We start from the raw sequence: 57,671 nt of genomic DNA, 5'->3' as shown, positions 1-57,671 counted from the left end.
AATTGAAGCACTTAATAGCCACCAGTGGTACGTTCAGAAGTATCCGGTCGATGTCCCGGATGTTTTTTCCGAGCTTGGCGCCCATGTGGCCGCTTTGCACGGGATGATTGAACATGGCAATGGAGTGACTGATGAACAGTTGCGCATTGCTGACAAAGGTGTCAGTACATGGGTCTACACCGCTGAGAAGAATCTTGTTCCTTTCTCGGACATCTCACTGTACGACAAGTCTTCTCCCCGTTTCGTCAAGGTTCCTAACGGGTTGCAGCCGCCGGAAATCGTTCCAATCTCGCGCGTGCAGATGGGTATACCGGAAGATGCTTTTGTATTGTGTTGTGTCAGTCGGGCAATTCCCGATAAAGGCTGGGGCGAAGCGATCCAGGCGGTAGAACTTGCGCGATCACTTACCGGTCGGGACATCCGTATTATATTGGTCGGTAATGGCCTGGTGTACGATGAGTATTGTCAAGCAGGTGCGCCGGACTTCGTTTACCTGGCTGGCTTTAGTGATAACTCCGTAGGCCATTATGCTGCCGCGGACATGGGCATCATGTTATCGACCTTCAGGTCCGAGAGTTTCCCTCTGACCATTGTCGATTGCCTGTTTGCCGGCAAGCCATACATTGCCACAGACGTAGGCGACATCAAAAACATGTTGACGATAGAGAGCGGCGTTGCCGGGGAGATTATCGGGTTGGAAGATTGGGTAGTCCCAATCGACAGCACGGCCCGCGTGATTGCAGCGTTCGCGACAGATGAACGGAAATACCAGGAAGCCGTCGGCTTGGTGAAAGACGTTTCCAGTCGATATCGAATTGACGCCGTTGCCTCTCAATATCTTCGTTTGTTCGAGCGTGACATTCAGCAGCGCAGGGCGGAGTCGGCGAAGGCTGAAGGCTCTGGCATGACTGTTCAGGACCTGTAGCCGGACTTGCTGTAAGCAGGGCAGCTAGCGTTAAGGGGAGGGCTCGCAGGGCAGGTCCGGCTGATTGCCAGGCCTGCACTGAGAGCGAGACGGGCGTCTCCTGCAATTTGGTAAGCCGCCTCACTTGACGTATCATTAGCCGTCACAGTGTGTTCCGTTAAATAATAAAGTGTAGGTCGTTGCAATGGTTGCCAAGGATGGGGCAGGTCAAGCCCGCCTTGTCTGCTGCTGCACAAGGCGGCAGTTTCAACCATATCAAGCGCTGGAGGGCAACGTTGAATAATTCCGAGAACACTTCCCCTAATCCCGTTAAGCGGTCCCTGGTTCTGGGGGGGCGCGGTTTCATAGGCACCCACTTGATAGACGCATTGCTCGATCAGGGGCATTTTGTGCGCTGTTTCGATCGTCCTAACGTGGTGCCGCTGGGTGAATCCCACTTCAATCATCCTAATTTCGAGCTTTGCGAAGGCGACTTCACCAGTGAGGCCGAAGTTGCTCGGGCATTGGAAGGTTGCGATGTTTGCTATCACCTTGTGTCTACTACGCTCCCCAAGTCTTCAAATGCTGATCCCATTTTCGATGTGGAAAGTAATGTCGTTGCGACCATCCGCTTGCTAAACCTTGCGGTAAAGTCCGGTCTGAGGAAGATTATTTTTATCTCCTCCGGTGGCACGGTGTATGGCGACCCTACGCAAGTACCTATTCCAGAAACCCATGCGACTGACCCGGCCTGTTCCTATGGAATTGCCAAGTTGGCGATCGAGAAGTACCTGGCGCTTTTTCATCGCTTATACGGCCTTGACTATACTGTTTTACGTCTTGCAAACCCGTTTGGTGAAGGGCAGCGCACATATGCTAGCCAAGGCGCGGTTGCCGTATTTCTTGGTAAAGCCCTGCGTGGCGAGACGGTTGAGATTTGGGGTGATGGCACGGTAGTGCGTGACTACATACACGTCTCTGATGTGGTGCAAGCGCTGTTGGCATCGTTGGCGCGATCCGGTGAAGAACATGTGTTCAACATCGGTTCAGGGCGCGGACATAGTCTCAATGAAGTACTTGATGCGATCGAGAGAGTCACGGGGCGAGATGTAAGTCGTCATTACGTGTCGGGTCGTGGGTTTGACGTGCCTGTCAGTATCCTGGATATAGAGCGTGCCAAACAGTCTTTAGGGTGGGGTCCTGCCGTGAGTTTCGATCATGGATTGGAGCGCTTTACCGCTTGGTTATTGGAAAATCCAGAATAAGCGCATTGATTTAACGATGTAAACACTCCATAAGCCCACTTCTTGGAAGGTGAGCTTATGGGGCGGTTACAAAAAATCGGGAGCACAGGAACAGCATCCGGTATCAAGTTGCAGCTTTGATTGTGGGGTTCATGGCGTGGTTACTATCTTTGGACAGGCTTCAAAGGCAGGGGGCATGAGGCGTTAAATCGATCTGTAGAGCGTCACCATCCGGCTGGGTTGTAACGAAAGAAAAGCCCTTCCAGAAGATTACGTATAAGAGCGCCGATTTGTTAGGGAAACTCTGAAAAAGACATCCAGATTTGGTGAAATACGCACCTCGCACAAACTGAGCGGTTGAACCCCGATGAAACAGATGTCCTTCGCCGATGCCGAATATGCCGGAAAACGTAAGCAGACCCGCCGCGAGCGCTTCCTGATCGAGATGGATCAGGTGGTGCCTTGGAAGGGCCTGATTGGCTTGATCGAGCCACACTATCCGAAGGGCGAAGGTGGCCGTCCGGCGTATCCGTTGATGGCTATGTTGCGGGTTCATCTAATGCAGAATTGGTTCGGCTACAGCGATCCGGCGATGGAAGAATCACTGTATGAAACGACCATTCTGCGTCAGTTCGCGGGGTTGAGTCTGGATCGGATTCCCGATGAAACCACGATCCTCAACTTCCGGCGCCTGCTGGAGAAACATGAGTTGGCGGGCGGAATCTTGCAGGTCATCAACGGCTATCTGGGTGACCGTGGCTTGATGCTGCGCCAAGGCACGGTGGTCGATGCGACGATCATTCATGCGCCGAGTTCGACCAAGAACAAGGACGGTAAACGCGACCCGGAAATGCATCAGACGAAGAAAGGAAACCAATATTTCTTCGGGATGAAAGCGCACATCGGCGTCGACGCCGAATCCGGCTTGGTGCATAGCCTGGTGGGCACCGCGGCCAATGTAGCGGACGTGACACAGGTCGATCAGTTACTGCACGGCGAGGAAACTTATGTGTGCGGGGATGCGGGTTACACCGGAGTGGACAAACGCCCAGAGCATCAGGACCGCAAGATGATCTGGTCGATTGCGGCACGCCCGAGCAGCTATAAAAAGCACGCCAAAAAGAGTTTGATCGGGCGTATGCGACGCAAGATCGAACACGCGAAAGCGCAGGTCCGGGCCAAGGTTGAACATCCATTTCGCGTGATCAAGCGCCAGTTTGGCTATACGAAAGTGCGCTTTCGTGGCTTGTCGAAAAACATCGCTCAACAGACAACCTTGTTCGCTTTGTCGAATCTGTGGATGGTGCGAAAACGGTTGATGGGTATGGGCGAGGTGCGTCTGTAATGCAGGCTGATCGCCCTGAAGCAGCGCGACTAGAGGAAAGAACCATGAATTAAGGACAGGAAAGGCCTGTTTTTCGACCGACTCATGATTTTTTGAACCTCAAGCAGAGAGGGCATGAAAAATCGGTGGGTACTTCAGACCTTCCTTAGATATGTTTGCACATGCGAACATTATCAATCAAATCGGCGTTCTTGTTTCTGCATGTCCTCTCATCCGTGAAAGACCTTTTACGCTCCGGCACCTGATTTATCGGTGATATTGGCAGGTGCGTCTTATAGGTAGGGCTCAATAGACTAATTGTTTTTCTTTCAAGAGTTTTCGTGTGATTGAATTAACCTGCTTAACCCACCAGTCATCAAAACGAGAGAGTGGTACTGCTAGTGCAATTGAAGTGGTGGCGGTTACAACAAATACGATAATTAAACTTGATGTATTGCTGACTCCGTGATTTGCAAGTTTGAGATATACGTAGCTTGATAGCGAGCAGATCACAAGAGTATGGACAAGATACAGTGGGAAACTAATTTTTCCGATGCCTCTTAAAAGTTTTCCATTCAGGTTTTTAAACACCTTTTGATTGGTCATGGTTGCGAATATTATGCAGGCGGAGCCAAGTGTGTGGAGTAGGGATTGGGTGTGTACTTTCATAATGATTGGGATGGCTGAAGCCCATGCGTATGATTTTTCCGGGATTATATAGCCGAGCATATATAGCCCAAAAATAATTAGCGCAATGGAGACATGGAAAGAGATTTCTTTTTTGTTTTTGGCTAGATAGGCAGAAAGAAATGTACCGGCAACAAAGGGGAATATGAAGTCGTTATAGAACAGTGCTGATATTGAAATAATTATAAAGGCGTAAATTAGGTGGCGATATCCGAGTATTACGGAAATAAAGCATGCAAGCATAAAGACAATCATGCTGCCGAAAAACTCGGCTTTCATAGTCCAAAGGTTTGTATTGTAAAAGGCTTCGCCTGTGAAAAAAGTTGTCATCCCCTGCGTTAGAGCTTCCCAAAAGCTCGGCTCAAACCCTGGCGTCCATCCGTGAGCAAATGTTGCAAGCCATGGGCTCAAGCTAAGTTTCGAGGCGTCATGGAAGTAATAGAAATCAAGCTTGAATAAGCAGTAACTTGCGACAGTGGTAATCGTTACGATGGCGGCCAGTCTCGGAAATCTTTTAAGAAATGCCAGAAGAAGTTTTTGTGGGTTTTCATGATTAAAATAGGACCAGCACAAAACAAACCCGGAAAGTGTGAAGAAAAAACCGACAGCCGCTGTGCCGTTTAAAAGAGCAAAAAATGGCTGCCCTACTAAACTGTCTTTATCTCGTGTTTGCTCTGCTATTCCTGTTGTGTATGGGGAAAACGCTAAAAAAAAATGGTGAACAAGCACAATAAACGCAGCTATTCCCCTATAGGCTTCAAGAGGGAATAGTCTATTGCTTCCGGTTTCCAATTTTGCTGACATGTCAGGCCTTGAATATTTATCGTTTGATCTATAAGTGCGGGATGATAGGCATATTTATTTGTTTTGGCTAGCTTTGGCCCATAGTTTTGGGGGTACCTTGCTGTCGGAGTCGTCTCTCTATCCGCGCTGCGAAAATTTTTACACGGTTACCGGATTTATTGAGGGCGCGTAAAGCGTAGGTGGGTGAATACCGTCACCATGATGACCAGTTCAACCGGGGGGTGCGAGGCCATCGATAGATTTTGGGAGTTGACTGGTTTTGGATACAGATAGACCTTTTCGACATTTGCGTCGGGTCGCATCATAGGATGCCGGCTCTGGAAGAAAATCAGGAGCGCAGCATTCGAGCTCAGATGGTGGGATTGTGTTTGGGGAGCATGAAGTGATTGGGTCTGGGCTGCAATGTCTACGCGGCTACTTTCACAAAGAACCTACGTTTATCTTGATTTGATAAAGTGGATTCTTTATGAGTTCACCGCTTTATTAACTTAATGAGGGTTACAGGCGCGGAGGAAAATATTAGTGTCCAAAATAAGCTCGGGTAACTGTTTCGGGATCCGAGTCCATTTTTATTTTGCCGTGCTCCAGCCAAATAACCCGATTGCATGTGTGCAGCACCAGGTCACGGGAGTGGCTGGCGATCACCAAAATATTGGTGGATTCGACCAGTTCGTTCATTCGAGCTTCTGCTTTGTGCTTGAAGCCTTCGTCCCCTACCGACAGCCATTCGTCCATGATCAATATTTCAGGTCTGATGGTTGTCGATACCGCAAAGGCCAAGCGCAAGTGCATGCCGGAAGAGTACGTACGTACCGGCATGTCAATGAAGTCACCCAATTCTGAGAACTCAATAATTTCGTCGAGTTTTTCTGCAATATCACTTTTTGTCATCCCAAGCAGGATGCCGCGCATGAAGATGTTTTCCCTGCCGGATGCCTCCGGGTCTATCCCTAATGAAATATCAATGAGGGAAGCGACTTCGCCGCTGATACTGGCAGTGCCAGCGGAGGGGGCGTATACACCGCTCAGCAGTCTGAGTAATGTGCTTTTGCCAGCGCCGTTATGACCGAGCAATCCAACCCGGTCTCCGTCATTGAGGGAAAAAGTAAGGTCTTCCAGTGCTCTGACGATCACTCGGCCTTGGTCGTTGGCACTGAGTTTTCCGCCTGTAGCGACTTGAATCAGTCGCTTTTTCAGAGAGCGAGCACTTGCGTTATAGATAGGGAAATCAACGCACGCGTTATGAAATTCAATAGAAGCCATAATAGTTTTCTTCTTAGAGCCAATAAGCAATGCGACGTTTATAGAGGCCATAGATGATGATCGCTACGCACCAGCCAAACAGAGCCATGCCCCCGGCCACGCACCAGCTAACAGTGCTCGCATCCTGTCCGAGCAAGGGGGCCCTGACTATTTGTATGAGGTGATAGATGGGGTTCAAATCCAGTAAATAGGTGCCGGCTCGTCCTGGTAGCAGGCTTGGAAGCCACATGATTGGCGTCACATAAAAGGCAATTTGCAAGACGCTCGCAATGATCTGCGGGAGGTCGCGATATCGAGCGCATAAAAGGCTCAATATCAAGCTGATCCATGCCAGATTGAGAGCAAGCAGCATAAAACCCGGGATACTCAATAGTGCTCCAAGCCCCAATGGTTTCTGAACAGCCAGCAGCACAAGCGGGAAAATGACGATGTTGTGCGCGAGGATCAAAGTATTGCGCCATATCGTGCGTAAAATATGCACGAATAATGGGATGGGGAGTTGTTTGATAATGCTTTCTGCGGCGATGAGGCTGGTGCAGCCCTCCAACACGCAGGTAGAAATAAAACTCCAGAAAATCATACCTGCTGCAAGAAATGGCAGAAATTCTTTCATGGGGGAGTTAAATATTTGGCCGAATACGAGGCCAATAGTACCAATCATAACGCCCATGCTGATGGTTAGCCAAAACGGTCCGACAGCAGAGCGCCTATACCGTTGACGTACATCCTGCCATCCGAGCATGCCTACCAGAGAATAGCGCTTTACAGCCGTCGCTATGTCTGCCACGGCAGCGGTAATTGAGTTGTTTAGCATTCGAAATACCGGGTTGTCAAAACAGTCGATGATTGTAATCTTGTAGGAGGGTGTATTGTCACTTTTTCCATCCCGTCTAGTTTCCAGTTTTTTACGGTCGCGGGATCTACTCCACATAGAATGCCCCCGCTGCAAGTAGGGCGCGTAAAGTCTGAAGCGATTTCGTATGGCGTGCGCGCACTCGGTGCGCTCGCTACCATGACAAATTTGAGCTATTCGTTCAGAAAACAGTGCTTGTGTCGAGCGATTCAGGTGTGCGAATGCTCAGAAATAAAGTTCCTGCCGGATGATTTGCGCTTCTTCTATCATCCCACGGTCAGAGGTTAACTCCCAAGAAAATTTCCTACATTCCAGAAACGCATATTGAGCTAGGTCGCAGCGTCTGGTCGTAAGTGCCCCACGTAAATCACCTGCTCGAAAGGGGTCAGAGAGATTGGCTGATGGTTGCCGACGAGCAGCTTCACAGCAGCAACGTGTCCTGGTTTTCGACCGGGTTTCGCATCCTCGCATTCCCTGTCCGGCAGACCCGTCAGAGGGGCAAATTATAGCGGCGCTTTGAGTAAAATGCTCCTTCCTGGGGCCTGCCCTGTGCAAGTATTGGGCGATCTCGTCTTCATTGAGGTTACAATGCCGACCGACGACCGCGTAAAAGGAGGGGGCTACGGGCTCGAAAGCTTGAATGGATAAAATACGCAGAGTGTTGCTTGGTTTGCCTCGCAGGCAAAAAAGACTGATACAGGTCGCCACCGATGTGGTTTTGGTGTGGGTCGCCTTGTGGCTGGCCTTTATCGTCCGCCTCGGCATCGACGACATGTACAATCCGCTAAAGTCGCATTTCTGGCTGTTCGTCAGTGCCTCTATTATTGCCATTCCCCTTTTCGTACGCTTTGGCATGTACCGCGCCGTCATGCGCTACTTCGGCAATGATGCGCTGATTGCCATCGTCAAGGCGGTCAGTCTGTCCTCGCTGATCCTCGCCGTGGTGGTGTACTGGTACAGCAATCACCAGGCCGTGGTGCCGCGCTCCATCATCTTCAACTACTGGTGGCTAAGCCTGGTAATCATTGGCGGCCTGCGTTTGTGCATGCGTCAATACTTCATGGGTGATTGGTTCACCGCTGCGCAGCATGTACCGTTTGTTAATCGAGACGATGGTTTGACCAAGGTCGCCATTTACGGCGCAGGCGTGGCGGGCAACCAGTTGGTTGCAGCGTTGCGCATGGGCCGCGTGATGCGCCCTGTGGCGTTCATCGATGACGATTCCTCTATCGCGGATCGTTCGATTGCCGGGCTGCGGGTCTATAAGCCCAAGCATATTCAGCAGATGATCGACATGACCGGGGCTCAGGAAATTCTTCTGGCGTTGCCGTCTTCAACCCGTGCGCGGCGCAGGGAGATTCTCAATTTTCTGGAGGGTTTCCCGCTCCATGTGCGCAGTGTTCCGAATTTCACTGATCTGGCCAGTGGTCGGGTCAAGGTGGACAACATTCAGGAAGTCGACATTGCTGACCTGTTGGGGCGGGATTCGGTGCCGGCTCAGCCTGATTTGTTGGCTCGATGTGTGACGGGCAAGACGGTTTTGGTAACGGGGGCGGGCGGCTCGATCGGTTCCGAGCTTTGTCGGCAGATTTTCTCCCTGGGACCGACCACGCTATTGTTGTTCGATCATAGCGAATTCAATCTTTACAGCATTTTGTCTGAGCTCGAGCATCGTATTGCTCGTGAATCGTTGCCTGTCCGGTTGTTACCGATACTGGGGTCGATTCGCCATCCCCATAAACTTCTGGATGTAATGAAAACCTGGAGCGTGGACACGGTTTATCATGCGGCGGCCTATAAGCACGTGCCGATGGTTGAGCACAATATTGCCGAAGGTGTGCTCAACAATGTGATCGGGACGCTCAATACCGCTCAGGCTGCTTTGGAGGCTGGTGTTGCAAACTTTGTGCTGATCTCGACCGATAAGGCCGTACGCCCGACCAATGTCATGGGTAGCACCAAACGGCTGGCCGAGTTGACCTTGCAGGCCCTCAGTCGTGAGTTGGCGCCGGTGTTGTTCGGGGACAAGTCCAATGTGTCCCGGGTCAACAAGACCCGTTTCACCATGGTGCGGTTCGGTAATGTGTTGGGCTCGTCTGGCTCGGTTATTCCGCGCTTTCACAGCCAAATCAAATCGGGCGGGCCCTTGACGGTTACCCATCCGAAGATTACCCGTTACTTCATGACCATTCCCGAGGCGGCACAACTGGTAATACAGGCCGGCTCAATGGGGCAGGGTGGTGATGTGTTTGTGCTGGACATGGGCGAGCCGGTCAAGATCATTGAGCTGGCGGAGAAGATGATTCACCTGTCTGGCTTGAGCATTCGCACGGAGAAAAATCCGCAAGGCGATATTGCCATCGAGTTCACTGGACTGCGTCCCGGGGAAAAGCTTTACGAAGAGTTGCTGATCGGCGACAACGTGTCCGCTACCCAGCACCCGATGATCATGAGCGCCAAAGAGGATCATTTGCCTTGGGAAGTGCTCAAGCGCAACTTGATAGAGTTGCTGTCTGCCGTTGAGCGGGATGACTATTCGCGGGTTCGCCAACTTCTGCGTGACACTGTCAGTGGTTACGCCCCGGATGGTGAAATCGTCGACTTGATTTACCAGCAGCGTCGCCTCGAACCCTGACTGTTACACACGCTGTAACGGACACATTTTTGGCAGAGTTGTCCTATGACCCAGGTTTGGGAGGCAGCTTCGGAAAAGCTGTTCTTCCGGCGTTTGAGTGCGCAGCCACATGGGCAATGGATGGCATGGTCGAGAGCAAGTGGCAGATGGCGTTTCTGCTCGCTTCGGTGATACTTGGTCAGCCGTATGGGGGGCTACATGTGCGTAAGCTTGGGTAATCAATAAGATTTTTACGTCTCGAGCGGTAACATATACACTGCTTGCCGTTGAGGGCGGTGGCTTCATCTGCGCCGCCGTTGCCGACGCATCGCGAAACTAGACTGCAGTCGAACGAATGTAGGGCAGTTTTTAACCCTGCTGATATCGCGCACCGTCACCGGAAGGATGTTGAGTCAGGCCACTCAGCGATGAGTAAAGTTCGTTGGCGGCGATCCTCATCTACCACGCATGGGCGACGGGTGAGAAATACTAGGCGCGCCCTTTCCACTCGGACATCGCAAGCGCGACGGCGTCCGGAACATATATGGCATCGCTCATTCCGACCTTGTAAAGCGTCGCATGCGCGGGCCATGCAAGTAGAGGTTGCAGGCGTCGTTTGCGGCCCTCGCGAAGAGAGGACGGCAAGCCGGCTGCTCAACAACAATGCGCGTCAACAGGAACTGCGATATGATTTTATCGAGAATCAAGATGTTGGTGGGGCCGTTTTTGCCGGGTGTGGCCAGCAGCCAGAGAACGGTCGATTACACATTGTTGGATCTGTCCGGTTTATTTGACCGGGAGTGGTATCTAGCAACGAACACTGACATCGCCGCGAGCGGAACTGATCCGCTTGCGCATTATCTCGAACACGGATGGAAGGAAGGGCGTAACCCGAGCGCGTTCTTTGACGGGGCCTGGTATCTCGTTCACAACCCCGATGTTGCACAGGCGGACATCAATCCATTGCTGCATTACGTCCGTTCTGGGCAGAGTGAAGGGCGCGCACCGAATGCCTTCTTTGACTCTGACTGGTATGAGCGATTCATCGTCCGGACGGAAGAGGACGCGGGATGCACGGCATTCGTGTTCTTCTGGTCGCGTGACGCGGCCATGCATCCGCCATTGCCTGAACTCCAGCCGCTTTATGCGTGTCGGACCAACGTGCTGAAGGACGCCCGTGACCAGTACATGCGACTTGTTGCAGCGGCCCAGCCATGGTGGGCGCGATTCGGTCGCGACAAATTCGCGATTATAGTGGCGCTGTTCTCGCCTTACGAAGACCATCCGGGAATCGGTACGGAAAGCGCTGACACCATCGAGCGTCTGATCGCCTTTCTGACGGCCGCGTGGGAAATGGAAATCGCCCCGGGGCCCCTATTCGGCGTGGAGCATTACCGACGTATCATCCAGAACCGTGGTCTTGTGCTGCAGGACGGGGAGACCCTCCTGCAGCATTTCCTTCGCGAGGGCATTGACAAGCGGATCGTTCCCACACGCTATTTCGACGAGAATTACTATTACGCACAATATCCGTCTGTTGTGGCGGCATACACGTGGGCGTTCGAGCATTTCATCAGCCGGGGTGTATTTGAAGGGGGGCGTGCGTCAAGTCTGCCGCAGCTGATTGTCGCTCAACCACCCTCATCCATGCGGGACGGCGAAGCGCGTCTTAACAATTGGAAGTACTTCCTGTCATCCTGCGGTAATGGCGGCGATCTGGGTGAGCTGTATCGTAGTGTGCCTCACTACTCGCAGGTCATCGAAGACATCCTTCACTCCACAGCATTCGCGAAGACGATAAGTCGCGCGTTGATGATTGAGCCCGCCATCGGTGACGTATCGGACATCAGCAACGTGCTGGTAGCGCCGTTCCACGACGGTCGCAATCTAGCTCGTCGTGCGCTGCGCGAGCTGTTCGAGCGCGATCACTACGATATGATCGTATGCGTGCCTTGGATTCGCACGGGAGGCGCCGATCTCGTTGCATGCCAGATTTGCGAAGCGGTGTCCTTGGCGTTTCCCAACAAGTCGGTTTTACTGCTCCGTACCGATCAGCCAAACTTCGACCGCCCGGAATGGGTATCTGCTGGTGTCGACGTTGTCGATGCATCAAGCGTATTCCGGGATCTTCCGCCCCTCCAAGCGCAAACTCTGCTGTACAGTCTGTTCATGGGACTCGCGCCGTCCTGGATCATCAACATCAACAGCCGGTTATGCTGGGACGTGATGGCGCGCTTCGGAACACGGTTGTCCGAAAGCATCGATTTGTATTCCTACCTCTTCTGCTGGGATCAGACGGCAAGCGGCTATCGCGCCGGCTACCCGAGCGAATTCTTCCCGGAAACGGCGAGCCATCTGCGAGCTGTGTTCACCGACACGATCTATATGAAGAACGAACTGGCGAAGATCTACAACCTGCCTGCATCGCTCTCCGAGCGGATCGTCCCACTATTCTCGCCGTCGCGGGGGGACATCGGCGGTCAAACGGCGACCGAAGAAGGTATCAAGACCGAGAGCAACCGCCTACGCCGAAGGGTGCTGTGGGCCGGCCGTCTCGATCGGCAGAAGCGATTCGATCTTGTGCAGGAGATCGCGCACAAGATGCCTGAGGTCGATTTCCTGTGCTGGGGAACGCCGCTGCTCAATGCACCGCCGGATTACAGCCGCTCGCCGGCCAACCTGATCCTGCATGAAGGCTTTTCATCCTACGACGAATTACCGCTGTACGATGCGGATCTCTGGCTATTCACGTCGGACTGGGAAGGCATGCCGACGATACTCATCGAGCTCGCGCTGCGCGGTGTCAGCATCGTCGCGAGCGCGGTGGGCGGGGTGCCCGAGCTGATCGACGAGCAGACTGGGTGGCCGGTTGACGGCGTTCGCAGTGTCGACGATTATGTTGGCGCAATTCATGCTGCGCTTGGAGCGCCTCACGAACGGATTGTCCGGGCGCAGCGTCTGCGTGAACGGGCGCGTAGTCGGCATAGCATGCAGGCGTATGCGAAGCAAGTGTCGGATGTTCTGAATGAAAAGGTGAGTGCGTGATGGAAGTTTCCGCAATTATGACGGCCCATAGAGAAGGAGTGCTTAGCGGCCCGTCGATCTCGAGCTTCCGCGAGGCGATCGATCATGCAAGAGATCAAGGCATTACTGTCGAGCCAATCGTCGTGCTCGATCGTCCCGATGCGTTGACCCGCACCATGTTCGCCGACGCGGATCGCTGGGGAGCGAAGGTCGTCTTCACCGATTTTGGCGACCCGGCACTCGCTCGAAATCATGCGATCAGCCTGGCTTCGGGGCGCTACGCGACCTTTCTGGATGCGGACGACCTCTGGAGCTTCAACTGGCTCGTCGCTGCGCACCGTTTCTGTACGGAGATGGGTAGACCGGTCATCGCGCATTCGCAATTGAGCATCATCTTCGGGCGTGAGCGGCTGTTCTGGTTGCATGTTGATTCGGACCACCCGGATTTCGACCTGGATTATCTACAGATTGGCAATTATTGGGAGGCGTTGTCGTTCGCGCCGCGCGAGATCTATGCGGATTTCCCGTTCCACAAGAACGAACTGGCGTCGGGGTATGGGCACGAGGATTGGCACTGGAACTGTACGACTCTTTCGAAAGGCTTTCCGCATAAGCCCGTACCGGACACAGTGCATATGATACGCCGCCGACATGGAACACAAAGTTCGCGTGCGAATAATAGCGACGTCGTCCCGTGGCCGACCGAACTCGTGCGTTTTTCGCGTTGACGGCGGGTCACGCCGCCGCATGTCGTCAGAAGGGAGACAGTTTGAATACCGCACAGGTTCGTGCAATGTTCGAATGCTAGGACATTCTCGTGCATGCGCGGGAGCACACTGTATTCCCCCGAGGCCTGCTGTGTCGATCCAGACATCCTGGCGCAAAGCGTCTGTGACAAATGTGTGCTTCGATTCGCCGTTGTGAGAAATCCATATAAATGGATTTTTTTCCGCATGGTAGTCCAAGCGGCTAATACATGAGTCCCGGCAATCGATTTCGTATCGGGGATTCGCGTTTTTTGACATGTCGATGGATGCTCCGGGCGATATCGCACGCGGCATTGAAGGCTTGCTTGGGTATCTGGTGAGCAACGGTCCTCCGGTGTTTGGCGATCCCCACAGGTCAGCTTGTTGCGGTAATGCAGATGAAAGCTATGCTTGCCTAGATCGATACTTTCCAGCGTTAGATCGATCATGACGATGGCCTCCGAAAATAAAACACCCTGCGAAAGCGTAGCCCTCGCAGGGTGTGGGGGGGCCATCTTTAGCCTACCTTTATCCCAAGGCAGTGGGCTTCCCTAAATCCATCGACGGCCTGACTGCGCTGGTCGAGTTGGACATTAACGTCGCGGTATTTGACCCCGTGCTTTTCGTCTTTGCCTTTGGCTTAAGCGCCTGGAGTCTGAACGGTTCGAAACCTATCCCGACGTCACTGATGAGGCGATCGTGCGTATGCGTCCGGGCATCACGCCTTGCGTGATTAAACCGGCTGCCACTTATGCGGAAGCAACTGCTCGATTTCACTCGCCCGCTGCGTCGGCAGGCGCATGAGAACATCCTTTAGATAGGCGTACGGGTCATGACCATTCAGCCGCGCAGACTGGATCAAGCTCATGATCGCCGCAGCCCGTTTTCCGCTGCGTAGCGATCCAGCGAAGAGCCAGTTCTTGCGCCCAAGAGCCCATGGTCGGATCTGGTTCTCCGCCCAATTATTATCAATGGGTACGGCCCCGTCATCGAGGTAGCGCGACAGCGCTGCCCAGCGTTTCAGGCTGTAATCGAGCGCTCTGCTGATAGCCGAACCTTCGGGCACAAGATCACGCTGGGCAATCATCCAGGCATGTAGCATATCCATCACTGGTACGGCTTTTTCTTGCCGTATTCGGCGCCGTAAATCCGGCTCCAAGTCGCGCACTTCACTCTCGATTTCGTACAGCAACTGGATGTAGCGCAGAGCCTGTTCGGCGAGCGTGCTCTTGTTGGTCGCGTGCAGTTCGAAGAACTGTAACTGATCCATAAACCCCACCTATCCAAACAGGCGGCGTCTGAGGTGGGGGAGGAATCAAATCATGCTGGCGCGGAGGCCATTCGCGGCGCAGCTACTTCATTTTTTGTGGCTTGATATCCACCACCGTGCCCGCTTGTACGTTTTTGATCGGTGAAAGCAAGTGCGGCGAAATATTCCAGCGTTGGCTGGTGTCGGTTACCACTGTGACGGTCTTGCGGTTGAACTTCATGACGGTACCGGACAGGCGCTCACCACTGGGTGAGTCGAAGCTTACCCGTGCTCCTGGATGGAACTGCATCATCGATTTATGAGCTTCCAACGACTCCAGCATCTTCAGCCGTTCGATAATGTGATGATTCAATGTCACTAACTCATCGACACTCAGATGATCAATATTGATACTCATGATGCCCTCCAATTCCAGGGTAGTAGCGCTTCAACGTCTTCACCCGACTCAGCCTGCGGTAATCGCTCCAGTACATGGCGCAGCCACGTATAGGGCTCCTGGCCGTTTGCCTTGGCGGTCTCGACCAGACTGTAGATCTGCGCACTGGCTGCGGCGCCCTTGGGCGTATCGCTGAATAGCCATGCTTTGCGACCGATCACAAACGGTTTGATTGCTCTTTCGGCGGCATTGTTGTCGATTGGTAAAAAGCCAGCCTCTATATAACGCTCCAGCCGGCTCCAGTTACTGGCCAAATAACCCACGGCCTTGCCCAAGGCACTTTGTGATGTGACCTGGGGATGAGTTTTCTCCAGCCAGTTTTTTAACTGGCTGAGCACCGGCAAGCTCTGTTCCTGGCGACCGGCAAAACGCTGTTCATCGGTCATCTCTTTCAACCCACGCTCGATGCCGTACAACTTGTTGATCATCGTCAGCGCAACATCGGCTCGACCGGCTTTGCCCTTGGGCTGCACTTTTTGCGCATCGACAAACTTGCGCCGTACATGGGCCATGCAGGCCAAACGCTCGATACCCGGCTGCGCGCCCAAAGCGTTATAGCCGGCGTAATCATCGGTCATCAGATAGCCGCGATAGTCGGCGAGCAGCCGCAACGGCACCTCCTGCGCTCGGCTGGTGGTGTAGTCAAACAGGATGACTGGGCGCTCCGGTGGGCCACTGGCTTGTACCCACATCCAGGATTGGCTGGTCGGGTCTCGGTCTGGCTCTTTCAGCACCTGCACTCGCGTTTCATCGCAGTGAACAATCGGACTCTCCAGTAACCGATCACGCATCAGATTCAGCAGTGGCTGGAAGTGTTCGCAGCACTGGATCACCCAGCGCGCCAAGGTTTGACGCGGAATATCGACACCGTGACGAGCGAGGACTTTTTCGAAACGGTGCAGCGGCAGGCCATCGACGTACTTGGTGGTCAGCAGCATCGCCAATACGCTGGGGCTGGCCATGCTTTTTTCGATCAGTTGCGCGGGTTTGTCGGCGGTGACCGGTGCTGTTTCGCAGCCTCGGCAGCCGTAGACCTTGCGGATATGTTTGATCACCCGGATCTGCATCGGCACGATCTCCAGCTGTTCGCTGGTTTCTTCACCGATGGCGTGTTTGCGGCAACCGCAAGCGCAGGTCAGTTCGTGCTCGGAGAGTTCGTGGATGACCTCGATGCGTGGCAAGTCAGCCGACAGTGGCTTGCGTTTGCCACGGCGCTTGGTCGGGGCGACAACTTCTCCGTCAGCTTCAACGGGCGCTGGCGTGTCGATACTTTCGGCTTCATTAAACAGCAGCAGTTGTGGCGTCGCCGGATCAGCGGTTTGCTCTGACTTGCGCCCGAACAGGCGCTGACGAAGTAGCGCATTCTCTTCTTCAAGAAGAACGACCTTCGACTGCATCTGAGCAAGTAATTGCTTGAGCGCAGCCAGGTCATCGGGAAGGTTGTCGGGCATGGAAATCATGGCCCGGATTATACCCAATCAAGCAACGAATCGCGGCGTCAAAACCTGATGCGGACGGTTGCGCCAGAGATCAAAACCGTCGAGCAGCCAGTTCAGTTCCTGAACCGTCAGCACGATGGCTTCGTCGGTGCCATCGGGCGAGGTTTTGAAACGCTCAGACTCCAGGCGCTTGAGCCAAAGGCAGAAGCCGTTGCGCTCCCAATAGAGGATTTTCACCCGATTACGGGGGCGATTCAGAAAGACGAAAAGCACGGGGTCGAATACCGCTACCTTGATATCTAGCTCGATCAGGGCCGCGAGGCCGTCGATGGATTTTCGGAAGTCCACGGGCTTGGGGTATAGGTACACTTTTTCGACTTTGGCGTCGGGACGCATCATGACGGACTGGCTCCAGAAAGAAATCGGGAGCACAGCATCGGACATCAGGTTTCGGCTTGGAATGTGGGCTTCATGGAGCGCTTACGAAGAACTTGCGCCGCGCATGGGCCATGCAGCCGATTTCGGTCACGCCGAGTTCGAAGCTGGCCTTGTAACCGCCAAAATCGTCGCAGACTAACTTACCTTTCCAGCCTTGCAGTAAATTGCGAGCATGCTCACCGGCGCGGCTGGGGCTGAAGTCATAAACAACAGCGGCTGTTTCGCAGAACTGGCTGGTGGCGTATGCCCAAACATAAGAGCGGTGGGTTTTCTTCGAGCCCGGAGCGAGCATCTGCACGGGTGTTTCATCGGCATGAACAACCTGCTGCCCAAGCACTACATCACGCAGGGCATCGACCAGGGGCTGCAACTGCACGCCAGTCACACCAACCCATTGAGCCAAAGTCGAACGTGGAATCGCCAAGCCGGCACGACCAAAGATCGATTCCTGACGGTAAAGCGGAAGATGATCAGCGAACTTCGCGATCATGACGTGCGCAAGTAACCCAGCGGTCGGGATGCCCTTGTCGATGACCTGCGCCGGTACGGGTGCCTGGATCAGCGTTTCGCAGTCGTCGCAAACCCACTTGCCACGAACGTGGCGTTCAACGGTAAATACGCCGGGCGTGTAGTCCAGCTTTTCGCTGACATCTTCACCGATGCGCTTGAGTGCGCAGCCGCATGGGCAGTGGGTGTTGTCCGGTTCGTGATGAATCAACGTGCGTGAGAATTCTGCCGGCAATGCAGTGCGCTTGGGCTTTTGCTTTTTCTCGGTCGCCGCTGGCGCTATTTGCAAGCTTTGAAGCTCGGCCTCAATCGCCGCAATATCGGTATCGATCAGGTCATCAAGCAGGCTGGCCTGCTCAGGATTCATCTGCTCGCTGCGCTTGGCAAATTTCAAACGCTTGAGTTGTGCGATCTCGTGGGTCAGCTTCTCGATCACCGTTTGATCGCGGTTGATCTTCTTACCCATTGTTTCGACCGTCTTGCCCATGGTCTCGACTTGCGACAGCAACTGCGCAGCGAATGCACGCAGTTGGTCGGGATTCATTTGATCGAGATTGGGCAAGGAAGTCATGCCGTGGATTTTACCAAAGCAGACCGCTTGCGACAGCAAGCCATGACGCAATTTACAGCTTTTAAAGCAGTGTGATTGCCCCGCCGGCTCCAACGCGTTGCCAAGGTAGGCCGAGCACCAAGGCCTGAAGTTGCTCGGTATCCAGCGACATTTCGCTGCCTTGTCGAATGCCTGGCCAGTGAAACTTGCCTTGGTTCAAGCGACGTGCAGCCAGCCAAACGCCAATCCCATCGTGCACCAGCACTTTCATGCGATTGGCGCGGCGATTGGCAAACAGATAGGCGCAGTGCGGCTTCGCCGCACCGAACACCGCGATCACCCTGGCCAGCGCAGTTTCAGTGCCGGCACGCATGTCCATGGGTTCGGTGGCGAGCCAGATAGCATCGATGCGGATCATGGCGTGAGCCCACGGACAAAGCGGGCGCAGCCTTCAGGATCGGAAGCTGGCCATTTCACTGTGAGCATTTGCTCGCCAAGCGACAGCTTAATAATGGCCACCGCTTCCGTCTGCCGTTTGGGCGTGGGTCTCAATGGAACGAAAGCCGGCAACGCCGCTGGCGATTGATCTCGGTAAAGCGGCAGCCACTTGCGGATCACGTTGGCGTTGATGCCGTGGCTGATGGCAACGCTGGATAGAGTTGCGCCCGGTTGCAGGCATTCCTGAACAACCTGGGCCTTGAAGGGTTTTGGATAAGAGCTTCGTTGTCGCATGGAAATCCTGACGTTAAGGGCGATCGCGTCCGCTTAAAAATACGCGGACACCATCGCCCTTAATGCTGGAGTTCGGAAGGTGACTTGGCCGGACGCTTAGTGCGCCAGTTAAAGCTGGCGGAGGATAGTCGATGAAAGTTCGATACTGGTAAGAAATGGCGAATCAACCAGACCCCGAGTCATGCATGTTGCACCGTGAGGTGCAGGGTGAAGCGTTGACAGGGGAAACCGATGGGCCAGCCATTGAGCCGCGTAATCAGGAATTCGGGATGCCGATGCTGTTAAGCGAAGCAGAAGGCAACACGGAGCATGGCGTTATACGCCAGTCATGCTCTGATCCCGCGCGGTCGGAGACCCTGTGCACGTCGGGAAGTCCTCCGCACAGAAACTGGGAGATCTCAGCGGCGCCCAGTGCGCAAGCACCGGGCGGAGCAGGAAAGGCCAAAAGCCGTAACCCTGCTGTTCACGTCGCTGAGAAGTCGGATACGTCCGTAGTACCTGAGAAGCCATCGAACAAAGGGCCTGGCCCTGCGGAGATAGTGGAGGAAAGGGACGTAGTCAAGGGAAACACCAACAGGCCTCCCGCGCCCCGGACACTGAGCCGGATCAGCTGCGCGTCGATGGGACTTGACGGTGTACGTGAAGCAGCCCGAAGGAACAAGGGCATGCAGTTCACGGCATTGCTGCACCACATCACACCGCAGTTATTGGCGCAGAGCTTCTATGCCCTGCGCCGCGATGCAGCGGCGGGCGTGGACGGCATGTCGTGGCGAGAATATGAGGAAGGTCTTCTCCAGCGGGTGACCGATTTGCACGGAAGGCTCCACAGGGGAGCCTATCGGGCAACGCCGTCGCGGCGGGTCTATATCCCCAAAGCCGACGGCAGGCAGCGCCCGCTGGGCATTGCCTCTTTGGAGGACAAGATCGTACAGCAGGCGGTCGTTACCGTTCTGAATGTGATCTATGAAGAGGACTTCCTGGGATTCTCGTACGGGTTTCGACCGGGACGCAGCCAGCACGATGCGCTGGATGCGTTAACGGTCGCGCTGAAGGGCCAGAAGGTGAACTGGATATTGGATGCGGATATCACGTCGTTCTTTGATGAGATCGACCATGAATGGATGCTGATGTTTCTGGGACACCGGATTGCAGACCGGCGCCTGCTCGGGCTTATCTGCAAATGGCTTCAAGCGGGTGTTATGGAGGATGGCCGTAGGGTGGCTGCGCTGAAGGGGACTCCCCAAGGGGCAGTGATATCGCCATTGCTGGCGAATATCTATCTTCACTACGTGCTGGATCTATGGGCAAGGCAATGGCGCCAGCGGCATGCCCATGGCGATGTGATTGTTGTGCGCTACGCGGACGACAGTGTGGTGGGTTTCAGGACGCAATGGCAGGCTCAGCAGTTTCTGGTGCAGTTGCAGGAACGCTTGGCCAGGTTCGGTTTATCCCTCAATGCCTCGAAGACACGGCTGATTGAATTTGGTCGTTTTGCTGCGAGAAATCGTAGGAAGCGAGGGTTAGGTAAACCGGAGACGTTTGACTTCCTGGGCTTCACGCACTGTTGTAGTACCAACAGAAGCGGTGGTTTTCAAATACTGCGACTGACGGTCAAGAAGCGAATGCGTGCGACGCTGCTGGCTATTCGGGATGAGCTGAAGCGCCGACGTCATGAGCCCATCCGGGCTCAAGGGCAATGGCTTACTCGGGTGGTCAGGGGCTACTTCAATTACCACGCGGTGCCGGGAAACCTGATACGTCTTGGTGGTTTTCGTTCGGCGGTATGTCGCCTATGGCGGCAAGCCCTCAAACGTCGCAGCCAGCGTAATCGGCTTCAATGGTCACGCTACGGACGCCTTGCTGACCTCTACATACCTAGACCCAGAAATGCACATCCTTACCCTGAGGATCGCTTCGCGTCACACACCCGAGGCAGGAGCCGTATGCGGTAGTTCCGCACGTACGGATCTGTGCGGGGGGTGGCAGGTAACTGCCATCCCTACCGCGACCGATCGTGCTGACCGTACAAGAGCTGAACGTATCGTAAGCGCTCCATGAACCCCATATTTTAAAGGTGGGGATCTATGGCTATCTTGGAATTTGCGGCGTGTAGTTCCGCGGCAGCAAGGCCTCGAAGTCTTCTACGCTCGAGGCTTGTGGCAGACGCTCCAATGCGTGGCTGCGCCACTGGAGCAATTGCCGCATGCGCACGGTGGTCGACTACGAGACGTTGTTGCCGTGGAACTGCTCACCGGACATGTCACGGTAAACGGGAAGCACATCTGGCGGTAGGTGTACTTCGTGGATTGCATACGAATAAACGACGGCGTCTCTCAGCAGTGCCGGGCGCGACCTGTGCCACGATAGTGTGAGCTCCTCGAAACTCGCAATACCGAGACCTGCCGGATCCGAAACGACAGGCGACGAGCGGTCCAAGGCTCAGGAACTCCTACGCTCCTGACCTCCCCGACACGCTTTATCGCAACGACGTCTTGGCAGAGGCAGCAGCACAAGCGCCTTCAGAGTAGCAGCGCGCTCCAGCTCGCAGTTGGACGGTGCATTGGCTGATTGAGCTGCAAGAGGACCAATTGGCGTTGTATGATCCTCACCGCGTCATCAATGACGGCACGGGAATACGTGTGATCCAGACCTGCAGCGAAGACATTTGCCCAGGCCTGACGAAGCGCCGGCCTATTGCCCTACGCGGCCAATGAGCTGTTGGAAGAATAGAAATTTCTTATCATTTTTAATTAAAATCAGGCGGAAATACATGCTGCACAAGGATAATAACTTGAACTTGTTACGGTTGGTTGCCGCGCTGATGGTGCTATATGCTCATTCATTCGATATTTACGGCAATTCCCCGGAGATCTTTATTGGACTTGATTCCTATGGCGGGCTCGGGATTGCGATATTTTTTATCATTAGTGGTTACTTGATTGCAAAAAGTTGGAGTTTTGATCCTTCGGTCATTAGTTTTTTAGTTAAGCGATCGCTGCGAATATTTCCAGCCCTGATTGTTGTTGTCGTGGTAACTTCGTTTTTGCTTGGTCCCATTTTTTCCACTTTGACAGTCAAGCAGTATTTCTCAAATCTGGCATTTATTATGTATTTGAAGAATATAATTTTAAGTCCGGTATTTTATTTGCCGGGCGTGCTGGAGCACGCCAGAGTTGCCAGCGTGCTCAATGGTTCTTTATGGAGCTTGCCTATCGAGTTTTTCATGTATTTGGTAGTCGTGGCGCTTGGGCTTCTATTCAATGGCGGTCGTCTTGTATACGCAATTGCCACAGCATTGTTTGCGCTGCTTGTGGTTTTTTGGTGCTGGCGAGATGCGCCTTTGCTGGTGGTTTACGGTACTGATGTAAGAAACATTCCGTTGATAGGCATCTATTTCATGATTGGGGCATGTTATGCGAAGTGGGGGCTCGAACGGTGGTTCAGTCTCTCCGGCGTAGCTGTCATGGTGATGATGACCCTTCTTCTGGCACCGTATTCATCGATTTCGAAGCCCCTGCTATGGCTTACGTTACCGTATGTCGTCTTGGCATATGGACTTTCCAGAAGTTGGTTGGGAAGCTTGGTTAATAAAGTGGGTGACTGCTCTTACGGTGTTTATATCTATGCTTTTCCGGTTCAGCAGTTTGTTTTGCTAAAATTCCCTGGCATTGCCTATTCAACCTACCTTGTTGTTACAGTGGTCATTACTCTGATTTTGGGATACGGCTCTTGGCATTTGATAGAGAAAAGGGTTCTCAAATTCAAGCCAAAAAATAAAGTCAGGTCTGTATCGAATGGTGTTGATGCCGATTTGGCGTTCAATCCTGTTGTGGGTGAGAAGCTCAATTCAGGGGCTTGAGCAAGTGTATGTATTTATGATGTAACAGTCACTCAGGTCACCTATGAAGAGCTACAGGGTCTGCCGCGACAGCGCAGACGCCTGACGATCCTAAAACCCCCCAGGGTTTCATAATGCCCGGTTTATGGATCAGCTTCTTCGTAACTGATCCATAAACCCCACCTACCGCAAGGTGAGGCCTTGGTTTACCTTGGCATTTCCGGTGAGCAGTTCCACGGCAACAACGCTTCGTAGTCTTCTACCGTGGATGCATGCGGCAACCGCTCAAGTACGTGGCGCTGCCACGTATAGGGCTCTTGGCCGTTGACCTTGGCCGTCTCGACCAAGCTGTAAATCTGAGCACTGGCGGTGGCGCCTTTGGGCGTATCGCTGAACCGCCATGCCTTGCGCCCTATGACAAACGGTTTTATTGCGCGCTCGGCTCTGTTGTTGTCGATCGGTAAAAAACCAGCCTCCACGTAACGCTCCAGCCGGCTCCAGTTGCTGGCCAGATAATTAACGGCCTTGCCCAGTGCGCTTTGCGAAGTGACCTGCGGCTGTGTTTTTTCCAGCCAGCTTTTCAGCTGGGCCAGGATTGGCTCTTTAAGTACCTGGACGCGGGTTTGGGCTTTCCAGTAATCGGTCGCGCATCAGGTTCAGCAGTGGTTGAAAGTGTTCGCTGCACTGGATCACCCAGCGCGCCAGTGTTTGCCTCGGTATATCGATACCGTGTCGGCTTAACACCGTCTCGAAACGATGCAACGGCAGGCCGTCGACATACTTGGTGGTCAGCAACATCGCCAGCACGCTTGGGCTGGCCATGCTCTTTTCGATCAACTGAGCCGGTATGTCCGCAGTGACCGGAGCCGTTTCACAACCACGGCAGCCATAGACCTTGCGGACATGTTTGATGGCGCGGATTTGCATCGGCACGATGTCCAGCTGCTCGCTGGTTTCTTCGCTGATCACATGTTTGCGGCAACCGCAGGCACAGGTCAGTTCGTGTTCGGGCAGTTCGTGGATGACTTCGATACGCGGAAGATCAGCCGACAGTGGCTTGCGTTTGCCGCGACGTGGAGTCGGAGCGACAACCTCTTCGTCGGCGTCGCCGACCAGAGTCATCGGCTCGCTTTCAGGCTCGTTGAACAGTGCCAGTTGCGGCGTATTGGGTTCAACGGTCTGTTCGGACTTGCGACCGAACAAACGGTCGGCAAAAGCCGTTGCGCTCCCAGTAGAGGATTTCACTCGATTACGGTGGCGATTCAGAAAAACAAAAAGCACGGGGTCGAACACGGCGACTTTAATATCCAGCTCGACCAGCGCAGCCAGGCCATCGATAGACTTTCGGAAGTCCACGGGCTTGGGGTAGAGGTACACTTTTTCGACTTTTGCATCGGGGCACATCATGAGGTGCTGGCTCCAGAAAGAGTTCGGGAGCACAGCTTCGAGCATCAGATTTCGACTTGGAATGTGGGCTTCATGGAGTGCTTACGCTTCTTGAGCACGTTCCATGATAAAGAAGGATATTAGATGAGGACGTGAGTCTAGTAACTTGGGATGAATGCGCGCGGCCTGAGCCGCCGCGCACACGTTTTATCGACTTCCCGGAATATCTCTAAACGCGAATATTTTATAGAAAAGGAAAGTTGTGATAGTCGGCAGCGTAACCGCTATTGCGTGGGCAATTGATTCAGTATAGGCGTGGTAGCCGAGTGCCTGCAGGCCCTCATTTATTTTTATCGCGGAAAACCAAACAATCGGAAATGACAGCAGGTTCATAAAAACAAAGCCTTTTGCTTGCTCGATGACTGACTTTTCCGATTTTTTGAAAATGAACATCCGATTTAACGAAAATGCTGTTGCCATTCCCACTACGTAGGCAAGCACGATTGCCCATGAGAACGGCATCCAGAGACTGAATATTATTCGCGAAAGCCAATTCAGGAATGCGGCGAACCCGCCGGCTGCCGCAAAACCTACAAACTGCTTAGTGAATAGATACCTGATCATTGGCTCGCCTGTTTCGCTAATTTTCTGCCAAAACCGATACTTTCCGAAATACCTCGATCCTCAGGATAGTAGTAGGAGGTGTCGGCAACCCATAACCCTTTAACGGGCAGCGATACAGAGGGAAGCTTGTCCAGATATTCCGGGTCGCAGATCGGCTGAGCATAGCGGTAACGGCTGGCGTGTAATTCAACGATGTCTTCAGCTTGTAACTCTGGATTTATTTTCTTCAAGTAATGGCGAACCTTTTCGAAAAAGGTTTCGTCCGAGTCTTGAAACTTAGGGTGCTCGCCGGGTAGGTAGAAAGGAATGTAAACGATGTGTTGATCCAGCGGTCTCAAGTTGCTGTATTCCACTAACCCGGGAATGTCCATCTCCGGGTCGTTGGTGTTGAGCCAAAAATTTTCGGTCAGCGGCTTTTTTAACTTGACGATTACGCAAACGACAGCGATATTTTTCAGTGATTTAAAGCGGTTCTGAACGTCTTCAGGCAAGTCCGGTATCAATTTTGGTACGTAGGGCAACGGTACGGTACTGATTACCTTATCGAACTTCAAAAACTCCCCTGCCACGTTCAAGCCCTGAATCATACCGTTTTCAATGACGACTCGTTCGACTGGGGATTTCAGTTTAATCTCACCGCCGTGTGCTTCGATACTGGCTTTCAATGCATCAAGAAGCGTCTGAGAGCCACCCTCAAGATAACCAAGTTTTTCCTTGAACAAGCTGTAACGCGATCTTCCGATACGGCGGATTCGACTCCAGATCCAGGCAGCGGATAAATTGTCGCTGTACTCATAGAATTTGTAATCAAACAAGCGGCGCCAAAGTACTTCCCAAGCTTCAGCCCCCACCCATTTTCGAATCCAACCGGTGGCTTCGACAGAGTTCAAAGGCTTCCAGTCATTACGTTTGGTGCACAGGAATGCAAACAGTCCGTAGCGGAATTTGGCCTGAAAACTGAGCCCTTTAAACTTCAGCAGTGCTGCCGGATTTCCCCAGGACTGCAGCCGGTCTTGGTACCAGTAACCCATTTTTGTTTCAACCCAGCGCATTTTTTCAGCCAGGTCAAGTTCGTCCAGAATGGTCAGAAAATCGCTGTCAGAGATGCAATGGAAATGATAATAGCGTTCTATGGTCAGACCCGAAAAATCGAAAGACGCAGTCATCCCCCCGATACGATCGTCCGCTTCGAACAAAATAGGAGTGTGCCCGTCTTTGGCCAGTTGATAAGCAACTGCCAATCCCATTGGTCCTGCGCCTAATACGGCGATTCGCTGTCCCATCATTAAAATTCCAGCACAATATTGCTATAGGTTGGATGATTAAATGTTTCGTCTATGGCGATGGCAAAGGGGGTGTAGGGAACCCCAAAGATTGAAGGCCAGTCGATGACTTCAAACTCATCTTTTGTACTCAGGGCCGCTAACTGTTGCGTTGTAAAGGGCGGGTTTTTATCAAAGAGTGCCCACATCCAAAGCAAGGCATAAAAAAGTGTATAGGGTATTTTCACGATTTTTGTTTTCGAGTGAGTCACTCGTTTTATTTCGCGGATGATATCAATGTAATCAATTTTTTCATGTCCGGAAATATTGAAAATACCTTGTTTTTTTTGCTGCTCGATACAACTGATAATGATGTTGGAGAAATCACCGGCGTAAAGAGGCTGGCGCATAAACTTACCGTCGCCGGGGATTGGGTACACTGGCGTTTTTTTCATGAAGCGGGCAAGCCAGCCGAGGTGCTTGCGGTCAAACCAGCCATACATAAGGGTTGGTCGAAGAATCGGGCAGGAAATATTGCTGGCTAATACCAACTCCTCTTGTTCACGCTTTGTTTGCGTATAGAAGTCGTCGGCTTTAGATTCCAGTACAGACGAGCTAATGTGAACAAGGTGCATGTTCGGATTGGCCTTTATCAAGTCCAGTATTAGGCGTGTTGAAATCACATTGTTTTGTACGAATTCTTGATAGATATTGCCACCGATTTGAGCTTGTAGCATGACGACCACTGCCGAGCCAACAAAGTGTTCGCTCCAACTACCTTTTTTTGAAAGGTCCGCATACTCAATAGTCAGTTCTGGGTGAACAGACTTTAATATGGCGAGGTTCGTTCGGTGTTTGTCGAGCACCACGATGTCAGTGTATCCGCGGCTTTTTAAACGTGCCACCAAATTTTGCCCGACCAAACCTGCTCCGCCTGGAAGAATTATTTTCATTTTGGCTCTCCATTTAAGCCCAGCATACTTAAGTTGGATCTTCGTTTCAGGCAGTAATTGATGCAGCTAGAAAAACCAAAACTGAGAAAGATACTTACTATGGGCAACAGTGCAAGCATTTCCTTGGATCGAACAGTCAGTAGCATCAACGAAGAACTAACCAGTAATGCTGTAGACAAGACTAACAAGCTTGCCTGGAAGGCTTTTCTGATGTTTTGTGTTTTAGATATAGCGATACATGAGACGAACGCCAGCAAGGCATAGACCCAAGGTGGCGGAGTCAGAAAATTCATCCAACCAAAAAACGCCATGCCTTGGTGTTGTGCTTTCTCGGCAGGATTCCAGTACAGCAAGTGTTGAGGTATACGGCCCGGAGGGGGGGTCAGTTTAACGCTGCCATCTGCTTGAATATTGTCACCAATAAGCAGATCCAAGCTATTTGATTTTAAAGGTGTGAGTTGGAATGGTTTTTCGATGAAAAAAGCTAACCACCCCGTGATTAATTTCGCGATGTAGGCGGCGGGTATCGCCAGCACCGATTCTTTATACACGGCTATACCTAGGGCGTCTGTTTGCGGAAGCCCGATATAGTAATAACCGGGAATGGCCGAAACATGAATATTAAATGTTTCAGGCAGGGGATGCTTGGTCGTGAAATCAATCAACTCCGAGCGCGATGCGTTCATCAGATAATTATATTGTGCGAGGTAGGGGGCTCTTACTTCTTTTGGTGCGCCCCAATCAACGTCTTGATAGGCTGCAGCCCTGAAATATTCCGGTGGTAAAATTGCGCCAAGGGCCCGCCACCTCAAACTGTTGATTCCCAGCTTGTTTGGTTCCTGAGTGATGTAGTTGTTTGGTATTGCGTCAATTAGAACCCAAGCATGATCGTAACTCAGTTGCCGTGAATTGGTCGTCGGGTAGTGAAAGGTTTCGACAAATACAAATATAATTGTGGTGCTCGCCGATAGGGTGACGATGGCTGTCGCGATTTTCCAAGTCCAGTCCTTGCTGTCAAAAATTACTAACATCGCAATGACAGGGGCGATTACCAAGGAATTGAACTTTACAAGGTAGGCAACCGTAAGAATAACTGCGGACAGTATATACAAAATTATTTTTGCATCATTTTTTACATCGAACGCCCAGAGAGCGGTCAGCAGTGCGATGGCAAGAAAGTCTCCTTGTAGCCAGTCCGGTCCGATGGAATTGACCCCGCCCATGAAAAACAGACTGCCACCCCACGCTAGGCACATAAGTGTGGCTGAGATTTTACCAAATACTTTATTGCACATGAATGTGCTAATTGCGATGGCGAACAAGTGGACGTAAAAATGAATGTGCTGTAAGTGTCGCAACCATTTAAAATTATAGATGTCTACTCCGTTGGGTACGCCAGCAAAATCCAGTGCGAAGCGTGCGGCCAAAGTATATCCACTGGCGTGGATAAGATTGGATACACTGGAGAAAATCATCTGAGCATAATTTGGATAGTCAAAGGCAGCAATATTGATAGGGTACGTCTTCAGGTAGTACAGGTTCAACAGAATGACAATGACTAGGGCAATTAGTAATAAATGCCTTTGAAGCAGATTGCCTAGGGTATTTAAAGCTGACATTGAAGAGCCCTGTTATCGATGAAGCTGGATGTATACAGTTTTATCACTTGCAGTAAATCTGACTATAGATTTATCCGCTTGAATATAAAGTTTGGTAAATGTTTGATAATAAGCATTATCAGTGCCCAGAATGTTGGGGTGTACAGCGTGTTGGTTTTATTTTGCACCGCTTTGACAATGCTAAGTGCTACCTTTTCAGGTTGTGCTATCAGCAGGGGAGGCAGTTTGAGCCCCTTGGTCATAGGTGTTTGAACAAAACCGGGTTTGATGGTAGTCACCGAAACGCCGACTTTGAATAGTCTTGCGCGCAAACCCTCGCAGAATGTGGAAACGGCAGCTTTTGCTGTGCCGTATAAATAGTTGGAGGGTCGGCCCCTGTCGCCAGCTACCGAAGAAATGACCGCCAATGAGCCATGTCTTTGAATTTCAAATTGATTGCCCAGCAACGTGAGTAACGCGATGACAGAAATAGCGTTGTTGGACAGCTCTTGCAGCGCTAGATTAACGTCGTTTTCACACGCTTTTTGATCAGGCAGTGTGCCATGGGCAATGAGTGCGATATCAATCTGTTTCAGCGTGGTCAAACAGTTTTTCATCATCACTGAGTGTGCCGCGATATCAGTGGCGTCCAGACGGTAAGAACTCACTGCTGTTGCGCCATGAACTTTCAGGTCGTTGGAAACCTGTTCAAGTTTTTCGGTATTACGTCCTACCAGAAAAAACTCAGCGCCGTCTTTTGCCCAGAGCCGGGCGCACGCTGCGGCGATGGCGGACGTAGCGCCAATTATTAGTATTCGCTTCATGACGTTACTCTTTTCCAAAATCGGGATTTGAGGGCTGGGTCGCGTAATGCTTCCACTTTTTCCCACGCAGGATAGAAGCTTCTAAAATGTTCACCACTCATATGAGCGTCTTTGGCTGGATAGAGCCTGCCCCCTGACTCCGCGACGATGATATCAAGTCGGCGAAACAAACCTGACTCCAGTCCAGCGTGTTGTGAAAAGTCGAGTGCCAAAGAAGTGCCGGGCATTGGAAAAGACAGCAATCCTGGAGAAGGCATTTCCCCGCAGCGTTTCAAGACGGCCAGAAATGAGCCTTGACCTGCTTTCGCGATGGCGCTGAGCAGTTCATGGACTGTCGCTTCTGCATGCGTATCGGGTATGACGCACTGGAATTGCTGGAATCCTTTGGAGCCATAAATTCGGTTCCAGTTAAGAATTCCGTCCAAGGGATAGAAGAAGGGCTCGTAGTGAACATTTTTACGCGTTCTTTCAGCGGGCTGTGCGTGCCAGTACATGTTGTTAAAACACTTTAGCGTGTGTGGGGTGATCGGAGATATAAATGGCGCAAAGGGGACGTTGAGTTTTGATTTTTTGGTGAGCGTCAGCTCGCCATAGGGTGCATGGTCGCCCGCAATGAAAACGCCTCTCCCAACATCACTTCCTTTCGCCAGGCAATCAATCCAGGCGACGCTGTATTCGTGTTGATGATCAAGCTCTTCCGACAATAAAAAGAACTCTTTCAGGTTGCTGAAACGCACTTTTGTACTGTCGATAGCACTGGAATTTATAGAGATCAAGTTGATTTCGCCCCACGTGATGATACCCGTGAGGCCAAGCCCGCCGATGGTTGCCGAATACAACTTGGGATTTTCATATGAGGAGCAAACCAGTGCACCCTTATCGCTTCGCAGTAGCCCGAAACGCGTGACATGGTTACCGAAAGTGCCACGTCGGTGGTGGTTTTTGCCATGGACATCATTGGCAATGGCACCGCCAACCGTCACGAATTGAGTGCCGGGAGTAACGGGCAGGAACCAGCCGTTGGGGATGGCAATATCCAGAATCTGCGCCAGTGTTACCCCAGCTTCAACGATAATGCGGCCTGTCTGCCAGTCAGCCTTTATGAATCGATCCATCAAGCGTGTTTGAATCACCTGATCACTGGTCGCCAAGCAACTGTCGCCATAACTACGGCCATTTCCGTATGGTAAGGTTTCTTCGTAAGTGTCCCGCAAGCTTGTCAGAACGCCCTGTAGTTCGGATCTCCAGCTGCATGGCGTGGCTGTCTGTGCATGTTTTGGATATCGGCCCCATGAGTAAAGATCTGAAGTCATGCTGCTGCCCAAAAAACAACACAAAATAATGCGCCGACTATTAGACTGACCCGGTCACGAATTGCGAATACAACGGGGTCCTCATGGATTAGACCCCGGTGTGTCAGCATCCAGACACGTGTGATCCAAAATAGCAGCAGGGGACACGCCAGCCAGATGATCTGGGGGCTTGAGTAGAGAGCGATGGTCGCCTGGTCATGTATGTAGAGCGCCAGCACCATCACGGCGAGGTATCCGGAGGATGCCCCTAAAGAAGAAATCATTTCGAGGTCACCGGGGTAATAACCGCGCCCCCGGGTTTTCTCTTTTTTTCCTTTTACTCTGGCATCACGCAGCTCTGCGTAGCGTTTGACCAGTGCCAAGCTTAAAAACATAAACATCGAGAAAGCCAGCATCCAAAAGGTTAGCTGAAGCTGGAACGCTGCCGCACCGGCTATGATCCTCAATGTATACAGAGCTGCAAGGGCAATGACGTCAATAGACATGCGGCGCTTTAGATCAAGTGAGTAGACAAGTGTCAGTGCGTAATACGCCAGTAGCACTGCCGAGAACTGCCAGGGTAGAAATAACGCGGCGCCGGCGAAGGCAGCACACAACAAGAGCGGGAACGCCACAATTCCGGTTATGATCGACAGGTCACCAGAGGCAAAGGCTCTACATTTTCTTGAATGATGATGGCGATCATCCGCCAAATCCAGAAGGTCATTCAGAATGTAAACACTGGATGCACACAATCCGAATAACAGGAACGCAAGTATTCCCTGCCGAACCATCATTGGATTCATTACTTGGTGCGCCGCAAGAAGTGGGACGAAAATCAGGGCGTTCTTCATCCATTGGTGGATCCTGATTGCAGAAACCCAGCTTTTTAAAGGTACTACACTCGACAGAAGCGTTTGTTTAACGTTGCCCATCGCTTGTGCTTTACGCAAAACGCCTCGTTCAGGCTCAACCACATAAGCATGTCTTGCTGCCGACCATACCGGGATGTCGTCATGAGAATTACCTACATAGTCGAACCCGGACTCGCCAAAGTGTTCAATCAATAAATCCCGCTTGGACTCTGCTGTCAGATTGCGTTCTTCATTGGTCGCCAGTACAAGATCAAAAAGTTGCAGGTACTCTGCAATTTTCTCGGCCAGAGTGTAATGGCTGGCGGTGGCAAGTACGATGAGTCGATTTTCGTTTTTTGCAATTTTTATCAACTCCAGCACGGCTGGGTTGTAAGGTAAAACATTAACATCTATATCGGTTGCAGAAGCCAGTTGCGACTTCAGCACAGTTTTACCTTGCGCCAGCCAGCCTACCGTTTTATAGAGCTGAAATGGATGGCGACGGATAAATGCCATGCCGGTTTCTACTAATAGGTCCGAACGCAACAACGTTCCGTCGAGGTCAACCACGAGGGGGAGGGTCACAAGAACTGTCCTTGAATGCTGGACTAACAAATCAGTTTGTTAGGTCGATGGAGGCCGCTGGAGGCGATATAGTTGCTCCTGTGATGGCTAGCCAACCATCCACACTGAGTTTTGCGGGGCACGTTACCATAGAGAGGGCTTGTCGTCATGGATCCAGTGCCAATGAGACGCACCCGGATAGACCTTATGGCATAACCATAGACGGTGAGTATTTTTCATTGCAGAGTCCTTTATTCCGCTCAATAGTCTTTAACTACTGGTGGCTAAGCCTTGTCATCATCGGCGGTCTGCGCCTGTGCATGCGTCAATATTTCATGGGCGACTGGTTCACCGCCGCGCAGCATGTACCGTTCGCCAACCGGGATGATGGCCTCACCAAAGTCGCCATCTACGGTGCAGGCGTAGCCGGCAATCAGCTGGTTGCAGCACTTCGCATGGGCCGAGTCTTGCGTCCCGTGGCTTTTATCGATGATGATCCGAGCATCGCGGATCGTTCGATTACCGGGTTGCAAGTCTACAAACCCAAACACATCCAACAGATGATAGACGTAACCGGCGCTCAGGAAATCCTCCTGGCACTACCGTCATCAACCCGCGCACGACGTCAGGAAATTCTCACTATTCTGGAGCGTTTTCCGCTTCACATCTGAAGCGTACCCAACTTCACCGATCTAGCCAGTGGCCGGGTAAAGGTCGAAGACATCCAGGAAGTGGATATCGCCGACCTTCTGGGACGCGATTCGGTGCCTGCACAACCGGATTTGCTCGAGCGCTGTATCAAAGGCAAGACAGTGATGGTCACAGGCGCTGGCGGATCGATCGGCGCAGAGCGTTGCCGGCAGATCTTCTCGCTTGGCCCAACGACGCTTCTGTTGTTCGAACACAGCGAATTCAATCTATACAGCATCCTCTCGGAACTGGAGCCGCGCGCTTGTCGTAAGTCGGTTTCGGTCAAATTGTTGCCAATTCTCGGTTCCATCCGCCACCAGGACAAACTTCTGGATGTGATGAAGACCTGGGGTGTGGACACCGTCTACCACGCTGCCGCTTATAAACACGTCCCGATGGTCGAGCGCAACATTGCCGAAGGCGTGCTGAACAACGTCATTGGCACGCTCAACACCGCTCAGGCTGTGTTGCAGTCGGGTGTGTCCAACTTTGTGCTGATCTCCACCGATAAGGCCGTACGTCCCACTAATATCATGGGCAGCACCAAGCGTTTGGCCGAGTTGACCCTTCAAGCCCTCAGTCGTGAAATTGCCCCGGTGTTGTTCGGCGATAATGCCAATGTGTCTCGGGTCAACAAGACCCGTTTCACCATGGTGCGCTTTGGCAATGTGTTGGGTTCTTCCGGTTCAGTGATCCCGCTGTTCCACTGCCAGATCAAATCGGGTGGCCCGTTGACGGTCACGCACCCGAAAATCACTCGCTATTTCATGACTATCCCTGAGGCCGCGCAACTGGTGATCCAGGCGGGTTCCATGGGGCAGGGCGGTGATGTGTTTGTCCTGGACATGGGCGAGCCGGTGAAGATTGTCGAGCTGGCGGAGAAGATGATTCACCTGTCGGGCTTGAGTGTGCGTTCGGAGAAAAATCTGCAAGGCGACATCTCCATCGAATTCACCGGGCTGCGTCCCGGTGAAAAGCTTTACGAGGAGTTGCTGATCGGCGACAACGTGGCAGCGACGCAACATCCGATGATCATGACGGCCAACGAAGATCATCTGCCCTGGGATGTGCTCAAGGGCCGTTTGAGGGAGTTGCTGATTGCCGTTGATCATGACGATTACGCTCGCGTCCGCCAGATCCTGCGCGAAACCGTCAGCGGCTACACCCCTGATGGCGATATCGTTGACTGGATCTACCAGCAACGTCGCCTCGAACCCTGATTGTTTCACATCCTGTAACGGACACATTTTTGACAGGCTCCAGACATCGCCTAAGTTTGGGAGGCAGCTTCGGAAAAGCTGCTTTCTCAATCGATGTCATGGAGCGTCATTTATGCGTACTGGCTATTTCTACTCTCTGGTTTTTGCCCTGCTCACCAGCGCCTCTATTGCTGCCATTGCTGTGCCGGCGGTAAAACCCGAGGCTGGCAATGCACCCCTGGTGCTGGAAGTTTCTCCCAAGGCACAGTCCGGCAAGGTCGATCTGAATCAGGCCGATGCGCCAACCCTTCAGCGCGAGTTGTCCGGTGTAGGCGAGGCCAAGGCCAAGGCGATTGTTACTTATCGTGAGAGTAATGGGCCGTTTGCGTCCGTGGACGAATTGCTCGAAGTGAAGGGAATCGGTAAAGCGATTCTGGATAAGAATCGCGAGAAGCTTGAGGTGAACTAAGCTTATACGTCAGCGCCAGGGGCCGGTCATTGATCGGCCTTTTTGCTTTCTGGGGAACGCTGTAATGGTGCGCCTTTCGTCGATATGAGAAAAATTACGGCTATCATATACAGCTAAGATTATGCCTATAATAAACTGGTTTCCGCCAAGCGTTCTGAGCCTCAGGCGCTTGTCTTTCCCTTAGGCATCTCCCAGGAGCACAGTCATGAACTCTGTCCAGTCTCAAGGTACGGCCCTCGTCACCGGTGCTTCTTCCGGTATCGGTGCGATTTACGCCGAGCGGTTGGCGGCGCGTGGTTTTGATCTGTTATTGGTTGCCCGTGATCAAGAGCGGCTGGACGCTGCGGCGAGCAAGTTGCGCGCCGAGCATGGCGTTCAGGTCGAGGTGCTCAAGGCGGATCTGACGCAAAAGGATGAGGTGCTGAAGCTTGAACAGCGTCTTCGCAGTGATTCGAGTATCAGCCTGTTACTGAACAACGCCGGGGTTGCAACGGATGGTTTGTTGGCCAATGCCGACATGGATCAGCTGGAGCGTTTGATTCAACTGAACGTGACAACGGTCACGCGGTTGGCTTCGGCAGCGGCCGCCAGTTTTGCCAAGGCGGGTCGGGGAACGATCATCAATATCGGGTCAGTGGTGGCGTTGTTTCCCGAGCGCTTCAACGCGGCTTACAGCGCCAGCAAGGCTTATGTGTTAAGTCTGACGCAGTCGTTGAACGCTGAACTGGATGGCACAGGGGTCAAGGTCCAGGCCGTGTTGCCAGGCGTAACACGCACCGAAATCTGGGAGCGCTCCGGTATCGACGCGACCCAGATTCCGGCGGATATGGTCATGGAAGCCGATGAAATGGTCGATGCCGCGTTGTCGGGTCTGGACCAGGGTGAGTTGATCACCATTCCTTCGTTGCCGGATGCGGCCGACTGGGATGCCTTCATTGCGGCGCGTCATGTAATGGCGCCGAATCTTTCCAAAAGTAAGGCCGCCGCGCGTTACACGTGAGGCGTCATGAATCGGCTTGAGGTATTTGCGGTATGAGTGATCGTCGAGTGGTTGTAACGGGCATGGGCCTGGTGTCGCCATTGGGTTCTGGCGTCGAAGCCGTCTGGTCGCGTCTGTTGGCCGGACGTTCCGGGTTGCGCAATTTGCCGGATGAGGTGGTTGCCGATTTGCCGGCCAAGGTCGGGGGTGCAGTGCCGACGCTGGCTGACGATCCCGAGGCGGGTTTTGACCCGGACCGGGCGACGGCGCCCAAAGAGCAGAAGAAGATGGACCGCTTTATTCTGTTCGCCATGGAAGCGGCGCGTCAGGCGCTGGAACAGGCCGGTTGGCAAGCGGCGGACGCCAATGCCCAGGAGCGTACGGCAACCATTATCGGTTCCGGCGTGGGTGGTTTCGGTGCGATAGCGGATGCGGTGCGCACCACGGACAGCCGTGGGCCGCGACGCCTGTCGCCGTTCACCATTCCTTCATTTCTGGTCAACCTCGCCGCGGGTCATGTGTCGATCCAGCACGGTTTCAAGGGTCCGTTGGGTGCTCCGGTGACAGCTTGCGCGGCCGGGGTGCAGGCGATTGGTGATGCGGCGCGACTGATCCGTTGCGGCGAAGCGGACATTGCCGTGTGCGGCGGCGCGGAGGCGGCGATCGATCGGGTCAGTCTTGCCGGGTTCGCGGCGGCGCGTGCCTTGTCCAGCGGTTTCAACGAAACCCCGGAGCGTGCTTCCCGGCCGTTCGATAGTGATCGCGACGGCTTTGTGATGGGCGAGGGCGCTGGCCTTCTGGTGATTGAATCCCTGGAGCATGCCCTGGCCCGCGGCGCTCAACCGCTGGCGGAATTGGTCGGTTACGGCACCAGTGCCGATGCCTATCACCTGACGGCGGGTCCCGAGGATGGCAGCGGTGCGCGACGGGCGATGTCGCTGGCATTGGCCCAGGCAGGCATTTCGGCGGCGCAGGTGCAGCATCTCAATGCTCACGCAACCTCGACCCCCGTCGGGGACTTGGGAGAGTTGGCGGCCATCAAGGCGTTGTTCGGCACGGATAACAAAATCGCCGTGACATCGACCAAATCGGCCACCGGGCATTTGCTCGGTGCAGCGGGCGGTATCGAGGCGATCTTCACGTTGTTGGCGATTCGCGATCAGGTCGTGCCGGCTACCCTCAACTTCGATAACCCGGATCCCGCCGCCCAAGGCGTGGACATCGTCCACGGTCAGGCGCGGCCGATGGCTATCGAATACGCGCTGTCCAACGGCTTCGGGTTTGGTGGGGTGAATGCCAGCGTGCTGTTCAAGCGCTGGGAGGGTTAGTCCCGGGACTGTTTGAGATAGGCGCGAGTCACGTCGAGAATCCGCTGAGCCAGCTCGGGATTCTCGACACTGCGTGACAGCAGTAAAGCCCCGACCAGTGTCGACATGATGACGATGCTTTGGTCGGCGGCGTCCTCGTCTTCAAGAGTGCCTTGCACTTGTTCGAGCCGTGCGTTGAGCACCACGTCAGTGGTCGGGCTTTGCTGCCCGCGCAGGCCGAGTTCCGATGACATGGTCGGCAACGGGCAGCCTTCATCGGGTGAGGTCTGGTGCCATTCGGACAAATAGGCGTCGATGAACGCTTCCAGCGGACGATCTTGAGCGAAGAGCTCGGCGCAAATCACATCGACCTGCTCGCCCGCGGCTTGCAAAGCCTTTTCCACCAGTTCGTCCTTGGACTTGAAATGCGAGTAGAAACCACCGTGAGTCAGGCCCAGTGCTTTCATCAGCGGTTGCAGACCTGTCGCGCCAATGCCATCGCGGCGAAAGCGCGCTGACGCTTCCTTGATGATGCGTTGGTGGGTCTGGGCTTTATGGTCCTGCGAGTAACGCATCGGGTATCTCCGCAACAATGCGCCATATTAACCAATGAAAATGGGATGGTGATTGTACTTCTACTTCTAAAAAGCATGCAGATGAGTCCAACTCCGTCCTGCTGTTTAGAATGATCTGGCACGAATAGTGATTACTCATTAACTTACGATTGTTGAACAATCACGAGGCAATGAGTATGAACAGCGGACTGTCCCTGGCCGACCACATCACACTTGAGTTGCGCGCCGACATCATTGGCGGCCGGTTGCTGCCCGGCATGGCGTTGGTGGAAAACGATCTGGTGTCTGCCTACAACGCCTCCCGCAATACTATTCGCGAGGCATTGCATCGCTTGGGGCAGGAAGGTCTGACCCGTTATGTGCGCAACAAAGGCGTGATGGTGCGCAGGCTTGGGGTCGAGGACGTGCGGGATCTGTTCAAGGTCAGGCGCACCCTGGAGCTGCAGGCCATCAGCGCAAGTCAGCCGCTGCGCGACTATCAATCCGACCGGATGCTCGAAGCCCTGGAAGCCACCGAGTTTGCCCGGGAGCGCGAAGACTGGCGCGCCGTCGGCACCCACAGCCTGGCCTTTCATCAACACATCGTCGGATTGCTGCGCAGTCCACTGTTCGACGAGTTCTTCACCAACGTCGTCGCGCAATTGCGCCTGGTGTTCTGCACCGCCCCCGATGAATCACGTTTTCAGGCGCCCTGGCTGGCGCGCGACCGGCAGATTCATGAGTTGTTGGCCGAGGGCGACAAACGCGCGGCCGAAGACGCCATGAGCCTGTATCTCGACGATTCCGAACACCTCCTGTTGCAAATGCTTGCTCCAGTTTCCCATCACTGATCGAGGATTCGTGCCATGTACAAAGACTATCCGGCGGCCTATCAAGTCAGCAAAGGTTCCGCCTTGCAGGTGGACAAAGCCTTCTACGAACGGATCCGCGACAAGAAGGACGGGCGCACGCTGATCGAGGCATTCGAGGTGCCAATCCGCACCGGCCGCGCCTGGAAAGTGCCGGCCGGGCATGTGTTTCGCGTGACCACACCCGTCGGGCCGCAAGTCGGGGATTTCAACGTCTGGAATGCCAACGATCCACGGGAGCGTTTGTGGGCGGCACGGACCCGGCAGTTACAGGGCGCACACGTCAGCACCCATGACCGGCTCTGGTCGAACCTGCCTTTTCTGCGGCCGCTGGTGACCATCACCGATGACAGCCTGGCCGGTTACGGGATCGACGAACATGGCGGTCGCTTGCACGATTTGCTCGGCACCCGTTGCGACCCTTATGTGAACAAAATGCTCACCGGCGAAGACTTTCACCATCACTGCCACTCGAACCTTACCCGCGCAGTGCTGCCTCATGGCCTGACCGAATTCGACGTGCATGACGTGCTGAACATTTTTCAGTGCACGGGCCTGAACCACGACGACATGTATTTCATGAAAGCCTGTCCGGCGCAGAAGGGCGATTACCTGGAGTTTTTTGCCGAAATCGATCTGCTGTGTGCGCTCTCGACCTGCCCGGGCGGCGATCTGTCGCTGGCCATGTGGGGGCCGAATGCGCAGGACCCACTAAGCGTGTGTCGCCCGCTCGGGGTGGAGATTTATCGGTTGGAGGATTCGTTGCTTGAGGGCTGGAGCCAGCCTGAACGCGCGGCATACAAAGGGCTGCATGGCCTGCACATCGCCAAGGCCGATTGGGAATAACCGAAAAACACACCTACCTGTAGCAGCTGGCGAAGCCTGCGTTCGGCTGCGAAGCAGTCGTAAATTCGATGCACGCGGTCTAACTGACATACCGCGTTCACTGATTTTACGACTGCTGCGCAGCCGAACGCAGGCTTCGCCAGCTGCTACAGGTGAGCCGTCTGGCGATGTTTGTTTTAGCGGTCCTGCGCATCCTTGGCGTCCGCTTCCGCGTTGCGTTCAGCGACGCGTTTGCGTTGCTCCTCGGTCAGTTCGACCTTGTTGGCGGTGTCACGCAACATCATCAAACCACCAACGATCGAGCCGATTGCAACGACCAGAATCAACCAGGCATACCAGGGCATAGGGCTCTCCTTGAGGGCAGGCCGATTGGCGGGTTTCGCCAACCGATCGTGCATACCACTTTGAGCGATTAATTTTCGCAGTGGTTCCATTCTATGCCTGTTACATCTTGCACATACCCCGTAGGAGCTGCCGAAGGCTGCGATCTTTTGATTTTGGCGTCATTACGAGCACTAAAAATCAAAAGATCGCAGCCTTCGGCAGCTCCTACGCGGATCGCGTCTTTATAAGCCGGTGAGCATCGCGTCCGCCGGCGCATCCGCGCGCAACTGCGCCGTGAGCATGAAGTACACGAACCCCACCGCCATGAAGCCCAGGAAAATCACCCCGATCAACGTGTTGAACCAGGCCATTGCCACCAGGCAGACCACCGCCAGTACCAGCGCAATGAACGGCACCAACGGATAGCACGGCGCGCGAAAGGTGCGCTCCAGATTCGGTTCGGTTTTGCGCAGTTTGAACAGGCTGAGCATGCTCATGATGTACATCACGATCGCCCCGAAGACCGCCATCGTGATCATCGCCGCCGTCAGCGTCATGCCGCCCAGGTAGATCAAACCATCGCTATAAATCGCGGCAATGCCGATCACGCCCCCGGCGATGATTGCCCGGTGCGGGGTCTGAAAGCGCGACAACTTGGCCAGAGACGTCGGCAGGTAACCGGCCCGGGCGAGGGCGAAGAACTGCCGCGAGTAGCCGAGGATGATTCCGTGGAAACTCGCCACCAGGCCGAACAGGCCAATCCACACCAGCATGTGCAACCAGCCCGAACTTTCGCCAACCACGGTTTTCATCGCTTGCGGCAGCGGGTCGTTGATGTTCGACAAGGTGCGCCAGTCACCGACGCCGCCGGCAAAGAACATCACACCCATTGCCAGCAATACCAACGTCAGAATGCCGCTGATGTAGGCCTTCGGAATGGTGCGTTTCGGATCCTTGGCTTCTTCGGCGGCCATGGCGGCGCCTTCGATGGCCAGGAAAAACCAGATGGCGAAGGGAATCGCCGCGAACATCCCGGCAATCGCCGGCGCGCCGAACACATCGGAACCGGCCCAGCCGTTCAGCGCGAAGTTACTGAAGCTGAACGCCGGGGCGACCACGCCCATGAACACCAACAGTTCGGCCACTGCGAGAACGCAGACCACCAATTCGAAGGTTGCGGCCAGTTTCACCCCGAGGATGTTCAGGCCCATGAACACGATGTAGGCACCGACCGCTGCGTGTTTTGGGTCGAGTGCGGGGAATTGCACGTTGAGGTAGGCACCGATGGCCAAGGCAATGGCCGGCGGGGCGAAGACAAATTCAATCAGTGTCGCCAGCCCCGCGATCAATCCGCCTTTCTCGCCAAAGGCGCGGCGGCTGTAGGCAAAGGGACCACCAGCGTGAGGAATCGCGGTGGTCAGCTCGGTGAAACTGAAGATGAAGCAGGTGTACATGGTTGCGACCATGAAGGACGTCACCAGAAAACCGAGTGTGCCCGCCACGCCCCAGCCGTAACTCCAGCCGAAGTATTCACCGGAAATCACCAGCCCGACCGCAATGCCCCACAGGTGCAGCGTGCCCAGCGTGGGTTTGAGTTGTGTGTTCATGCGTTGCTCCCTGAACGGTTTGGAAAGCTCGGGGGAGGACGTTTGCAGTGGGCGTGCCAGTGTTGTGATGGCGGTCGTAAAGTGCAGAAAGGCGTCGTATCGGGGATGTTTGCCCCCGAATGACTGTTTTTTGTGCGCCAGTTGGGGGCAATGGTGTCTGTTATGCCGCCATCGCGAGCAAGCTCGCTCCCACAATGGACAGCGTCGTCACGACCAACGCATTCCAAATGTGGGAGCGAGCTTGCTCGCGATGAGGCCAGTCCAGACGCCACAAAACCAAGCTGTAACGAAGCCATAAACCCACTCTTTACGCTTTCTTTATGCACAGCCAACACCCTCGATCTCGTTCCTTTACAGCCTTCCTTCCGACAATGACTCCACACGCGGCAATACGCCGTAACACGGAGAACTTCCATGAGCGTTCTGGACGGGGTGTCACTGCTACTGGCAGTGGGGCTGTTCATTTATCTGTTGGTTGCGCTGTTGCGCGCGGACCGGAACTAGGAGCGGCTATGCACAGTTATGACTATTGGCTGATCCTCGCCTTCTTCGCCCTGGTGCTGATCCCGGCACCGTTTCTGGGGCGCTTCTATTACAAGGTGATGGAAGGCCAGCGCACCTGGCTGACACCGATCCTCGGCCCGGTAGAGCGTGGATGTTATCGGGTGGCCGGCGTTGATCCGCAGGCCGAACAGAGCTGGCAGAAATACACCCTGGCCTTGCTCGCCTTCAACCTCGCTGGCTTTTTGCTGTTGTTCGCGATCCTGCTGTTTCAGGATTACTTGCCGCTGAACCCGCAAAACCTGCCGGGTCAGGAGTGGACGCAAGCGTTCAATACTGCCGTCAGCTTCATGACCAATACCAACTGGCAGTCCTACAGCGGCGAAGCGACCCTGAGCTACCTGAGTCAGATGGTCGGCCTCACCGTGCAAAACTTCGTCAGCGCCGCCACCGGCCTCGCCGTGTTGGTAGCCCTGTGTCGCGGGATCGGCCGCAAGTCGAGCAAGACCCTCGGCAACTTCTGGGTCGACATGACCCGCGCTACCCTCTACGGCTTGCTGCCGTTGTGCCTGCTGCTGGCGCTGTATCTGGTCTGGCAGGGCGTGCCGCAAACCTTCGCGCACTACGTGAATGCGGTGACGATGCAAGGCGTCGATCAGGTGATCCCGCTGGGCCCGGCTGCTAGTCAGATTGCGATCAAGCAACTGGGCACCAACGGTGGTGGCTTCTTCGGCGTCAACTCGGCGCACCCGTTCGAGAACCCGACGGCGTGGAGCAACCTGTTCGAAGTCGGCTCGATCATTCTGATCCCGGTGGCGCTGGTGTTCACCTTCGGCCACTACGTGAAAGACCTGCGTCAGAGCCGCGCGATCATTGCCTGCATGCTGGCGCTGTTCCTGATCGGCGGCGCGACGTCGCTGTGGGCTGAATACCAGCCGAACCCGACCCTGAACAATGTCGCCGTCGAACAGACCGCGCCGCTGGAAGGCAAGGAAGCACGCTTCGGCACGACCGCCACGGTGCTGTGGTCGGTGACCACCACGGCGGCGTCCAACGGTTCGGTCAACGGCATGCACGACAGCCTCAACCCGCTGAGCGGGATGGTCGCGATGGTCAACATGATGGTCGGCGAAGTGATCTTCGGCGGCGTCGGTGCCGGGCTCTACGGCATGTTGCTGAACGTGTTGATCGCGGTGTTCCTCGCCGGCCTGATGATCGGCCGCACCCCGGAATACCTTGGCAAGAAACTCCAGGCCAAAGAAGTGCAACTGTTGGTGGTGACCTTGCTGGTGATGCCGGTCGGTGTGCTGGTACTCGGCGCGATTGCCGCCAGCCTGCCAGGCCCGGTCGCGGCGGTGAGCAACCCCGGTCCTCACGGTTTCAGTCAGTTGCTTTATGCCTACACCTCGGCCAGTGCGAACAACGGTTCGGCGTTCGCTGGATTTGGGGCGAACACAGCGTTCCACAACCTGATGCTGGGCCTTGGCATGTTGATCGGTCGCTTCGGTTACATCCTTCCGGTACTGGCTCTGGCCGGTAGCCTGGCGATGAAGAAAACCGCACCGATCGGCCAGAACAGCTTCCCGACTCACGGCCCGCTGTTCGTGACCTTGCTGACCGTGACCATTTTGCTGGTGGGTGGTTTGACCTTCCTGCCGACATTGGCGCTGGGTCCAATCGCTGAACATCTGAGCCTGGGCTTCTAAGGAGTTAATGATGAATATGCCCGCAACTAAAGCCGCTGCCGTCAAGGCGCCGGAACAACCGAAAACCGCGATCTCGGCCCTCTGGCGTCCGGCGCTGGTGCAAGCCTTCGTCAAGCTCGACCCACGACAATTGCAGCGTGCGCCGGTGATGCTGGTGGTCGAACTGACCGCGATCCTGACCACCGTGCTGTGCTTCATTCCCGACAGCAGCGTGCCGACTTTTGTCGCCGCGCAAATCGCCTTGTGGTTGTGGTTCACCGTGCTGTTTGCCAACTTCGCCGAAGCACTGGCCGAAGGTCGCGGCAAGGCCCGCGCCGACAGCCTCAAGGCCGGTAGCGAAGGCCTGAGTGCCCGGCGCAAAACCAGCAACGACGCCTTTCAGGTTGTGCCGGCCACCAGCCTGCGCAAGGGCGATGTGGTCCGCGTTGAAGCGGGGGAAATGATCCCCGGTGACGGCGAGGTGATCGAAGGTATCGCAGCGGTCAACGAAGCGGCGATTACCGGTGAATCCGCGCCGGTGATTCGCGAATCCGGCGGCGACCGTTCGGCCGTTACCGGCAACACCCGACTGGTGTCCGACTGGCTGCTGGTGCGCATCACCGCCAACCCGGGCGAGTCGACACTCGATCGCATGATCGCTTTGGTCGAAGGCGCCAAACGCCAGAAAACCCCGAACGAAGTGGCGCTCGACATCCTGCTGATCGGCCTGACCCTGATCTTCCTGTTGGTGGTCGTCACCCTGCAACCGTTCGCCCACTTCGCCAACGGCAGCCTGCCGCTGGTGTTCCTGGTGGCGTTATTGGTCACGCTGATTCCGACCACCATTGGCGGTCTGTTATCGGCCATCGGTATCGCCGGGATGGACCGTCTGGTGCGCCTGAATGTGATCGCCAAATCCGGTCGCGCCGTGGAAGCGGCGGGGGACGTGCACGTCCTGCTGCTGGACAAGACCGGCACCATCACCTTCGGTAACCGTCGTTGCACCGCGGTTTACGCAGCACCTGGCGTCACCGCCAAGGAACTCGCCGAGGGTGCATTGTTCGCCTCGCTGGCCGATGACACGGCTGAAGGTAAATCCATCGTCGAGTACCTGCGCAGCACTCAGCCACAACCTGAGCCTGCCACCGAGTTGCTCACCGCCGTACCGTTCAGCGCCGAGACGCGTCTGTCTGGTGTCGACTATCAAGGCCGCGTGTATCGCAAAGGCGCGGTGGATTCGTTGCTGGCGTTCGTCGACCTGAAACGCGCCGATCTGGCCGCGCCTCTGTCCCGGGAAATCGACAAGATCGCCCAGAGCGGCGGCACCCCGTTGCTGGTCTGCGTCGACGGTAAATTACTCGGCGCGATCCACCTCAAAGACGTGGTCAAACCCGGCATCCGCGAGCGTTTTGCCGAGCTGCGCAAACTGGGCATCCGCACCGTCATGGTGACTGGCGACAACCCGCTGACCGCTGCGGCGATTGCGGCCGAGGCGGGCGTCGATGACGTGCTGGCCGAAGCCACGCCGGAGAAAAAACTGGCGCGCATTCGTCATGAACAGAACGACGGTCGCCTGGTCGCCATGTGCGGCGACGGCGCCAACGACGCCCCGGCCCTGGCCCAGGCGGACGTGGGCATGGCGATGAACGACGGGACGCAAGCGGCGCGCGAAGCTGCGAACATGGTCGACCTCGACAGCGATCCGACCAAGCTGTTGGACGTGGTGCAGATCGGCAAGGAATTGCTGGTGACCCGCGGTGCGCTGACGACGTTTTCCATCGCCAACGACGTGGCCAAATACTTCGCGATCCTGCCGGCGCTGTTCGCCTCAATTTATCCGCAACTGGGCGTTCTCAACGTCATGCACCTGAGCAGTCCGCAGAGCGCGATTCTCTCGGCGATCGTGTTCAACGCCTTGATCATTGTGGTGCTGATTCCGCTGGCATTGCGCGGTGTGCGCGTGCAGGCGGCGAGTGCGGCGGCGTTGCTGCGACGCAATCTGTTGATCTATGGATTGGGCGGGATTGTGGTGCCGTTTGTGGGGATCAAGGCGATCGACATGCTGTTGACCGCATTGCATCTGGTTTGACCCTGGCGCGGTGTGCCAGGCACACCGCCTTCGCGAGCAAGCCCGCTCCCACAGGGGAATGCGTTTCAAATGTGGGAGCGGGCTTGCTCGCGAAAAACACGACACGGCTCACCTGACTGAACGCTGCACTTGTTCACTGATTTCGAGGATTCTGAAATGTCTACAATGATACGTCCGGCCCTGAGCCTGCTCGTCCTGATGACCCTGATCACCGGCGTCGCCTATCCACTGGTGGTCACCGGTGTCGCCCAGGTCGCATTCCCCGATCAAGCCAATGGCAGCCTGGTCCACGACGCCGATGGCAAGGTCCGCGGCTCCTCACTGATCGCGCAGGATTTCGTCGGTGACGCCTGGTTCCATCCTCGGCCATCGGCCGGTGCATTTGCTACCGTGTCGAGCAGTGCCAGCAACCTCTCGCCGAGCAACCCGGCCCTGGCTACTCGGGTGATCGACGATGCCAACAAGCTGCTGGTGCCGGGCCAGGGTCCGGTGCCATTGGCAATGGTCACCACCTCCGGCAGCGGCCTCGATCCACACTTGCCACCGGCCGCGATTGCCTATCAACTGGCGCGTGTTGCGGCAGCGCGCAATTTGCCGGTGTCTACGCTTCAGCAGTTGATGGATGCGCATATCGAGCAGCCATTGGTGGGGCCGCCGGTGGTGAACGTGTTGGCGCTGAACATGGCGCTGGAAAGCCTGTAGAACGGTGGTGGCGCCATTCGCGAGCAAGCCCGCTCCCACACTGGATCTGCGTAACACTGAAGATCAAATGTGGGAGCGGGCTTGCTCGCGAAGGCGGCTGAACAATCACTACATCAACATCTGAAAAAAGAGAGCTTCAAGCATGAGTGACTCCGGCCGCGCCGATGCGCTGTTAGCAGACCTGCCCCGCGATGGCCGTGGCCGGCTCAAGGTTTTTCTCGGCGCCGCACCCGGTGTCGGCAAGACCTACGCCATGCTCCAGGCAGCCCACACCCAACTGCGTCAGGGCGTGAAAGTCATTGCCGGCGTGGTCGAAACCCACGGCCGCGCCGAGACCGAAGCGCTGCTCGGCGGCTTGCCGCAGCAGCCGTTGGTGCGTTCGGAATACCGTGGCGTCATGCTCGAAGAAATGGACCTCGACGGTTTGCTCAGCGCTAAACCGAAACTGGTGCTGGTGGACGAACTGGCGCACAGCAACGCCCCCGGCAGTCGCCACACCAAGCGCTGGCAAGACATTCAGGAACTGCTCGCTGCAGGCATTGACGTATTCACCACGGTCAACGTCCAGCACCTGGAAAGTCTTAACGACAAAGTGCGTGGCATCACCGGCGTGCAGGTTCGCGAAACCCTGCCGGACTGGGTGCTGCAAGAAGCCTATGAACTGCTGCTGATCGACCTGCCGCCGCGCGAGCTGCTTGAGCGTCTACGCGATGGCAAGGTCTACGTGCCGGAGCAGGCGAGGGCGGCCATCGACGCCTTTTTCACCCAGACTAACCTCACGGCCCTGCGGGAACTGGCGATGCAAACCGCCGCCGCTCAGGTCGATGATGATTTGGCCCAGGGCTATCGCCAGCTGGGCCAAGCGGCGCCGGCGATACGCGGTCGCCTGTTGGTCGGCGTCGATGGCGATGCACAGGCCGAGCGTCTGGTGCGTCACGCCAGCCGCGTCGCCCAGCGTCGGCATTTGCCGTGGAGCCTGGTGCATGTGGACAACGGCAGCGTGCGTGACGAGCAGTCACGGCTGCGTCTGCAAAGTGCCCAGCAATTGGCCGAACGCCTCGGCGGCGAAGTGGTGCTGTTGCGCGCCGGGGAAGTGGCAAAAACCTTGATCCAGCACGCCGCCGAACGCCGCGCGAGTCTGGTGTTGGTCGGTCAGTCCCGGCAGCGTTTGCGTCGACGGTTGTTCGGCGGCGGTCTGGCGTCACGTTTGCTGCGCGATGCGCGCGGGCTGGAAATCAACGTCCTCGACAGCGATCACGAACAGCATCAGCCGCGTCAGCGTTCGGCGCAGGCACTGGTGTGGTTCGACTACGCGCTGGCGCTGGTGGCGACGGTGCTCGCCAGTGCCTTGGCCTGGGCGGTGGCGAGTGTCTTGCCGCTACCGAATATTTCGCTGGTGTTCCTCGCCGCGGTGTTGCTGGTGGCGGTGCGCAGCAGCCTTGGCCCGGCGCTGGCCTGTGCGGCGCTGTCGTTTCTGACCTATGACTTTCTGTTTATTCCGCCGAATTTTTCTTTCCGCATCCAGCGCGAAGAAGACGTGCTGACCTTGCTGTTTTTCCTGCTGATGGCAGCGCTCACCGGTAACCTCGCGGCCCGGCAACGGCGGCAATTGCAGGCGCTGCGCGACACTCAGGAAGAGACCACCGAACTGCTCGACCTGTCGCGCAAACTCACCGCTGCCACCGACCGCCAGGCGGTGGTCAGCGCCGCGGCCCAGCACCTCGATGGCTGGAGTGATCTGCAACTCTGCCTGCTCAATCAAGACGGGCAGGGCGGCTGGAAAGTCGAAACCGGTGGCCCGCTGGAATTTTCCGAAGCCGAGCGCGCTGCTGCCGATTGGGCCTGGCAACACGATCAACCGGCGGGCGCGGGCACCGGCACGCTGCCGTTCGGACGTTGGTGGTGGTGGCCGTTGTCGGTGGAAGACGGGCCGCTGGCATTGCTCGGTGTGTGTGCCAAAGAGGGCCAGACCTTGAGTGGTCAGCGTCGGCGTTTGTTGACTGCGCTGAGCCAACCGCTGGCTCAGGCGCTGGCGCGTGCGCAATTGGCCGAAGACCTGGAAGCCGCCCGGCTGCACGGCGAAACCGAGCAACTGCGCAGTGCCTTGCTGGCCTCGGTGTCCCATGATTTGCGCACGCCGCTGACCTCCATGCGCGGCAGCATCGACAGCCTGTTGGCCCTCGGTGAAGCAATCCCGCTGGAGGATCGCCGCGAACTGCTCGAAGGCACTCGCGATGAAGCCGAGCGCCTCGATCGCTACATTCAGAACCTGCTGGACATGACCCGCCTCGGGCACGGCGCCCTGAAGCTGGCGCGGGACTGGGTGTCGCCGGCCGACATCGTCGGCAGTTCGCTCAATCGTCTGCGCGCCGTGCTGGCGCCGTTGCAAGTGGCCACCGAAGTGCCGCCGGAGTTGCCGCTGCTTTACGTCCACGCCGCGCTGATCGAACAGGCGCTGGTCAATGTGCTGGAAAACGCCGCGCGGTTTTCACCGTCTCACGGTCGCCTGCAATTGCGCGCCGGAGCCGACGACAGCGAGCTGTTTTTTTCGGTGAGCGATGAAGGGCCGGGGATTCCGCAGGAAGAGCGGGCAAAGATTTTCGACATGTTCTACACCGCGGCGCGCGGTGATCGTGGCGGGCAGGGGACCGGGCTGGGGCTGGCGATCTGTCAGGGCATGGTCGGTGCTCACGGCGGGCGGATCAGTGTCGCCGATGGCATCGAAGGGCGCGGCACTTGCATCACCTTGCACCTGCCATTGCAGGCTCAGCCGGCCTTTGAAAATTAAGAGCCGAAAGTGAAGCCTGATCGCGCTTGCGCTACTCTCTTGCCACTTCTTTGTGTTGATGTGAATTCATGAGCCAGACCGCGACCATTTTGGTCATCGACGACGAACCGCAGATCCGTAAATTCCTGCGCATCAGCCTCGCCTCCCAGGGCTACAAAGTGCTGGAGGCCGGCACCGGCACCGAGGGCCTGGCCCAGGCTGCCCTGAATAAACCGGACCTGCTGGTACTCGACCTCGGCCTGCCGGACATGGACGGCCAGCAAGTGCTGCGCGAGTTTCGCGAGTGGTCGACGGTGCCGGTGCTGGTGCTCTCGGTGCGCGCCAGTGAAGGGCAGAAAGTCGAAGCACTGGACGGCGGCGCCAACGACTACGTGACCAAACCGTTTGGCATTCAGGAGTTTCTTGCGCGGGTGCGTGCCTTGTTGCGTCAGGCGCCGGCGGGAGAAGCGCAACCCGCGGCGCTGACGTTCGGCCCGTTGACCGTCGACCTGGCTTATCGCCGGGTATTACTCGACGGCACCGAAGTCGCGCTGACCCGCAAGGAATACGCGGTGCTGGCGCAACTGGCGCGGCATCCGGGGCGGGTCATCACCCAGCAGCAACTGCTCAAGGACATCTGGGGGCCGACCCATACCGAGGACACTCACTATTTGCGGATTGTGGTCGGGCACCTGCGCCAGAAACTGGCGGATGATCCGACTCAGCCCAGATTCATCGTCACTGAGGCGGGGGTCGGGTATCGGCTTTTGAGTGAGGGCAGCCTTTAGGTATTTGTGTTGTCTGATCCGGCGTCATCGCGAGCAAGCTCGCTCCCACAGGGATATGCATTCCAATGTGGGAGCGAGCTTGCTCGCGATGAGGCCTTTTCATTCACTCGAGAAGTTCAGGAATCCCGCTCATTCTCATACCGATCTAGCGTATCCCGCGCAATCTCCCGCCCTAGCGCGATCAGTTCCGGCGCCTTGTAAAACTCGAAAAACCGGCACACCCGTTTCGGCACGTTGATCAAAATATCCGGCGGATAACCGGCGATCTTGTACTGCGCCAATGAGGTTTGCATCACCTCGAAACTCTGGTTGATCAGATCCAGCAAAGAGGCCGGGCCGACGTTGTCGATGATGAACGAGCCGGTGGCGGACTTAGGTGCGCCGTCGCGTTCAGGGGCGGCTGCCGGTTGCTGGGCTTCGGGTGCGGCGGATTCGATCCACGGGTTGATCTCGGCCGCTTCTGCCATCAACGCTTCCTTTTCCAGCAGCAGCAATTGCTCCGCCTGTTTGCGGCGGAAGGGCAATTTTGAACCGAGCGAGTTGATCAGGCTGTCGAAACGGGTCTTGAACGCCGCCGGGCGCTGGATCACCGGCAGTTGATAGTGGCGCTGGTTGGTGGAATTGAGGTTGACCGCGATGATCAGGTCGCAATGACTCGACACCACCGGCACGATCGGTAACGGGTTGAGGATGCCGCCGTCCACCAGCATGCGGTTGCCCTGCATCACCGGGGTGAACAGGCTGGGAATCGCCGCCGAAGCGCGCATGGCCTGGTGCAGGCATCCTTCCTGAAACCAGATTTCCTGCTGATTGGTCAGGTCGGTGGCTACCGCCGTGTAAGGGATGCGCAAGTCTTCAATATTGATCTCGCCGACGATCTTGCGGATCTGCCCGAAAACCTTCTCCCCGCGAATCGCACCCAGACGAAAACTGACGTCCACCAGACGCAAGACGTCGAGGTAATCAAGGCTTTCGATCCAGTTGCGATATTCGTCGAGTTTACCAGCGGCATAGATCCCGCCGACCACCGCGCCCATGGAACATCCGGCAATGCAGGCAATGTCGTAGCCACGCCGTTCGATTTCTTCAATGACCCCGATATGGGCGTACCCCCGGGCCCCACCTGAGCCCAGCACCAGTGCGACACGCTTTTTCATGAATCGCCCTCGTCTGACAAGGTTCAACAATGCACCCATCGAGGGGCGCGCTTCAATCGCTAAGGTCGTTTCGTGAGGCGAGTGCGTCGTTTTTTCGACACTCCATGGCGGTAGATGGGTATTCTCGCGAGCGCTAAAGTTTCCGCGGTGGGACCAAGGCACTTTTCACGCGCCAGACCGTCTTAACTGCACGACTGTTAACCTATTTTTGAGGTGTGAGTGATGAAAGCCTGGATCTGTGTGTCATTGATTGCCCTGGCCCTCGCCGGTTGCGCCGGCAAAACCGCTTATCGTGACAGCTGCGCCAACGGGATCGATGCGGCGTGGCATGAGCTGGACCTGGCCAAGGCTGAAGGTTTCGCCGGGAATGTCAGTTACTCCAAGGCGCTGTCGCTGTTGACCGGTGCCAAGACCCAGCAGCAATTCGAAGCGTTCGAAGGCTGCGCCAAGAAGGCCGAGAAGGCGCGTTTCTATATTCGTGAGTCGCGCGCCGGCCGTTGAGGCATGATGTAGGCATTAGGGGCAATTCGATTCAGGGAGCAAGTGATGTCTGCCTTGGTTGATCGGTTGGTGGCCCATGTCCTGGGCCTGGAAGTCCGTTTGCTGGCCTGTCAGGCACGCTTGAGTGCGCGCACCGACCCTGAAGCGCTGCACGATCTGCGCACCACGGTTCGCCGTTTGCGCAGTCTGCTGCGGCCATTGCGCGGCTTACCCGGGGTCGAACAGCTGGAAGCGGCGGCGTCCCGGGTCGGCGACTTGACTACGCCGTTGCGCGATCGCGAAGTGTTGGCGGCGTACTTGCTCGAGCATGATCAACCCGAGGCTGCCCATCGGCGCATGGCGCAGATGGCTGAGGCTTACCCAGCGGTCGCTACGAGTCCTGAAGTGGCGCAGTTGCTGATGATCCTCGACGCCTTTCCGCGTTTTCTGCGGGCCTCCCAACGTCAGGGCTTGCTCAAGGGCTTGCGCCGGCGCATCGAAAAACGTTTGGCCAAGCAGTGGAAAAAACTCGACAAAGCCCTGCACGATCCGGCGCATGATCGCCACCGTTTGCGCCTGCTGATCAAGCGTGTGCGTTACGGCATCGAAGCCTATCCCGAACTGGATCGACTGCCGAAAGCGGCGATGCCGCGCTTGAAGTCCGCGCAAGGTGCCTTGGGCGATTGGCACGATTGCTTGCAATGGCTGGCCATGGCCGAGCAGGAAGCCGATTTGCAGCCCTGCGTCGCGGCCTGGAAAACCGCCATGGCCAAGGCCGAAGGCCGCGCCGACCGCGTCCTCGACAAACTCAGCGCCGCCTGTTTCAAATCCTGAAACCACCACAAATCGGGCCTGATCACCCTAGGGGGGGCCACACTGAGCCAATGTGTGTGCGGGCTTGCTCGCGAAAGCGGTCTGTCAGTCACATCTGTTTTGGATGTGCCGCCGTCTTCGCGAGCAAGCCCGCTCCCACATTTGATCACTGTTGAATTTTGAATCGATGTCCGGCACACGGCCTATCTGTCAGCTTCTTTGGCCGGAATAAGCGCTGTGCCACCCCCGCAGGCTGGTTAAGATCCCTTCATCCTTTTCCCGCACCGAGGTTTCCATGCGCTTTTCCGATCTGCTCGACGCTGTCCGCAGCCAGCCGCTGGAGCTGTCTATCCCGGCCGAATGGGCTCAGGGGCGTGCCAGCTTCGGTGGCCTGGTGGCCGCCTTGCAGTACGAAGCCATGCGCGCAAAAGTCCCGGCGGATCGTCCGGTGCGCTCGCTGGCGATCACCTTTGTCGGTCCGGTCGAGCCAGAAGTGCCGGTCAGCTTTGAAGTCGATGTGTTACGCGAAGGCAAAGCGGTCAGCCAGGTGCTGGGTCGGGCAATGCAGAAAGGCCAGGTGGTGACGTTGGTCCAGGGCAGCTTCGGCGCCTCGCGACCGTCGGAGGTGGCGGTGATCGCCGAACCGGCGCCCGAGATGAAACACTGGGACGACTGTCAGGAATTGCCTTACATCAAAGGCGTGACTCCAGAGTTCATGCGGCATCTGGCGATGCGCTGGAGCGTCGGCGGTCTGCCGTTCACCGGCAACAAATCCCGCGAGATGGGCGGCTGGGTGCGCTTGCGTGGCGACGTGAAGGAAGAAGCGGTCAGCGAGGCACATATCCTGGCGCTGGTCGACGCCTGGCCTCCGGCGCTGTTGCCGCACCTGAAAAAACCGGCGATGGGCAGCACGCTGACCTGGACCATCGAATTCGTCCAGCCGTTGCTTGAATTGAGCACGCTGGACTGGTGCAAATACCTCGTCGAGATCGAGCATGCCGCTGACGGCTACGGTCATGCGGCCGCGAAATTGTGGAACGCGGACGGTCAGTTGATTGCCATGAGCCGGCAGACGGTGACGATTTTCGCCTGATCAGTGACGACGGTGGCGCTCACGCCAGGCGCGCCACCAGCCGCCGCTCAGGAAGAACCGTGGGAAGGTCAGAAACTGCTCGACCAGCAAGCGCGACACGGCATCTTTGCGATCACTGAACGGCTCGGAGGCTTGCGCCTCCAGGCGGTGACCGTGGCGTTGCAGGCCGAGGGCGGCGAGCAGGCCAATGACGCCAATCGCGACATTGGCGAAGCTCAGACTGAACACTCCCGAGACAATCAGCAGAAACGCCACGATGAACAGCGGCACGGCAATCAGGTGCAGCACCAGATTGGTCGGGTGCTGGTGATTGTTCGGGTACGCTCGCCATTGCCAGGCGGGAAGGTTGGGGTGACGTTTGCCCATGATGGTAATCCTTGGTTCGTTGAGGCTCTTGAACAAAGAATAGGCCGGGGCAAGCCAGTCGGCGAATCAAGGCTGGCTATCGGAGTGATAGGTGTCATGTTCGGAATTGATGTTAATTGAGCTGACGCCTTCGCGAGCAAGCCCGCTCCCACAGGTAATGCGCAAATATTGAAGTGGCGCTAACCCTGTGGGAGCGGGCTTGCTCGCGAAGGGGTCCTTACAGCTTCAGCTGCCCGATAGCCTTGCTCAACTCCCCGGCCAACGCCGCCAGCTCATTGCTGGTGGTCGCCGACTCCACGGTCTGCTGCACGGTGTTCTCGGTCACATCCCGAATGCTCACCACCGCCCGATTCATCTCTTCCGCCACGTGGCTCTGCTGCTCGGCCGCCACCGCGATCTGCGTGTTGCTTTCACGCATCTGTGCCACGGCGCTGGTGATTTCTGCCAACGCTACGCCGGCCTCCTGAGCCTGCTGCACGCAATCGTCGGCCTTGAACGAGCTTTCCTGCATGAAATCCACCGCGTCCCGAGTCCCTGCCTGCAACGCGGAAACCATGATCGTGATCTCGTCAGTGGAGGTCTGGACACGTTTGGCCAGGTTGCGCACTTCATCGGCAACCACCGCAAAACCGCGACCCATTTCACCGGCACGGGCCGCTTCAATCGCTGCGTTCAGCGCCAGCAGATTGGTCTGCTCGGCGATGCTGTGAATCACACTGACCACGCCGTTGATTTTCTGACTGTCCTCGGCCAGACGTTGAATCATCTCGGCAGTTTGCTGCACCCCGCTGGACAGGCCGGCAATCGACTTCTGCACCCGACTGACCACTTCCTGCCCGCTGCCGGCCAGGGTGTCGGCGGTTTGCGAGAGATCGCGGGTGGCGCCAGCGTGCTGGGCAATGTGATAGACCGTGGCGGTCATTTCGTTGATCGCCGTGGCGGCCTGATCGGTTTCGCTTTGCTGGCCGAGCATGCCGTGACGCACCTCGTTCATGCTCGACGCCAACCGTGCCGCGCCGACATCCAGTTGCCGGGCGGTGCTGGCGACGGTGTTGACCACCCGCTGGTAACCGGCCTGCATGGCGTTGAAGGCATTGGCCATCTGCCCGACTTCGTCAGTGCAGGCCAGCGGCACACGGGCCGACAGGTCACCGGTTTTCTCGACGTGAAGCATCACGTCTTTCAGCGTATTGAGCTGGCTGAGCAGGAAGCGGATCAACAATTGCGAAGCGCCGAGCATCGCCAGCATCAGGATTGCCACCGCCACGGCATAGTTGGGAAAACGCTCGCCAAATACCTGGGTCAGGCTCGGGCCATGGGCAATCACCGCGACCTGATTGCCATCCGTGCGCGTAAACACTTCAGCGCCCATCAACGGGTTGTTGCCGAACAGCGGCATGGCATTGATTCCGACCCAGCCGTTGGAATCGGCCAGTTCCAGTACCGGCTGCCCGTTCAGCAGCGGTGCCTGCCCGCGACTGAAAGTCAGCACGTTATCGGCGTTGGGGAGCGGCTGCCCGGCGGGCCAGGCGTTGAGCAGTCGCGCCTGGGCTTGTGCCGATGCCTGATAAGCATGGCTGCGGGCCTGTTGTTCGAGCTGTACGGCGTACAACACCAGCAGCAAGGTCGTGACGAAGGCGACGGCGTTGACCGCCCAGAATTTGTATTTCAGCGAGATATTGCTAAGCCAGGCACCCATGGAGGTCTTCTCTGATAGCGGAAACAGTTTCGGCAAGGTGCCAGTATTGTGCCGCTACTCAGGGTGCCGGGTCTTGATGTGGGTCAACAATCCCGGCCATGCTCGCGCACAGGAATTGCGGGGCGTAATGCGCTATCCTTCGCGCCTTCAAATTTCCCTCGCTACAGGATTCCGCCCCATGAAAGCCGCACTCGTCGAACTCATCAGCAAAATAAGCTCCGGGTGCATGAGCGATGACGAAATCCTGAAAGTCGCTGACGAAGCGGCCCAGGCCTACGCCGATCCCGAGGCTTTTCTGACGGCCAATCCGGATATCAACTACGACGAAACGTTCCCGATTCCGCTGGGCGAGTGGGTCGTCATCGGCAGTCTTCCGGAGACCGTGCTGTTCCAGGCCGACACCTACATGGACCTGTTCGCCCAGATCGTCGCCTCGTTCGGGCCCGGGGTTGATTTCAATATCAAGCCCAAGCAACTGGCCAAGACTGAAGCCCTGACCGCACTCAATCGCATTCAGGTGCAGATGGGCAGCATGAACAAGGAAAACGGTGGTTACACGCTGATGAACTTCAGTCAGTTGCTCGACGACGAACTGCAAGTGGTGCTGGTCTACGGCAACGACGTGCCGCGCGTACTCGAGTTGTGCGCCAAAGTCGGCATCGCTGCCGCGCCCTCGCTGGAAGCCCTCAAAATCGCCGTCCACGTTTAAAAAACGGAACCCTCGCAAGGCCCGGCTATCCTAAGAGTGCAAACCACTCTTAGGGAGCGACACCATGGGTTCCACGTTCAACGGTCTGATTGGCCTGATTATTCTTGCCCTGGATATCTGGGCGATCATCAACGTGCTCAAAAGTGGTGCCGACACAGGGATGAAAATCATCTGGGTGCTGCTGATCCTGCTGCTGCCGGTGCTGGGCCTGATCATCTGGGCCATTGCCGGGCCACGGGGCAACGTCCGAGTCTGACCGGTTTCCCGGAAACAACACCGAACCTGTGGGAGCGGGCTTGCTCGCGAAGGCTGCGTCACATCCAATATATATGTGACTGACATACCGCTTTCGCGAGCAAGTCGGATCGCCGCACCGCCGCTTCCACATTCGACCTGTCATGTTCCGCAACGTAGAATTCTCGCCTTTCCCGGGGCAATCGAGCTGATCGATTGGCCATCATGGTCGGGTAACCGTCCGTTGCCACCCGCATTCATCGGAGCACTTCCCATGAGCAACACCCCGACCAGCGAGTACCTGGAAACCCTCTACGAAGGCTACGGCCAGCGTTTTCGCATGGAAAAACTGCTGCACGAAGTGCGCACCGAACACCAACACCTGGTGATTTTCGAAAACCCGCGCATGGGCCGCGTCATGGCGCTGGACGGCGTGATCCAGACCACTGAAGCCGACGAATTCATCTACCACGAGATGTTGACCCACGTGCCGATCCTGGCGCATGGCACCGCCAAGCGCGTGCTGATCATCGGTGGCGGTGATGGCGGCATGCTGCGTGAAGTGGCCAAGCACCGCAGCATCGAGCACATCACCATGGTCGAGATCGACGGCACCGTGGTCGACATGTGCAAGGAATTCCTGCCGAACCACTCCAAAGGTGCGTTCGCTGATCCACGCCTGAACCTGGTGATCGACGACGGCATGCGTTTCGTCGCCACCACCACCGAAAAATTCGACGTGATCATTTCCGATTCCACCGACCCGATCGGCCCGGGCGAAGTGCTGTTCTCGGAAAACTTCTACCAGGCCTGCCGTCGCTGCCTGAACGAAGGCGGCATCCTGGTGACCCAGAACGGCACGCCGTTCATGCAAATCGAAGAAGTCAAAACCACCGCCGGGCGCCTGCGCAGCCTGTTCCCGGACTGGCACTTCTATCAGGCGGCCGTGCCGACCTACATCGGTGGCGCCATGACCTTCGCATGGGGCGCGACCAATACCGCCTATCGCAAATTGTCCCGCGAAACCCTGCAGCAGCGCTTCGCCGGCAGCGGCATCATCACCCGCTACTACAATCCGGAAATCCACATCGGCGCGTTCGCCTTGCCGCAATACGTCCTGCAGGCTGTGAACAAGCCTAGCAACGACTGATATCGAGCAAGCCAGAAAAGGGCCCTCTCAGGTTGTGTGAAAACACACCGCAGTTGGCCCTTTTTTCATGCTTCACTTATAGAAGGTCCGGTTGAACGATTGGCCGGGGAAGAATGTCGAGATACATGTAAGCCCATCCATGGGTTTTATCGAGGAGGCACCTGATGCAAAAGTGGAAAGTCACTTTCGTTGATGATCACGGTGAACAAGTTGACGAGGTGTTCGAAAGCGATGAATGCCCGAACAATGAACAAGCCGCGAAGCTCATTCGCGCCCGGTGTCTGCCTGTGGCTGCCGAACTGGACCTCAACGATCTGGAAGGGCGCACCGATGATCCGACTGTCAAAAGTCTGAAGACCCAGTACAGCATTGAAATCCTCAGCATCACGCCAATCTGAACATCTCCTGTCACATTCCTAACCAGGCCTTGGCAGCGGCTCTATCTTGAGGCTACTCTGCAATCGAGATCAGCGAACGGATCGCTAAGGTCTGGTCTTGTCAGCTACATGCTTGCTTCCCACCGGCAACGTTGTTGCCGCATCGCTCGCCCCATTCGGTTGCGAG

47 protein-coding genes and 5 pseudogenes (1 of these 52 cut by a window edge) are annotated in these 57,671 nt (G+C 55.7%); 27 read left to right on the top strand and 25 right to left on the bottom strand.

The annotated features are described in order from the left end of the window. The 3 genes from ACMXYH_RS23365 to ACMXYH_RS23355 form a co-directional block, all read left to right on the top strand. Positions 1–925: the end of a glycosyltransferase gene (locus ACMXYH_RS23365; RefSeq protein ID WP_415765108.1), read on the top strand. 4,025 nt of this gene lie to the left of the window's left edge; only the last 925 of its 4,950 coding nucleotides appear in the window; its start codon lies off the left edge, out of view; it ends in the stop codon at positions 923–925. Positions 926–1,122: 197 nt separating this feature from the next. Further along, positions 1,123–2,169 carry an NAD-dependent epimerase/dehydratase family protein gene (locus ACMXYH_RS23360; protein WP_415765107.1) on the top strand — a complete coding sequence of 349 codons (1,047 nt, stop codon included), beginning with the start codon at positions 1,123–1,125 and terminating at the stop codon, positions 2,167–2,169. Positions 2,170–2,515: 346 nt separating this feature from the next. Next, positions 2,516–3,493, top strand: a complete 978-nt coding sequence (locus tag ACMXYH_RS23355) for an IS5 family transposase (protein WP_415765106.1) — start codon at positions 2,516–2,518, stop codon at positions 3,491–3,493. 285 nt (positions 3,494–3,778) lie between these two features. On the opposite strand, the gene ACMXYH_RS23350 is transcribed toward ACMXYH_RS23355, so the two are convergent. The 3 genes from ACMXYH_RS23350 to ACMXYH_RS23340 form a co-directional block, all read right to left on the bottom strand. Then, on the bottom strand, positions 3,779–4,963 hold the full coding sequence (locus tag ACMXYH_RS23350; RefSeq protein WP_415765105.1) for an acyltransferase family protein: 1,185 nt from the start codon (positions 4,961–4,963) through the stop codon (positions 3,779–3,781). A gap of 519 nt (positions 4,964–5,482) precedes the next feature. Further along, positions 5,483–6,226 carry an ABC transporter ATP-binding protein gene (locus tag ACMXYH_RS23345; protein ID WP_415765104.1) on the bottom strand — a complete coding sequence of 248 codons (744 nt, stop codon included), beginning with the start codon at positions 6,224–6,226 and terminating at the stop codon, positions 5,483–5,485. A gap of 13 nt (positions 6,227–6,239) precedes the next feature. After that, positions 6,240–7,157 (bottom strand): ABC transporter permease, encoded by a 918-nt coding sequence (locus ACMXYH_RS23340; RefSeq protein ID WP_415765103.1) that lies wholly within the window; start codon positions 7,155–7,157, stop codon positions 6,240–6,242. Positions 7,158–7,719: 562 nt separating this feature from the next. Here ACMXYH_RS23340 and ACMXYH_RS23335 point away from each other — a divergent pair. The 3 genes from ACMXYH_RS23335 to ACMXYH_RS23325 all read left to right on the top strand — a co-directional run bounded on the left by ACMXYH_RS23335 (position 7,720) and on the right by ACMXYH_RS23325 (position 13,445). Beyond that, positions 7,720–9,714: a polysaccharide biosynthesis protein gene (locus tag ACMXYH_RS23335; RefSeq protein ID WP_415765102.1), complete on the top strand. Its 1,995-nt coding sequence runs from the start codon at positions 7,720–7,722 to the stop codon at positions 9,712–9,714. A gap of 666 nt (positions 9,715–10,380) precedes the next feature. After that, on the top strand, positions 10,381–12,738 hold the full coding sequence (locus ACMXYH_RS23330; RefSeq protein ID WP_415765101.1) for a glycosyltransferase family 4 protein: 2,358 nt from the start codon (positions 10,381–10,383) through the stop codon (positions 12,736–12,738). Continuing rightward, the gene (locus ACMXYH_RS23325) at positions 12,738–13,445 is read left to right on the top strand and encodes a glycosyltransferase family A protein (protein ID WP_415765100.1); all 708 of its coding nucleotides are present in this window, start codon (positions 12,738–12,740) and stop codon (positions 13,443–13,445) included. The genes ACMXYH_RS23330 and ACMXYH_RS23325 overlap by 1 nt, the downstream gene beginning before the upstream one ends. A 751-nt stretch (positions 13,446–14,196) precedes the next feature. Here ACMXYH_RS23325 and ACMXYH_RS23320 read toward each other — a convergent pair. The 7 genes and pseudogenes from ACMXYH_RS23320 to tnpA form a co-directional block, all read right to left on the bottom strand. Further along, positions 14,197–14,721, bottom strand: a pseudogene (locus tag ACMXYH_RS23320) (IS66 family transposase); the annotation flags it as partial. A gap of 94 nt (positions 14,722–14,815) precedes the next feature. Beyond that, positions 14,816–15,130, bottom strand: a complete 315-nt coding sequence (locus ACMXYH_RS23315) for a hypothetical protein (protein ID WP_129444071.1) — start codon at positions 15,128–15,130, stop codon at positions 14,816–14,818. Continuing rightward, positions 15,127–16,629 (bottom strand): IS66 family transposase, encoded by a 1,503-nt coding sequence (tnpC, locus tag ACMXYH_RS23310; protein ID WP_415764205.1) that lies wholly within the window; start codon positions 16,627–16,629, stop codon positions 15,127–15,129. The genes ACMXYH_RS23315 and tnpC (ACMXYH_RS23310) overlap by 4 nt, the downstream gene beginning before the upstream one ends. An 18-nt stretch (positions 16,630–16,647) precedes the next feature. Then, a complete protein-coding gene (tnpB, locus tag ACMXYH_RS23305) occupies positions 16,648–17,052 on the bottom strand; it encodes an IS66 family insertion sequence element accessory protein TnpB (RefSeq protein WP_415764206.1) in 405 nt (134 codons plus the stop codon). A 40-nt stretch (positions 17,053–17,092) separates the two neighbouring features. Then, a pseudogene (tnpC, locus tag ACMXYH_RS23300) lies at positions 17,093–18,124 on the bottom strand (IS66 family transposase); the annotation flags it as partial. 61 nt (positions 18,125–18,185) lie between these two features. Continuing rightward, positions 18,186–18,521 carry an IS66 family insertion sequence element accessory protein TnpB gene (tnpB, locus tag ACMXYH_RS23295; RefSeq protein WP_415765099.1) on the bottom strand — a complete coding sequence of 112 codons (336 nt, stop codon included), beginning with the start codon at positions 18,519–18,521 and terminating at the stop codon, positions 18,186–18,188. Next, complete coding sequence (gene tnpA / locus ACMXYH_RS23290; RefSeq protein WP_415765098.1) at positions 18,518–18,835, bottom strand: IS66-like element accessory protein TnpA; 318 nt, start codon at positions 18,833–18,835, stop codon at positions 18,518–18,520. Before tnpA ends, tnpB (ACMXYH_RS23295) begins: the two co-directional genes overlap by 4 nt. 665 nt (positions 18,836–19,500) lie before the next feature. Between tnpA and ltrA the strand changes: the two genes are divergently transcribed. After that, complete coding sequence (ltrA, locus tag ACMXYH_RS23285) at positions 19,501–20,787, top strand: group II intron reverse transcriptase/maturase (protein WP_415764648.1); 1,287 nt, start codon at positions 19,501–19,503, stop codon at positions 20,785–20,787. A gap of 818 nt (positions 20,788–21,605) precedes the next feature. After that, positions 21,606–22,694: an acyltransferase family protein gene (locus ACMXYH_RS23280; protein ID WP_415765097.1), complete on the top strand. Its 1,089-nt coding sequence runs from the start codon at positions 21,606–21,608 to the stop codon at positions 22,692–22,694. Between the two features lie 185 nt (positions 22,695–22,879). Here the strand turns inward: ACMXYH_RS23280 and ACMXYH_RS23275 are convergent. From ACMXYH_RS23275 to ACMXYH_RS23235, 9 genes and pseudogenes are all read right to left on the bottom strand, one after another. Next, positions 22,880–23,939 (bottom strand): annotated as a pseudogene (locus ACMXYH_RS23275) (IS66 family transposase). Positions 23,940–23,972: 33 nt separating this feature from the next. Further along, positions 23,973–24,077 (bottom strand): annotated as a pseudogene (gene tnpB / locus ACMXYH_RS23270) (IS66 family insertion sequence element accessory protein TnpB); the annotation flags it as partial. A gap of 189 nt (positions 24,078–24,266) precedes the next feature. Next, positions 24,267–24,683 (bottom strand): GtrA family protein, encoded by a 417-nt coding sequence (locus ACMXYH_RS23265; protein WP_140679891.1) that lies wholly within the window; start codon positions 24,681–24,683, stop codon positions 24,267–24,269. Beyond that, entirely contained in the window at positions 24,680–25,969 is a 1,290-nt protein-coding gene (locus ACMXYH_RS23260) for an NAD(P)/FAD-dependent oxidoreductase (RefSeq protein WP_415765096.1), read from the bottom strand. The genes ACMXYH_RS23265 and ACMXYH_RS23260 overlap by 4 nt, the downstream gene beginning before the upstream one ends. Then, a complete protein-coding gene (locus tag ACMXYH_RS23255; RefSeq protein ID WP_095130239.1) occupies positions 25,969–26,898 on the bottom strand; it encodes an NAD-dependent epimerase/dehydratase family protein in 930 nt (309 codons plus the stop codon). The genes ACMXYH_RS23260 and ACMXYH_RS23255 overlap by 1 nt, the downstream gene beginning before the upstream one ends. Then, positions 26,895–28,517 (bottom strand): hypothetical protein, encoded by a 1,623-nt coding sequence (locus ACMXYH_RS23250; RefSeq protein WP_415765095.1) that lies wholly within the window; start codon positions 28,515–28,517, stop codon positions 26,895–26,897. The genes ACMXYH_RS23255 and ACMXYH_RS23250 overlap by 4 nt, the downstream gene beginning before the upstream one ends. A 62-nt stretch (positions 28,518–28,579) precedes the next feature. Beyond that, a complete protein-coding gene (locus ACMXYH_RS23245) occupies positions 28,580–29,320 on the bottom strand; it encodes an SDR family oxidoreductase (protein ID WP_415765094.1) in 741 nt (246 codons plus the stop codon). After that, positions 29,317–30,633 (bottom strand): FAD-binding oxidoreductase, encoded by a 1,317-nt coding sequence (locus ACMXYH_RS23240; protein WP_415765093.1) that lies wholly within the window; start codon positions 30,631–30,633, stop codon positions 29,317–29,319. Before ACMXYH_RS23240 ends, ACMXYH_RS23245 begins: the two co-directional genes overlap by 4 nt. Continuing rightward, positions 30,630–32,051 carry a UbiA family prenyltransferase gene (locus ACMXYH_RS23235; RefSeq protein ID WP_415765092.1) on the bottom strand — a complete coding sequence of 474 codons (1,422 nt, stop codon included), beginning with the start codon at positions 32,049–32,051 and terminating at the stop codon, positions 30,630–30,632. The genes ACMXYH_RS23240 and ACMXYH_RS23235 overlap by 4 nt, the downstream gene beginning before the upstream one ends. A 236-nt stretch (positions 32,052–32,287) precedes the next feature. Here ACMXYH_RS23235 and ACMXYH_RS23230 point away from each other — a divergent pair. From ACMXYH_RS23230 to fabF, 4 genes and pseudogenes are all read left to right on the top strand, one after another. After that, a pseudogene (locus ACMXYH_RS23230) lies at positions 32,288–33,940 on the top strand (polysaccharide biosynthesis protein); the annotation flags it as partial. A gap of 112 nt (positions 33,941–34,052) precedes the next feature. After that, the gene (locus tag ACMXYH_RS23225) at positions 34,053–34,388 is read left to right on the top strand and encodes a ComEA family DNA-binding protein (RefSeq protein ID WP_415765091.1); all 336 of its coding nucleotides are present in this window, start codon (positions 34,053–34,055) and stop codon (positions 34,386–34,388) included. Positions 34,389–34,593: 205 nt separating this feature from the next. Beyond that, positions 34,594–35,388, top strand: a complete 795-nt coding sequence (locus tag ACMXYH_RS23220) for an SDR family NAD(P)-dependent oxidoreductase (RefSeq protein ID WP_415765090.1) — start codon at positions 34,594–34,596, stop codon at positions 35,386–35,388. A gap of 32 nt (positions 35,389–35,420) precedes the next feature. Further along, positions 35,421–36,695: a beta-ketoacyl-ACP synthase II gene (gene fabF / locus ACMXYH_RS23215; RefSeq protein WP_415765089.1), complete on the top strand. Its 1,275-nt coding sequence runs from the start codon at positions 35,421–35,423 to the stop codon at positions 36,693–36,695. On the opposite strand, the gene ACMXYH_RS23210 is transcribed toward fabF, so the two are convergent. Beyond that, the gene (locus ACMXYH_RS23210) at positions 36,692–37,249 is read right to left on the bottom strand and encodes a TetR/AcrR family transcriptional regulator (protein WP_283190321.1); all 558 of its coding nucleotides are present in this window, start codon (positions 37,247–37,249) and stop codon (positions 36,692–36,694) included. The two genes, fabF and ACMXYH_RS23210, sit on opposite strands and share 4 nt — an antisense overlap. A gap of 176 nt (positions 37,250–37,425) precedes the next feature. Between ACMXYH_RS23210 and ACMXYH_RS23205 the strand changes: the two genes are divergently transcribed. Together ACMXYH_RS23205 and ACMXYH_RS23200 are read left to right on the top strand one after the other, a co-directional pair. Beyond that, positions 37,426–38,079: a GntR family transcriptional regulator gene (locus tag ACMXYH_RS23205; RefSeq protein ID WP_415765088.1), complete on the top strand. Its 654-nt coding sequence runs from the start codon at positions 37,426–37,428 to the stop codon at positions 38,077–38,079. 15 nt (positions 38,080–38,094) lie between these two features. Next, positions 38,095–38,943 carry an urea carboxylase-associated family protein gene (locus ACMXYH_RS23200; protein WP_415765087.1) on the top strand — a complete coding sequence of 283 codons (849 nt, stop codon included), beginning with the start codon at positions 38,095–38,097 and terminating at the stop codon, positions 38,941–38,943. Between the two features lie 176 nt (positions 38,944–39,119). Here ACMXYH_RS23200 and ACMXYH_RS23195 read toward each other — a convergent pair whose 3' ends face one another. Together ACMXYH_RS23195 and eat are read right to left on the bottom strand one after the other, a co-directional pair. Next, a complete protein-coding gene (locus ACMXYH_RS23195; RefSeq protein ID WP_010461642.1) occupies positions 39,120–39,287 on the bottom strand; it encodes a DUF2897 family protein in 168 nt (55 codons plus the stop codon). A 222-nt stretch (positions 39,288–39,509) separates the two neighbouring features. Beyond that, complete coding sequence (eat, locus tag ACMXYH_RS23190) at positions 39,510–40,874, bottom strand: ethanolamine permease (protein WP_415765086.1); 1,365 nt, start codon at positions 40,872–40,874, stop codon at positions 39,510–39,512. Between the two features lie 414 nt (positions 40,875–41,288). Here eat and kdpF point away from each other — a divergent pair, with 414 nt between their 5' ends. The 6 genes from kdpF (at position 41,289) to ACMXYH_RS23160 (ending at position 49,406) form a co-directional block, all read left to right on the top strand. Then, entirely contained in the window at positions 41,289–41,378 is a 90-nt protein-coding gene (gene kdpF / locus ACMXYH_RS23185) for a K(+)-transporting ATPase subunit F (RefSeq protein WP_007899818.1), read from the top strand. Between the two features lie 8 nt (positions 41,379–41,386). Next, positions 41,387–43,081 carry a potassium-transporting ATPase subunit KdpA gene (kdpA, locus tag ACMXYH_RS23180; protein WP_415765085.1) on the top strand — a complete coding sequence of 565 codons (1,695 nt, stop codon included), beginning with the start codon at positions 41,387–41,389 and terminating at the stop codon, positions 43,079–43,081. A 10-nt stretch (positions 43,082–43,091) separates the two neighbouring features. After that, positions 43,092–45,149 (top strand): potassium-transporting ATPase subunit KdpB, encoded by a 2,058-nt coding sequence (kdpB, locus tag ACMXYH_RS23175; protein ID WP_415765083.1) that lies wholly within the window; start codon positions 43,092–43,094, stop codon positions 45,147–45,149. Positions 45,150–45,305: 156 nt separating this feature from the next. Continuing rightward, a complete protein-coding gene (kdpC, locus tag ACMXYH_RS23170) occupies positions 45,306–45,851 on the top strand; it encodes a potassium-transporting ATPase subunit KdpC (RefSeq protein WP_129442509.1) in 546 nt (181 codons plus the stop codon). Positions 45,852–45,993: 142 nt separating this feature from the next. Further along, positions 45,994–48,639, top strand: a complete 2,646-nt coding sequence (locus ACMXYH_RS23165; protein WP_415765082.1) for a DUF4118 domain-containing protein — start codon at positions 45,994–45,996, stop codon at positions 48,637–48,639. Positions 48,640–48,707: 68 nt separating this feature from the next. Continuing rightward, positions 48,708–49,406 (top strand): response regulator, encoded by a 699-nt coding sequence (locus tag ACMXYH_RS23160; RefSeq protein WP_415765081.1) that lies wholly within the window; start codon positions 48,708–48,710, stop codon positions 49,404–49,406. A 116-nt stretch (positions 49,407–49,522) separates the two neighbouring features. On the opposite strand, the gene ACMXYH_RS23155 is transcribed toward ACMXYH_RS23160, so the two are convergent. Then, positions 49,523–50,563, bottom strand: a complete 1,041-nt coding sequence (locus ACMXYH_RS23155) for a patatin-like phospholipase family protein (protein WP_415765079.1) — start codon at positions 50,561–50,563, stop codon at positions 49,523–49,525. A 222-nt stretch (positions 50,564–50,785) separates the two neighbouring features. Here ACMXYH_RS23155 and ACMXYH_RS23150 point away from each other — a divergent pair, with 222 nt between their 5' ends. The 3 genes from ACMXYH_RS23150 (at position 50,786) to ACMXYH_RS23140 (ending at position 52,949) form a co-directional block, all read left to right on the top strand. Beyond that, positions 50,786–51,064, top strand: a complete 279-nt coding sequence (locus ACMXYH_RS23150; RefSeq protein ID WP_415765078.1) for a hypothetical protein — start codon at positions 50,786–50,788, stop codon at positions 51,062–51,064. Positions 51,065–51,109: 45 nt separating this feature from the next. After that, entirely contained in the window at positions 51,110–51,877 is a 768-nt protein-coding gene (locus ACMXYH_RS23145; RefSeq protein ID WP_415765077.1) for a CHAD domain-containing protein, read from the top strand. 274 nt (positions 51,878–52,151) lie between these two features. Continuing rightward, positions 52,152–52,949, top strand: coding sequence for an acyl-CoA thioesterase (locus ACMXYH_RS23140; RefSeq protein WP_129442528.1), 798 nt, complete (start codon positions 52,152–52,154; stop codon positions 52,947–52,949). Here the strand turns inward: ACMXYH_RS23140 and ACMXYH_RS23135 are convergent, their stop codons facing one another. After that, on the bottom strand, positions 52,950–53,315 hold the full coding sequence (locus ACMXYH_RS23135) for an Mpo1-like protein (protein ID WP_129442530.1): 366 nt from the start codon (positions 53,313–53,315) through the stop codon (positions 52,950–52,952). A 217-nt stretch (positions 53,316–53,532) separates the two neighbouring features. Continuing rightward, positions 53,533–55,014: a methyl-accepting chemotaxis protein gene (locus ACMXYH_RS23130; RefSeq protein ID WP_415765075.1), complete on the bottom strand. Its 1,482-nt coding sequence runs from the start codon at positions 55,012–55,014 to the stop codon at positions 53,533–53,535. 178 nt (positions 55,015–55,192) lie between these two features. On the opposite strand from ACMXYH_RS23130, the gene ACMXYH_RS23125 reads away from it, so the two are divergent. The 4 genes from ACMXYH_RS23125 to ACMXYH_RS23110 all read left to right on the top strand — a co-directional run bounded on the left by ACMXYH_RS23125 (position 55,193) and on the right by ACMXYH_RS23110 (position 57,505). After that, positions 55,193–55,723 (top strand): hypothetical protein, encoded by a 531-nt coding sequence (locus ACMXYH_RS23125; protein ID WP_415765074.1) that lies wholly within the window; start codon positions 55,193–55,195, stop codon positions 55,721–55,723. A 64-nt stretch (positions 55,724–55,787) separates the two neighbouring features. Then, a complete protein-coding gene (locus tag ACMXYH_RS23120; protein ID WP_059404672.1) occupies positions 55,788–55,979 on the top strand; it encodes a PLDc N-terminal domain-containing protein in 192 nt (63 codons plus the stop codon). 252 nt (positions 55,980–56,231) lie between these two features. Beyond that, complete coding sequence (gene speE, locus ACMXYH_RS23115) at positions 56,232–57,107, top strand: polyamine aminopropyltransferase (RefSeq protein WP_056744151.1); 876 nt, start codon at positions 56,232–56,234, stop codon at positions 57,105–57,107. A 164-nt stretch (positions 57,108–57,271) separates the two neighbouring features. Beyond that, on the top strand, positions 57,272–57,505 hold the full coding sequence (locus tag ACMXYH_RS23110) for a hypothetical protein (RefSeq protein ID WP_129442539.1): 234 nt from the start codon (positions 57,272–57,274) through the stop codon (positions 57,503–57,505). Positions 57,506–57,671: the final 166 nt, after the last annotated feature.

Origin of the sequence: Pseudomonas frigoris, from assembly GCF_047758635.1 — a bacterium.
GTDB classification, from domain to species: Bacteria; Pseudomonadota; Gammaproteobacteria; order Pseudomonadales; family Pseudomonadaceae; genus Aquipseudomonas; species Aquipseudomonas frigoris.
The sequence above is the reverse complement of the archived record's forward strand: the minus strand, read 5'-3'. Positions and strand labels throughout refer to the sequence as shown.

Coding starts and splice junctions, on each gene's coding strand:
- ACMXYH_RS23360 (WP_415765107.1), top strand. CDS start 1,123: ATGGGGCAGGTCAAGCCCGCCTTGTCTGCTGCTGCACAAGGCGGCAGT.
- ACMXYH_RS23355 (WP_415765106.1), top strand. CDS start 2,516: ATGAAACAGATGTCCTTCGCCGATGCCGAATATGCCGGAAAACGTAAG.
- ACMXYH_RS23350 (WP_415765105.1), bottom strand. CDS start 4,963: ATGTCAGCAAAATTGGAAACCGGAAGCAATAGACTATTCCCTCTTGAA.
- ACMXYH_RS23345 (WP_415765104.1), bottom strand. CDS start 6,226: ATGGCTTCTATTGAATTTCATAACGCGTGCGTTGATTTCCCTATCTAT.
- ACMXYH_RS23340 (WP_415765103.1), bottom strand. CDS start 7,157: ATGTGGAGTAGATCCCGCGACCGTAAAAAACTGGAAACTAGACGGGAT.
- ACMXYH_RS23335 (WP_415765102.1), top strand. CDS start 7,720: ATGGATAAAATACGCAGAGTGTTGCTTGGTTTGCCTCGCAGGCAAAAA.
- ACMXYH_RS23330 (WP_415765101.1), top strand. CDS start 10,381: ATGATTTTATCGAGAATCAAGATGTTGGTGGGGCCGTTTTTGCCGGGT.
- ACMXYH_RS23325 (WP_415765100.1), top strand. CDS start 12,738: ATGGAAGTTTCCGCAATTATGACGGCCCATAGAGAAGGAGTGCTTAGC.
- ACMXYH_RS23315 (WP_129444071.1), bottom strand. CDS start 15,130: ATGAGTATCAATATTGATCATCTGAGTGTCGATGAGTTAGTGACATTG.
- tnpC (WP_415764205.1), bottom strand. CDS start 16,629: ATGATTTCCATGCCCGACAACCTTCCCGATGACCTGGCTGCGCTCAAG.
- tnpB (WP_415764206.1), bottom strand. CDS start 17,052: ATGTCCGATGCTGTGCTCCCGATTTCTTTCTGGAGCCAGTCCGTCATG.
- tnpB (WP_415765099.1), bottom strand. CDS start 18,521: ATGATCCGCATCGATGCTATCTGGCTCGCCACCGAACCCATGGACATG.
- tnpA (WP_415765098.1), bottom strand. CDS start 18,835: ATGCGACAACGAAGCTCTTATCCAAAACCCTTCAAGGCCCAGGTTGTT.
- ltrA (WP_415764648.1), top strand. CDS start 19,501: ATGCAGTTCACGGCATTGCTGCACCACATCACACCGCAGTTATTGGCG.
- ACMXYH_RS23280 (WP_415765097.1), top strand. CDS start 21,606: ATGCTGCACAAGGATAATAACTTGAACTTGTTACGGTTGGTTGCCGCG.
- ACMXYH_RS23265 (WP_140679891.1), bottom strand. CDS start 24,683: ATGATCAGGTATCTATTCACTAAGCAGTTTGTAGGTTTTGCGGCAGCC.
- ACMXYH_RS23260 (WP_415765096.1), bottom strand. CDS start 25,969: ATGATGGGACAGCGAATCGCCGTATTAGGCGCAGGACCAATGGGATTG.
- ACMXYH_RS23255 (WP_095130239.1), bottom strand. CDS start 26,898: ATGAAAATAATTCTTCCAGGCGGAGCAGGTTTGGTCGGGCAAAATTTG.
- ACMXYH_RS23250 (WP_415765095.1), bottom strand. CDS start 28,517: ATGTCAGCTTTAAATACCCTAGGCAATCTGCTTCAAAGGCATTTATTA.
- ACMXYH_RS23245 (WP_415765094.1), bottom strand. CDS start 29,320: ATGAAGCGAATACTAATAATTGGCGCTACGTCCGCCATCGCCGCAGCG.
- ACMXYH_RS23240 (WP_415765093.1), bottom strand. CDS start 30,633: ATGACTTCAGATCTTTACTCATGGGGCCGATATCCAAAACATGCACAG.
- ACMXYH_RS23225 (WP_415765091.1), top strand. CDS start 34,053: ATGCGTACTGGCTATTTCTACTCTCTGGTTTTTGCCCTGCTCACCAGC.
- ACMXYH_RS23220 (WP_415765090.1), top strand. CDS start 34,594: ATGAACTCTGTCCAGTCTCAAGGTACGGCCCTCGTCACCGGTGCTTCT.
- fabF (WP_415765089.1), top strand. CDS start 35,421: ATGAGTGATCGTCGAGTGGTTGTAACGGGCATGGGCCTGGTGTCGCCA.
- ACMXYH_RS23210 (WP_283190321.1), bottom strand. CDS start 37,249: ATGCGTTACTCGCAGGACCATAAAGCCCAGACCCACCAACGCATCATC.
- ACMXYH_RS23205 (WP_415765088.1), top strand. CDS start 37,426: ATGAACAGCGGACTGTCCCTGGCCGACCACATCACACTTGAGTTGCGC.
- ACMXYH_RS23200 (WP_415765087.1), top strand. CDS start 38,095: ATGTACAAAGACTATCCGGCGGCCTATCAAGTCAGCAAAGGTTCCGCC.
- ACMXYH_RS23195 (WP_010461642.1), bottom strand. CDS start 39,287: ATGCCCTGGTATGCCTGGTTGATTCTGGTCGTTGCAATCGGCTCGATC.
- eat (WP_415765086.1), bottom strand. CDS start 40,874: ATGAACACACAACTCAAACCCACGCTGGGCACGCTGCACCTGTGGGGC.
- kdpF (WP_007899818.1), top strand. CDS start 41,289: ATGAGCGTTCTGGACGGGGTGTCACTGCTACTGGCAGTGGGGCTGTTC.
- kdpA (WP_415765085.1), top strand. CDS start 41,387: ATGCACAGTTATGACTATTGGCTGATCCTCGCCTTCTTCGCCCTGGTG.
- kdpB (WP_415765083.1), top strand. CDS start 43,092: ATGAATATGCCCGCAACTAAAGCCGCTGCCGTCAAGGCGCCGGAACAA.
- kdpC (WP_129442509.1), top strand. CDS start 45,306: ATGTCTACAATGATACGTCCGGCCCTGAGCCTGCTCGTCCTGATGACC.
- ACMXYH_RS23165 (WP_415765082.1), top strand. CDS start 45,994: ATGAGTGACTCCGGCCGCGCCGATGCGCTGTTAGCAGACCTGCCCCGC.
- ACMXYH_RS23160 (WP_415765081.1), top strand. CDS start 48,708: ATGAGCCAGACCGCGACCATTTTGGTCATCGACGACGAACCGCAGATC.
- ACMXYH_RS23155 (WP_415765079.1), bottom strand. CDS start 50,563: ATGAAAAAGCGTGTCGCACTGGTGCTGGGCTCAGGTGGGGCCCGGGGG.
- ACMXYH_RS23150 (WP_415765078.1), top strand. CDS start 50,786: ATGAAAGCCTGGATCTGTGTGTCATTGATTGCCCTGGCCCTCGCCGGT.
- ACMXYH_RS23145 (WP_415765077.1), top strand. CDS start 51,110: ATGTCTGCCTTGGTTGATCGGTTGGTGGCCCATGTCCTGGGCCTGGAA.
- ACMXYH_RS23140 (WP_129442528.1), top strand. CDS start 52,152: ATGCGCTTTTCCGATCTGCTCGACGCTGTCCGCAGCCAGCCGCTGGAG.
- ACMXYH_RS23135 (WP_129442530.1), bottom strand. CDS start 53,315: ATGGGCAAACGTCACCCCAACCTTCCCGCCTGGCAATGGCGAGCGTAC.
- ACMXYH_RS23130 (WP_415765075.1), bottom strand. CDS start 55,014: ATGGGTGCCTGGCTTAGCAATATCTCGCTGAAATACAAATTCTGGGCG.
- ACMXYH_RS23125 (WP_415765074.1), top strand. CDS start 55,193: ATGAAAGCCGCACTCGTCGAACTCATCAGCAAAATAAGCTCCGGGTGC.
- ACMXYH_RS23120 (WP_059404672.1), top strand. CDS start 55,788: ATGGGTTCCACGTTCAACGGTCTGATTGGCCTGATTATTCTTGCCCTG.
- speE (WP_056744151.1), top strand. CDS start 56,232: ATGAGCAACACCCCGACCAGCGAGTACCTGGAAACCCTCTACGAAGGC.
- ACMXYH_RS23110 (WP_129442539.1), top strand. CDS start 57,272: ATGCAAAAGTGGAAAGTCACTTTCGTTGATGATCACGGTGAACAAGTT.